We start from the raw sequence: 52,790 nt of genomic DNA on the forward strand, positions 1-52,790 counted from the left end.
CGTATTGAAACAAGGAAAGATAATGAATGATAGTTCACCTTCACAATTAAAACACCTTGATAAAACATCAACGATATATCTACCTGAACAATTTGAGTCAATCATTCAAAATCAAACTCAATTAAGTTATCAAAAGGATCAAAGTGAACTTCAAATCAAAACAGATGCGGTTCAAAAAGTTTTACAACAATTGATTGAAATAGATATAGATTTAAATGAGTTAGAAATTAAGAAAAGTTCATTAGAAGATTATGTATTTGAAAGTGAAGGGGAGATTCTATCATGATTTTTAAATATTTGAAATTAGATTGGACAATCACTTTGCGACAAAAAATATATCTTATTCTTTCAGTAGGGATGCCGTTAGTATTTTTCTTGATTTTCACTTCATTAACTAAAGTACCACAATCAGAAGCCAATCAAATTTATAAAGAAAGTTTGATGAGTATGACGGTCTTTAGTTTAACTAGTTATTGTTTATTGACCTTCCCTGTTGAATTAGTACAGGATAAACAAAACGGATGGCAGAAAAAACTTTTTGCGACACCGATGACACCCATTAAATATTATGTAGCTAAAGTATTCAAAATCATGAGTCTTTTTTTATTTTCAATTATTCTGATGTTTAGTGTTGGAGGAATGATTAGACACATTCATATGTCTCTTTATGAATGGTTAGTATCAGGATTATTATTATGGATTGGATCCAGTTTATTTTTGTCCATAGGGTTATTACTGGCACAACATAAAGATGTGAAGCAAGCAAGTAGTATAGGTAATTTATTGTATCTTGTTTTAGCGATTGTGGGTGGATTATGGTTTCCTATTAGCTTGTTTCCTCAATGGCTAGCTTCTATCTCTCGATATATGCCGACCTACCGATTAAAACAGCTAGGATTAGATTTTATTCAGCATCAAACGATTAATATAGCGGCACTTGGTTTTCTTTTGGGGTATTGTATACTATTTATAATCATTGCTTTAGTTATTCAAAAGAAATCGGACGTGATGTAATGTCTTTTTTGCTTAGAAAAATAAAAGGAAACCCAATGGGCGTTGCGAGTTTTATTTACTTGTTGTTTCCAATTATCGCTTTATTTTATCAAGACATCAAAGGACCTAAAGTAATTGCTATTATAGTGATTGCTGTATTCATAATTAATTATGGTATTTTAATTTTATCTGATGTTTATCAGTTTAAAGTGAAGCGGTTGATTGTATGGATGATTTATTTGATCGGCACACTTTATTTTTGTTGGGCAATGGGCAGCACATTTATCATGTTTTTCTTTTTTGGTTCTTATGTGTTGCCATATGTTTATGAAGCGACTGTAAAGTCAGTGGAAAGTATACTATTTTATATTGCTTTACTCATCGCATCTGGTCTTTCACTATACTTACTTCCAAAAGCTTTACCAATAGTTGTCGTACTGATTCTTGTTGTAATCATTTCGTTGTTCATTAACTTTAGATTTATAGAAAATAAAAAAGTAAGGGCGCAAATGAAAGAGAAAAATCGTCACATCAATTTATTGATTGCTGAACAAGAACGTCAAAGAATCGGCCAAGATTTACATGATACGTTAGGTCATGTATTTGCCAGTTTGAGCATAAAATCTGAGCTTGCTTCTAAGTTGATAGATCAAAATCCAGAAAAAGCCAAAGAAGAAATGTTAGCAGTTAATCAACTTTCTAAAGAGGCATTAAATAAAGTCAGAACTATTGTAGAACATCTGAAATTTCAAGATTTTGAAGAAGAAGTGAAGTCTGTAGATCAACTATTAAAACAAGCAGATATTACTTTTGATTTCGAGGGACAATCCACTGCTAGAACATTAAATAAAGGACAACAGTCTATATTAGCTATGCTATTGAGAGAAGCGGTCAATAATATTATTAAACATGCACATGCGACAAAAGTAACTGGTACATTAAAAGAAGCGCAACACATCATTACGTTGATAATTAGTGATAATGGCAAAGGTATCAGTAAACCTGAAGCTACACTGCATAGTATAAGAGAGCGTGCAGCATTATTAGATGGTGAAGTTGCAATAAAATCTGAACAAGGTGTTACATTAATGATTCGAATTCCACGAGGTGATAATTTATGATAAATGTTGTTCTAGCTGAAGACCAAGAAATGCTGAGAAAAGCGATGGTTCAACTTATAGAGATGGATGAAAATATTAACATTATTGCTGATACTTCAAGTGGAGCAGAGGCATGGCAAATGATTGAATCCAATCAGCCTGACATTGCAATTCTAGATATTGAAATGCCGGAATTAACAGGTTTAGAAGTATTGAACAAAATAAGAGAAACAAAGTTAAATACAAAAGTCATTATTGTAACGACGTTCAAAAGACCAGGTTATTTTGAAAGAGCAGTCGCAAATGATGTAGATGCTTATGTATTAAAAGAACGTTCCGTAGAAGAACTGATTCAGACCATGCATAATATTATGGCAGGACAAAAAGAATATAGTGAAACACTGATGACTACATATTTTAATGAGAAAAATCCATTAACGCCTTCAGAACAATTAATACTGAAAGAAATCGGCAATGGTTATTCAAGTAAAGAAATTGCACAAAAGCTTTTTCTTTCAAACGGGACAGTTCGTAATTATACTTCTGTCATTATTGATAAAATGGAGACAGAAAATCGTTTTGATGCGTGGAAAAAAGCTATTGAAAAAGGATGGATTATATAAAAAAGTGCAGACCGTTTTGATCTGCACTTTTATAATTAAGCACGTTCTAAATATTTTACTTTGCGGCCATGTAGGACATAGTAAAGTCCTGCGGTAATAATAGTTAATATAGCCATGAAGCCATAAAGTTGTGCATAAGTAATAGATGAAGTGAAGACACCTAATACAGAAGGGCCGAAGCCGATACCGAAATCAATACCGATAAAGAAAGTAGAAGTGGCTAGGCCATATTTTTCTGGTGTCGTCACTTTGATCGCAATAGCTTGCATAAGTGATGATAAGTTACCGTAACCTACACCTAACGCTGCACCTGCTAGTAATAACATCCAGCCTGAATGTGCAAAGAATAAAAGCACAAAGCTGATAAGTAAGAAGAAATAAGATGGATAAACTACAACGTTTTCGTTTTTGTTATCCATTAAACGACCTGTAATTGGACGTGTGACTAATGATGTTAAGGCATAGAAAATAAAGAAGTAACTTGAAACTGCGACTAGATTGCGCTCTTCTGCGAAGAATTTTAAGAATGTCAGAATAGATGAGTAAGTCACACCAGTTACTAAAATTACAATCGCAATCGGTACTGCATCTTTAGCGATAAATTGACTTAAGCTGAAACCTTTTGATGGTTGAGTTTCAGAAACTTTAGTTGTTTCAAAATTGATATGAATGAAGAATGATAAAGCTAAACCAATGATGCCTAATACTAAACATAAAGCGAATAAGACATCAATGGAGTATTGATTTGATAATAATAAACCAAAGAAAGGTCCGACAGCTGTTCCGAGAACTAAACTGAGTGAGAACATGCTGATACCTTCACTTTTACGTTCAGGTGGTGTGATGTACGCAGCTATTGTTCCTGTCGCAGTAGTCGCAACTGCTGTCGCAACACCATTAATTAATCTGGTAAACATTAAGAAACCTAATGAACCTTCTATAAAGTAAAGGGCTTGCGTTACGATAAGAAAAATCAATCCTATAATTAATGTACGTTTAGGTCCCATCGCATTGACATATTTTCCTGTAATAAAACGGCCGATTAATGAGCCGACAATAAATAATCCGGTTACTAATCCGGATAAACTATCTGAAGCGCCAAATTCGTTTTTACTGTAGCCTGCAATGACAACGATTAACAGATACATACAAAGATAAACGAAGAAGTTGACGATAAAGTTCATATTGAAACTTTTAGTCCATATTGGTGCGTGTTGAGAATGATCCACGCGAAATCCCTCCTTAAAACTGATGTTTGATAGCTTTGAGCGTTCGAATGGTTTGCTCGATATCATCTTGACTAAGACCTGCTTCTTCAACGATTTGTTGTTGAAGTGCTGTTACTTTTTCGATGACTTCGTGGTAAATCTGATTACCTTTATCCGTCAGACTTAATAGTTTTTGTCTTTTATCTTCCCCTGGTGTAACAGTCAGCAAGTCGTGTTCATGTAACACTTTTAATAATTTACGTGTTGATGGTTTTTCAATACAACGACGTTTAGAAATTTCGACAAGTGTTGTCGGTTCATGTAAGTAAATATCCTTTAGAACTAAAAATTGAGCAGTATGTAGCTGATACTGATCAAGTAAAGGTTGAACGCTTTTTACATAAGGTCTATATAATTCAGTAAAGCTATTAAATAATTGATTGATTTCCATGTTGTAGCTCCTTAAATTAAGATAGAGGTTGAGACCTCAGTAAAACGTCACAACCTCATATATAAACGAAATCAGTTTGATTTTTTTGCAGGGTAATTGATTGATTGATTTCGTTAAAAAGGTTAGCTAAGCTAACTAATTTACTTTACTATTGTAGAAAATTCTCAAATAAAAATCAAGAGATTTTTTGAAATTAGTCTTTCAAAAGGCAATTCGATTCATAATTTGATAAGATGAAGAAAAATGAAGAGAGGATGGTCTAAATGGTTCAGTTGAAATTTGATCATATCATCCATTATATCAAGCATATTGATGAGTTTGAGTATCCAGGAGAAGTAATGAAGTTATCACCAGGCGGCTTACACAATCGCTATGGTACATATAATAAATTGGTTTATACAGATTTGGCTTATATTGAAATTATCGGTGTAAACGATGAAGAAAAGTTGAAGAAGGTTATTAAATCGAATGAAGGACGTGTATCTTTCGTTGCGAAAATCGTACAAGATAATTTCGAACAAGGCTTTAAAGCAATCGCCTTACGTACAAATGATTTAGATAAACTCAAAGAAGAGTTTGAAGCGAAAGGGTTAGATGTCGTAGGACCAATTGAAATGGGCCGAGAAAATAAAAAAGGTGAACAAACGTCTTGGCGTTTATTATATTTGAATCAGCCGGATGCGAAATTGAAACCGCCGTTCTTTATAGAGTGGAATAAGTCAGAAGAAGAACGTGTTGAGGCGTTAGAAAATAGATTTCAACCGCAATTCAAAATAAAAGCCATTGAAATTCAAACCACACAACAAGCGTTAGTGGTCAATCAATGGCGGGATTGGTTTGGTATGGAAGTGGTATCTGAAGATGAAGAAATCACAACTTTAAAGTTGCCTGATGAAGCGATTGAATATCGTATTCAATCAGGACGTAAAGACAAGTATGCGATTGTGATTCAAGATACAACCGCCGAAACGCCTTATCATATCGTGACACGCGGTGGAGCTTATCACTTCGAACCTTAAAATTTAGTACACATAATGATAAACTGCGTTCGCAATCATAATCGCATAAGTTAAAGCGATTAAGAATAAGATAATTGCTAGCCACATATCAACACGTGATTTACGCAATAAGACAAGATAAACAGCAGTTACTATAGAAAATGCGGTAAAGAATACACGCAAGCTGAGATTGTCTATTTGAACATGGTTGACTAATGTTATACTAATCACAATGATATTTAAAATAATCATGATAATTAAAAAGATATTTCTCACACTTTTCACCTCTGAATCTTTATAGTTTATAGGGTTACGTGAGGATACGACATGAAAGTCACTTAGTTTCATTGTATAATAAGTAGATAGTGTAAGGAAAATAAAGGAGATTTTTATTTTATGGAAAAGATGAATATCACGAACCAAGAACATGATGCATTTGTTAAATCTCATCCCAATGGTGATTTGCTTCAACTCACACAATGGGCAGAAACGAAAAAGCTGACTGGTTGGTACTCTAGACGTGTCGCAGTAGGTGAAGATGGAAAAGTTAAAGGTGTCGGTCAATTATTATTCAAGAAAATACCGAAACTACCTTATACACTTTGTTATGTCTCTAGAGGGTTCGTCGCAGATTATGATGATAAAGCAGTCATCGAAGCCCTCCTTCAATACACAAAAGAAATTGTTGAAGATGAAAAAGCCTATGCGATTAAAATCGATCCAGATGTAGAAGTGGATAAAGCAGGGGATGCTTTAGGTAATTTAAGACAATTAGGATTCAAACATAAAGGATTCAAAGAAGGCTTATCAAAAGATTACATTCAACCACGTATGACAATGATTACACCGATTGATAAAACAGATGATGAATTGATTCAAAGCTTTGAACGTCGTAACCGTTCAAAAGTACGTTTATCATTAAAACGTGGAACGAAAGTAGAACGTGCAGGTCGCGATCAACTTAAAATCTTCGCAGACTTGATGCGTATTACTGGGGAACGTGATGGTTTCTTAACACGTGATATCAGCTACTTTGAAAATATTTACGATGCATTACATCCTGACGGCGACGCAGAGTTATTCTTGGTTAAATTAGAACCGAAACCTGTATTGGCAGAGTTAAAAGGTGAAAATGCAGAAGTTGAACAAGATATTGAACGTCTGAAACAAAAGAAACAAGATAAAAAGACGTTGAATAAAATCAAAGATGCTGAAGCTAAAATTGCGCGTAACCAAAAATTAATCGATCAAATGGAAGAACTATACCAACGTGAGCCAGAAGGTGTTTATTTATCAGGCGCACTGCTTATGTTCTGTGGCCACAAATCATATTACTTATATGGTGCATCTTCAAATGATTATCGTGATTTCTTGCCGAACCATCATATGCAGTTTGAAATGATGCGTTATGCGCGTGAAAAAGGCGCTACAACATATGATTTCGGCGGTACAGATAACGACCCGGATAAAGACTCAGAACATTATGGTTTATGGGCATTTAAGAAAACATGGGGTACGTATTTAAGTGAAAAAATCGGTGAGTTTGATTATGTATTAAATAAACCATTGTATTATATGATTGAAAAAGCAAAACCAGCATTAACAAAAGCTAAAATCAAAGTTTCTCGCAAAATAAAAGGCAGAAAATAATACAGTTAGACAACATATTTTCATAAGTATAGATAAAGGGGTTGAGACTAATATTGGTCTCAATCTTTTTTCTTGGAAAAACCTAAAATGTTGAGTGAAATCAACGACCTTTTAAGGCGGGGTGTGTTAAATTTAAAGTAACGAGAAATGAGGAGGAAAGAGCGCATGATTAATCGTTTGCTGAAGTTCTCTTTAGGCAATAAATTCGCTGTATTTTTAATGGTTGTATTAGTCATCTTGGGCGGTGTCTATTCCAGTGTAAAAATGCGTTTAGAATTATTGCCTGATGTAGAAGAACCGATGATATCTGTCAATACTGTCTTACCGGGTGCCACACCTCAGACAGTGCAAGAGGATATCAGTGATAAAATAGATAATCAGATCAGAGGCATGGCGCATGTCGAAAATGTCAAAAGCCAATCGTTAGAAAATGTTTCTATGGTCCAAGTCAGCTATGAAGATGGTACAGATATGGATAAGGCTGAAGAAGCATTAAAGAAAGAAATTGATAAACTTAAACTCACGGAGGATGCAAGGGAACCTGAATTAATGAGGAATAGTATGAATGCATTCCCTGTAGTTGTTTATTCATTTTCAGATAAAAATGGAAATTTAGAGAAAGCGACGAAAGCGATTGAGAAACAACTCATTCCGAAATTAGAAACTGTTGACGGTGTTCAAAATGTACAAATGAACGGTCAAACTGCACGTCAAGCAACGATTAAATTCAAACAAAGCGAATTACAAAAACGTGGTATGAGTGCTAAAGGTGTGGAGGACTATATTAAAAATGCTTCTGGCAAAACACCTTTAGGTTTATTCCAATTCGGTAAAAAAGAAAAATCCATTGTAGTGAATGGAGAATTCACTTCAGCAGATGCATTGAAAAACTTTGTAATTCCTGTCAGCGCAGCACAAGGAGAACAAGGCCAATCTGGGTCAGATGAAAGTTCAATGATGTCACAAGGTTCACAAGGACCACAAAGTAATGACATGGTGAAACTTTCAGATATCGCCGATGTTAAAATCGGACAAGAACGTGAGTCAATCTCCAGAACGAACGGTAAAGATGCGATTGATGTTCAAATCGTAAAAGCACAAGATGCCAATACTGTTCAAGTGAAAAAAGATACAGATGCGAAAATTAAAGCGTTTGTGAAAGATAATAAAGATTTAACACAAACTAAGATTATGGATACCGCAAAACCAATCCAAGATTCTATTTATACAATGCTTGAAAAAGCGATTCTTGGTACGATAGTTGCGATTATTGTCATCTTATTATTCTTACGTAATATCAGAACAACAGCAATTTCAGTCGTTTCAATTCCAATGTCGTTATTAATTGCGATGATTGCCTTGAAGTTATCAGATGTCTCATTGAACATCTTGACTTTAGGTGCATTAACCGTCGCAATCGGACGTGTAATTGATGACTCTATTGTTGTTATTGAGAATATATACAGACGGATGTCCGATCCGAAAGAACGAGAGAGCGGAGACAACTTGGTTATCAGCGCGACAGCTGAAGTATTCAAACCGATTATGTCTTCTACGCTTGTAACGATTGTCGTCTTCTTACCATTAGTCTTTGTGGCTGGTTCAGTCGGTGAGATGTTCAGACCATTCGCACTCGCAATTACATTTAGTTTATTAGCGTCATTACTAGTGTCTATCACTATTGTGCCGGCATTAGCTTCAACGTTCTTTAAAAATGGTATCAAACAAAAACGTCAACGTTCGTTAGGTGCAGTAGGCAGAGGATACAAAAAAGTATTGAATTGGTCGTTAAACCATAAATGGATTGTCTTAATTATAACTACTGTTATTTTAATCGGCAGTATCGGATTAGGTGCTGCGAAAATAGGAACGAGCTTTATTTCCACAGGTGAAGATAAATTCATGGCGTTGACTTATACACCAAAACCTGGTGAAACAAAAGAACAAGTACTAAAAAATGCTGAACAAGTTCAAAAATATCTTAACAGTAAAGATAAAGTGAAGAAAGTTCAGTATTCACTAGGTGGCGCATCACCAATTGATCCGACAGGCAGTACAAACAATATGGCTGTGATGATTGAATATGCGAGTGATACGAAAAACTTTGATACAGAACCAGACAGAGTATTAAAACATATCGCAGGCTTTAAACAAGAAGGCGAATGGAAATACTTAGACATGGGTACTGGTGGCGGCAATAATGAAATTGAAGTCAAAGTATCTGGTCCATCAGGTCATGAAATCAAAGACACAGTGAAAGCAATCGAAGATAAAATGAAACAAACATCAGGTGTAGTGAACGTTAAATCCGATTTAACTGAAGTCTATGACCAATACACAATTGATGTTGATAAAAACAAAGCAACTGAAAAAGGCTTGTCAGCGGGTCAATTAGCGATGGGCTTAAATCAAAACATTCCAGAAACAACACTGACAACGATTAATGAAAAAGGTCATAAAGTCGATGTAAAAGTTGAAAAAGAAAAACAAACGAACTGGACCAAAGAGAAATTAAATAATCTTGAAATTCCGACACCGACAGGAGAAATGGTTCAACTGAAAGATATCGCAACATTAAAATCAACACAAACACCAAGTAAGTTGATTAAAGAAGATGGCGACTATACTACAACTGTAACAGGTAAAATCAGCGGTAAAGATGTCGGCGGTATTTCAACGAAAGTGATGGATAAAGTAAATAAAGTCGATAAACCAGCGAATGTTAAAATCAATTCAGGCGGTGCGACAGATGACATTAATAGAGCGATGACGCAATTAAGTCTAGCAATGATTGCGGCAGTTGTAATTGTCTATCTTGTACTCGTATTAACATTCAAAGGCGGCTTAGCACCATTTACCATCCTATTCTCACTTCCATACATTGTGATTGGTGTGGTGTTAGCTTTAGTATTCACAGGAGAAACACTTTCTGTACCAAGTATGATCGGGGTCTTAATGTTAATAGGTATTGTCGTAACCAATGCGATTGTACTCATAGACCGAGTTATCAATAATGAGCATAAAGGTATGGAAATGAAAGAAGCGTTGTTAGAAGCGGGCGGAACGAGAATACGTCCAATCTTAATGACAGCACTTGCGACAATTGGCGCACTTGTACCGATGTTATTCGGACAAGACAGCTCTATCTTGATTTCCAAAGGTTTAGCCGCAACTGTAATAGGCGGATTGGTTTCTTCTACTATTCTTACACTGATAGTAGTACCAGTTATTTATGAAATTCTATTTACGCTGAAAGATAAAGTAACACATATGTTTAGCTCAAAACGTAAAAAAGAGAATTAAGTTTAAAATTTAAATAGCTAATCAAACAAGCCCCTCAGCTCGTATAATACGCAGCTGAGGGGCTTTTCTTTCTTAATATAATACAAATGTTAAAATAGTACTGATCACGAAAATTAAAAGGGTCATCACATTTAATAAGAAGACACCTTTTTGATCGCCTTTTGAATACTTGAAGGCTGTAATCTCCACATTACCTACAAGCATCACAATGACCGCAAACTCCCACCATGCTACTGGAGGAACTGTTAAGTTAATCATTGCGACAATAAGGATGAGTAATCCACCCATGACCATGCGTAAAACACTACTGTAGATTGTATTCATTTTATAAATACTGATATAACTTACAAATAAATACAAAACGGGTAGTAATAATAGATAGAGTTGCATCGCGTGTACTTCCTTTCTGATAATCGCAAAACACGTTGAATCATGGCGTGTTTCTATTCAAGATGTCGATTTTATTGCTGTTTTATTTGTGAACGGACGTGTGCGATTTCATGTTCGATTTGTTCAAGCTGTTTAATCAATGGATCGACTTCTTGACCTGTTGATTCACGCTTTTCCAAATCGTCTTGCAGACGTACGTAATCTTGTTTTAATTCTGCTAATTGACTTTCTAAATCCAAAAGATACACCACCTTATTGATTTTTATTATCAATAATAATAGTATATCATGGAAAGATTAGAGATGTAATTACCGAGAAATGACATTTCATGACGAATGAATGTCTCAATGATAATAGAGAAAGAAGGGTGACTTATGACAGGCAAATTCGCAGTCATTGTTATATTGATTGCGCTTGGGTATTTACTCAAACGTATCAATATTTTAAAAGAAGAAGATAACCAAGTACTGGCTAAATTAGTGCTGAATGTGACGTTACCTGCATTAGTCATCGTCAATTTAAACAAAGCTGAACTGGATATTTCACTATCTGTATTACCGGTTATGATGGTCATTTACGGTATCATTGCGAAAGTTATCGCTATCAGCTTTTTCTTAAAATATGACAATGAGATGCGAGGTACCATCGGCATGATGATGGCATCACTGAATATCGGCTTATTTGCTTACCCGCTGGTACAAGCGATTTGGCCGAAAGTCGGCATGATTTATTTCGGTATGGCAGATATCGGCGGTGCGATTGTCATGTTCGGTATCACTTATTTTATAGGCAATTATTTCAGCAGCAGCGGAAATAATACTTTTAATCTTAGATTCCTTATATTGAATTTATTACGTTCTATTCCATTGATGACTTATTTGATGATGTTTGGTTTAAATATGAGTAACCTGCATTTACCAGATCCTGTTATTAATTTCTTAGATGTATTGGCACAAGCGAATATGCCGTTATCTATGATTCTCTTAGGTTTAATGTTGAACTTTAGAGTAGAACGTCGTTATTTACCGATTGCCTTGAAATATTTGGCCATTCATTATGGCTTTGGACTCATAGCGGGCTTACTCGTTTATTTCTTTTTACCAGTCTCTGACCAAATGATAAAAACGACTTTAATGGTCATTTGGTTGTTGCCAATCGGCGTTGCGGTCATACCTTACTCCATTCAATTCCAATACCGTACATTGCCTTTGATTGGCATGACCACCAACATGACGATTGTGATCAGTATCGTCATACTCTATTACTTCCAAATGTTTTTCGTATAATAAAAAAGGGATTGTCAACCATTACTTAAGTGGCTGACAATCCCTTTAATATTTCTATTATCTTCTTCAATATTTTATTAGAAAGTCATTATGCCTTTAATCCGCCGAGAATGAAAGCTGCGACGACAATTAATACAATCCCTGCAGTAATTCCAAGCATTTGACGTTTATCTTTACGTTCTTTCAGTATAAAGATACCGCCGAGTGTTGAAACGATTACTAGTAATTGTGAGAATGAGAAACTTGTTGCGACGCCGACTTTAGGTTGTGAGTAGAACAAGAATAAGTTACCAATGGCCCAAATCACACCTGGTAACAGGTTACGTAACGTATAGCGTGTAGACGTTTGGTGTTTCGCTGATAATAAGAAACCACCGATTGCCATACCAATTGATTGGAAGAATAAGGCATCTAGGCCATTAACGCTAAAGATTTGTGCCACAACCACATATACGACATAGCCGACTGTTGAAATTAATAAAATCACAATTGCTTTACCTAATTTAGATTGGCCTTCGCTCGATTCATTTTTACCTTTAAGTGAAGTCAATGCGATACCGCCCACTAATAAAATCATCGCTAATAGACCTAAAACGACTTGTGTTCCTGTACTCCATTCCCCTAGGAATATTGCGCTGAATAATGTAGTACCAACCAGCTGCATTCCTGTAGAAATCGGCATAGTTTTAGAAACACCGATTAAATCAACAGAGCGTAATTGGTAACCTTGACCTAATGCCCAGAATGCACCAGAGATCAAACCGACAATAATGACTTTAGGTTCAAAACTAGAATGTCCTGTTAATAAGAGAACAATACCTACAATCAATGCGCCGAGTGTCGTGCCTCGGATTTGATTGTAAGGTCCGCCTCCAACAAGAACGTTAATTAAAACAACACTACCCCAAAAGAGGGCAGGCAGTAATGCGATAAGTAAATCCATCTTCTATCTTTTCCTTTCTATATTTAAACTTACCCCTTAATAAAATAAGAATAAAACAAAGACAAATAAATGGAAAATAAAACGTTTGCTATGAAGGTTAATCTCATAACAAACGCTTATATTATTTGATATATTTGAATTTTTTACGTTCTGAACGAATGTCGAAACCGAGTTCACTGAAGCGGTCTACTAATTGATCATTTTTACTACGTATTTTGAAATAGACTTTATTAATATCATCGTATTTAAAAGCGAAGTTAATCGCATGACTTAATAAATTAAAAGCAATTCCTTCATAACGATAATCCGTATGAGATGAGAAATATTTAATTTCTGCTTTATTTTTATCAGGTTTGACTTGCAGATATAAGTAGCCTTTTAAAATACCTTCGCTGACAAAAAAGAATAAATGATTGTTCTCATCTAGTGTATTGACAATTTCAGAAGCAGACATTGCTTCACGACGGAAGTTTTTCTGATGTAAGCGATCGAAATGTGCGAAAAAAGCTTTGTGATATGGAATGATTTGACGTTCAGCCGCAGGACTTGTTTCAATTGTGTGATCAGTTGAAAGATAATAGTCAGTGAACGTATAGTGTGCATCAATGGATTTCATCAATGAACTTTTATAGTCGTCTGTAATATCAAATGAAAAATTGAAATGAGATTGATCAGGTTGATCTGCAATTAAAGTTTCAAAAAGGCTTTTAAAAGCTTGCGCATCTAATTGATCATTTGAATTGATGAACGGCCCAACCATTTTAAAATGGTTAGTATCATAGGAGAATCCACCCATCAGCATACGGACTTTGTCACTTTCGTCAATGAGCACGTAGACGCCTGTGTCTTGTTTTAAAGCCTCAATACTTTGTGTCAATGAAACGTTTTTTTCGTGAAGCTTATAAATATAGGAACAATAGGATGTATCGGCTTGGTGAATAAAACTTTGGATGTCTTGAACAGCTTCAATTTTAACGGCTTTCATAAGAACCTCCTTGGTTGTTATATAAAGAACACCTTTTTATTTATTATACTTTGTTTTGTGTTGAGATAAAAGCAAAGGTACGAGAAACAAGCACAATAAATCATGTTACAATAGAAATACGATTTTGAGAAAGGAAAATGAAGATGAAATCATTAATTCTAGCAGAGAAACCTTCTGTGGCCCGTGATATTGCGAACGCATTGAATGTACATCAAAAGCGCAATGGCTATTTTGAAAACAATCAATATATTGTGACATGGGCTTTAGGTCATCTGGTAACGAATGCAACTCCAGAACAATATGATTCGAAGTTTAAAACATGGGACTTGCAAGAACTGCCAATTATCCCAAAATATATGAAAACAGTCGTTATCCCAAAAACAAAGAAACAATTCAATACAGTCAAATCATTGATGTTAAAAGATGTAGTTAAAGAAATTATCATTGCGACTGATGCTGGAAGAGAAGGGGAGCTCGTTGCACGTTTGATTTTAGATAAAGTGCATAATAAAAAACCGATTAAACGTTTATGGATCAGTTCGATTACAGCCAAAGCGATTCGTAACGGGTTCAAACATTTAAAAGATGGTAAAGCATACTTGCCATTATATCGTGCAGCATTAGCACGTAGTGAGGCAGACTGGATTGTTGGGATTAATGCGACGCGCGCATTAACAACGAAGTATGATGCACAGTTATCATTAGGTCGTGTTCAAACACCGACGATTCAACTTGTTCAAATGCGCCAAGATGAAATCAGACATTTTAGACCATCTAAATATTATACGTTAGAAGCACAAGTGGACGGACAAAACTTTAAGTTGATTTCAAAACAACGTATCTATGACAAACAAGTATTAACAGATATGGTTCAACAATTAGAACAACAAACGGGAACTGTTGAATCAGTAGCTTCAAAGCGAAAGAAACAGTATCCTGCGAAGTTGTTCAGTTTAACTGATTTACAACAAGAAGCTTATCAACGTTATCGTATGGGTGCGAAAGAAACACTGAATACACTTCAAAACTTATATGAACGTCATAAGTTGGTTACGTATCCAAGAACGGATTCGAACTATTTAACGGATGATATGGTAGAAACATTTAAAGAACGTTTACAAGCATTGCTTGCGACTGAGTATAAAGAAGCGGTGCGTCCATTAGTCAATAAACAGTTCAGTGCTAAAATGGGTATCGTAAATAATCAGAAGGTATCAGATCATCATGCGATTATTCCAACAGAAATTCGTCCTAACATGAATGATTTGAGTCAACGTGAACAAAAGGTCTATTTAATGATTGCAGAACGATTTATAGAGAACTTGTTGCCGCCGTATGAGTATGAAGCGGTCAAAGTTATCTTGAAGGTCGGTAAGCAGACCTTTGAATTGCAAGATAAAGTAACCTTGCAACTTGGTTTCAAACAATTACGCAATGAATCAACCACCCAATCAGAACCAATACAATTTAAACAAGGTGCAACTTATAAAGTTCAACGTTTCCATATTCAAGAACATGAAACAACACCGCCGCCATACTTTAACGAGGGAACATTGTTAAAAGCAATGGAAAGTCCTCAAAAGTTCTTTGAACTCAAAAATAAAAAACATTCACAAACTCTGAAACAAACAGGCGGTATTGGTACGGTAGCAACACGTGCAGATATAATCGAAAAGTTGTTTAATATGAATGCGATTGAAGCAAGAGATGGTCATATTAAAGTTACGTCTAAAGGACGCCAAATTTTAGAACTCGCACCACAATCACTTACTTCACCATTGCTTACAGCAGAATGGGAAGAAAAATTAACGCAAATTGAACAAGGTAAATATGATGCACGTCAGTTCATAAAAGAGATGAAACATTTTACTGAAACTATTGTGAATGAAATCAAAAACAGTGAACAGAAATATAAACATGATAACTTGACCACTACAGAATGTCCGACATGCGGTAAATTCATGATTAAAGTCAAAACAAAAAATGGGCAAATGCTTGTATGCCAAGACCCAGCATGTAAGACAAAGAAAAATGTACAACGTAAAACGAATGCACGTTGTCCAAACTGTCATAAGAAAATGACATTATTCGGTAAAGGTAAAAAAGCGACATATCGTTGTGTTTGCGGTCACTCTGAAACACAAGAACAAATGGATCAAAGACATAAGAATAAAGGTAAAGGCAAAGTATCTAAACGTGAGATGAAGAAATATATGGGTAAAGAAGAAATGAACAATAATCCATTCCAAGATGCTTTGAAGAATTTGAAACTTTAATTAGAAGACACACTCATTAACGAATTTTAACGAACAATATTTAAAAATATAGTGTTGAAATCGTTCGAAAATGAGTGTGTTTTTCAAATTTCTATTAAAATTGTTTGGTTTTTTCTTAAATCTTCATTGTATTTTCTTTGAATAGGGATTAGAATATTAAGGTATTTCATTTAAGGAGACTTTAAAGTGAAAAAATATTTCCAATTTGATAAGTATCAAACGAATTATCGTCGTGAGATTTTAGGCGGTTTAACAACTTTCTTATCTATGGCTTACATATTAGCTGTTAACCCGCAGATTTTAAGTTTAGCAGGTGTAAAAGGTATCCCAGATGATATGAAGATGGATCAGGGCGCAGTATTTGTTGCGACAGCCTTAGCTGCATTTGTGGGTTCATTATTTATGGGACTCATTGCTAGATATCCAATCGCATTAGCACCAGGTATGGGACTGAATGCATTCTTCGCATTTACTGTTGTGTTAACAATGGGGATTCCATGGCAAATCGGTTTAACAGGTGTGTTATGTTCAGGTATCTTCTTTGCGATATTAACCGTAACAGGACTCCGGGAGACCATTATTAACGCCATACCGTATGAGATGAAAATGGCTGTAACAGCGGGTATCGGTTTGTTTATTACCTTTGTTGGTTTACAAGGTGCAGGTATTATTGTGAATAATGATTCTACGCTTGTAACTTTAGGCCATATTACAGACGGTAAAGTATTATTAGCAGTATTTGGTATCATCGTAACGGTTGTACTTTATGCTAAAAAAGTACCGGGTGCTATCTTTATCGGTATGATTTTAACGTCAGCCGGCGGATTATTAACTGGTTTAATTCAAATGCCACATGCAGTAGTAGGAAAGATTCCAAGTATTGCGCCAACATTCGGTGCAGCATTTGAAGCATTTAAAGACCCAGGTCAATTATTTACAGTACAATTTTTAATTGTTATTTTAACGTTCTTGTTCATTGATTTCTTTGATACAGCAGGAACATTAGTGGCAGTGGCTTCACAAGCAGGTATGATGAAAGATAATAAATTACCTCGTGCAGGTCGTGCGTTATTCTCAGATTCTATCGCTACAATCGTAGGTTCTATTTTCGGTACAACAACAACGACTTCATACATTGAATCAACATCGGGTGTTGCTGTAGGTGCAAGAACTGGTTTTGCGAGTATTGTAACAGGTGTCTGTTTCCTATTAGCATTATTCTTCAGTCCATTAATGGCTGTTGTTACGAGTGCAGTCACAGCTCCAGCATTAATCGTAGTAGGGGTATTAATGGCAGGAAACTTATCACAAATTGATTGGAAGAAATTTGAATTGGCTGTTCCAGCTTTCATTACGATTATTATGATGCCACTATCTTATTCAATTGCGACAGGTATCGCATGTGGTTTCATCTTCTATCCAATTACAATGTTAGTGACGAAACGTCATAAAGAAGTACATCCAATTATGTATGTATTAATGGTATTATTCATTTTATATTTCGTATTCGTACACGGTTAAAATAAAACGATTAAGCAAGCTCATGAGATATGGGCTTGTTTTTTTATATATCAAAAAAAGACACTTGCACAATTCGCAAGTGTCTTACTGTAAGAGATAATATTAACCTTTACCACCCATGAATGCAGGGTAATTCGTCATACCACCATCAACATAAATTGTTGTGCCGTGAATATAACTTGCTGCATCAGATGCTAAGAATAAAGCAACGTTAGCAACTTGCTCTGTTTCGCCAATTTCTCTTGCAGGAATCATTTTAAGAGTTTCTTCACGTGTTTCAGGATCAGAGAATTTCTCTTTCGTATGCTCTGTAACGACTGCACCTGGTGAAATGTTATTAATGCGGATACCGTATTGTGCATATTCCATAGACATTGTTTCCATCATACTTTTTAGGCCAGCTTTACTTGCTGAATAATTTACATAGTAAGGCCATGGAATGATGTCATGCACACTCGCTGTATTAATGATTACTCCTTTTTTATCTTCTTTAAGGAAGTATTTAACAGCTTCTCTTGAACCGATGAATGCACCTGTTAAGTTAACATCAAGTGCTTTTTGGAACTCTTCAACAGACATTTCATGAGAAGCAACAGGATTTTCAAATCCAGCGTTATTAATCATAATGTCTAAAGTGCCAAAATGTTTGATGGCTTGTTCTACAAGGTTGATGATATCTTCTTCGTTTGTAACATCACCTTGGACTGGTAAAGCTTGTCCACCGTGATCTTCGATTTCTTTTTTGAGTTTTTCTAACTCAGGTTCGTGTTTAGAAGAACGGTAATTTAAAACAACTTTCGCTTTTGCTTTACCAAACGCTTCAGCGTAAGCTTTACCAATTCCGCTGCCACTACCTGTGACAATAACTACTTTATTTTCTAAATCTTGATACATATCTCTATCTCCTTTTATCTATATCATGCTTTATTTCTATTCAATATAGTTAAAAAGCAATATGTTTCATCGTTATTATGAACTCTATCAATATACCCGCTTCTAAAAATTAATAATCCAAACACCTTTAACTTCTAAAATAAATATAAATAGAAGCGTTTACATTACAATAGGAAGAAACTCATAAAATTACTTGTAAATATAAAAAGATACCGACAGATCTGCCGGTATTTATCTATAACTTATTTAATTCGACGTCCATGCTCATCATAAACAGCTCTCGCATTTCGATTTGGCATATAAATAGGAGTGCTCATGACAATAAACAAGAAGAACAACATTAAGAAGAATAAAATCCAATGTACAATCATTCCGACAAAAGGAACAATTGCGATAAACGAACCAGCGATTCCTAATAAAGGAATAATGACCATAGGACGAATTGTACTTTGGCTGTCAGCTAATAATGCGATAACGAGTAATAAATAGAAGAAAGCATTAATGATTAATGGCTGCCAACCAAATGAAACGATGATAGAACCTCCTAAGAAAGGAATACCATATAAAAGTTCAGAGAGCAGCAAGATAATGCTTATAATGATTAATGCGATTCTTGTACTATGTTTCACTTTTAATCACCACCATTCATTTACTATTATATAGGATGTGAGTCGATTGAAAAAATATGAAGACTTAGAGAAAAAAATCTTTATACGGGTTGAAGTGTGCAATCATTTGCAGTAAAATATACTGGTATGTGTTAGAGAAAAAGTCTAACATAAAAAAAGTTACATGAAATGGTTGCAACTAAGCGCTGATTCGTGTAACATATCTAATGTTGGACTTTGAATACGCGATGAAGCGAAAGGTTACTGACACACCCGGCCGCTTTGCCATGGCGTTGTGTGAGATAGTTTTCGTGGAGAAGTCTATCACTAAATGTAGACGATATAAGGAGGGAAAATTATGGCAAAACAAAAAATCAGAATCAGATTAAAAGCTTATGATCACAGAGTAATTGATCAATCAGCTGAGAAAATTGTTGAAACAGCAAAACGTTCTGGTGCAGAAGTTTCTGGACCAATTCCATTACCAACTGAAAAATCAATTTACACTATCATCCGTGCGGTGCATAAGTACAAAGATTCTCGTGAGCAATTCGAACAACGTACTCATAAACGTTTAATCGACATTGTTAACCCTACACCAAAAACTGTTGATGCTCTTATGGGCTTAAACTTACCATCAGGTGTAGACATCGAAATTAAATTATAATAGAAAATCATAGGAGGTGGACTTTCGATGACCAAAGGAATCTTAGGAAGAAAAATCGGGATGACACAAGTATTCGGTGAAAACGGAGACTTAATCCCAGTAACTGTAGTAGAAGCAGGACAAAACGTAGTATTACAAAAGAAAACTGAAGAGGTAGACGGTTACAACGCTATCCAAGTAGGTTTTGAAGACAAACAAGCATACAAAAAAGACAGCAAGTCAAATAAATATGCTAATAAACCAGCTGAAGGTCACGCTAAAAAAGCTGACACAGCTCCTAAGCGCTTCATTCGTGAATTCAGAAACATCAATGTTGATGAATACGAAGTAGGTCAAGAAGTCTCAGTTGATACATTTGAAGCTGGGGACATCATTGACGTAACTGGAGTATCTAAAGGTAAAGGTTTCCAAGGTAATATTAAACGTCATGGCCACGGTCGTGGACCAATGTCTCACGGTTCTCATTTCCACAGAGCGCCAGGTTCTGTAGGTATGGCATCTGACGCATCTAAAGTATTTAAAGGTCACAAAATGCCAGGCCGTATGGGTGGCAACACAGTGACAGTACAAAACTTAGAAGTTGTACAAATCGATACAGAAAACAACGTTATCTTAGTTAAAGGTAATGTGCCTGGTCCTAAAAAAGGATTAGTAGAAATCAAAACTTCAATTAAAAAAGGTAACAAATAATTAATTAACGAAAGGAGGAAAATGCATAATGGCAAATTATGATGTATTAAAAGTAGACGGATCAAAAGCAGGTTCAGTTGAATTAAGCGATGCTGTATTCGCAATTGAACCAAACAAAGATGTTCTTTTCGAAGCAATTAACTTACAACGTGCTTCATTACGCCAAGGTACGCATTCGGTTAAAAACCGTTCAGCAGTACGCGGCGGTGGACGTAAACCATGGAGACAAAAAGGTACAGGACGTGCGCGTCAAGGTACTATCCGTGCTCCACAATGGCGTGGTGGCGGTATCGTATTCGGACCGACTCCAAGAAGCTATGCATACAAAATGCCTAAGAAAATGCGTCGTTTAGCATTACGTTCTGCATTATCTTTCAAAGTACAAGAAAATGAATTCAAAATTATTGATGCTTTCGGTTTAGAAGCACCAAAAACTAAAGAATTCACTAAAGTATTATCAAACTTAGAATTACCTAAAAAAGTTTTAGTAGTTACTGAATCAGAAGATGTAAATGTTGAATTATCAGCACGTAACATTCCTGGTGTTCAAATCACTACTGTAACTGGTTTAAACGTATTAGACATCACTAGCGCTGACAGTGTATTAATTACAGAAGCAGCTGCTAAAAAAGTTGAGGAGGTGCTCGGATAATGGAAGCAAGAGACGTTCTTAAGCGCCCCGTAATCACAGAAAAATCTTCAGAAGCAATGGCTGAAGACAAATACACTTTTGATGTAGATACACGTGCGAATAAAACACAAGTTAAAATTGCAGTTGAAGAAATTTTCGATGTTAAAGTAGACAAAGTAAATATCGTCAACTACAAAGCTAAGAAAAAACGTATGGGCCGTTACCAAGGCTATACAAACAGAAGACGCAAAGCGATCGTTACACTTAAAGAAGGATCAATCGATCTATTCAACTAAAAAATAAAATTACCAATAAGGAGGTAAGCGACAATGGCTCTTAAACATTATAAGCCGATTACAAATGGTCGTCGTAATATGACTTCATTGGATTTCGCTGAAATCACAAAAACGACTCCAGAAAAGTCATTATTACAACCGCTACCGAAAAAAGCGGGACGCAACAACCAAGGTAAAATGACAGTACGCCATCATGGTGGCGGACACAAACGTCAATACCGTGTTATTGATTTCAAACGTAACAAAGATGGAATCCCAGCAAAAGTTGATTCTATCCAATACGATCCAAACCGTTCAGCTAACATTGCATTGTTAGTATATGCAGATGGTGAAAAACGTTACATCATCGCTCCAAAAGGTTTGGTTGTAGGACAAACAGTAGAAAATGGTGAAGAAGCTGACATTAAAGTAGGTAACGCTTTACCATTAGCTAACATTCCAGTAGGTACTGTAGTTCACAATATCGAATTAAAACCTGGCCGTGGCGGACAAATCGCTCGTTCAGCAGGTGCAAGTGCTCAAGTACTTGGTAAAGAAGGTAAATACGTATTAGTAAGACTTCGCTCAGGTGAGGTTCGTATGATCCTTTCAACTTGCCGTGCAACAGTAGGTCAAGTTGGTAACTTACAACATGAACTTGTTAACGTTGGTAAAGCCGGACGTTCTCGTTGGAAAGGTATCCGTCCAACAGTTCGTGGTTCTGTAATGAACCCTAACGATCACCCACACGGTGGTGGTGAAGGTCGTGCTCCAATCGGTATGCCATCACCAATGTCACCATGGGGTAAACCAACTCTTGGTAAGAAAACTCGTCGCGGTAAAAAATCATCAGATAAACTTATCGTACGTAGACGTAAAAGAAAATAATAACAACTTATTTGGGTGTGCGGCGTAATCGCTGCACGCACATAATAAGAAGGGAGGCGCCATAATGGCTCGTAGTATTAAAAAAGGACCTTTCGTCGATGACCACTTGATGAAAAAAGTGGAAGCGCAAGAAGGTAATCAGAAAAAAACTGTGATTAAAACTTGGTCACGTCGTTCAACTATTTTCCCTAACTTCATCGGTATTACTTTTGCAGTATACGATGGACGTAAACATGTACCTGTTTATGTAACTGAAGATATGGTTGGTCACAAATTAGGTGAATTTGCTCCAACTCGTACATTCAAAGGACATGCTGCAGACGACAAAAAAACAAGAAGATAAATACTTTCTATTAAGTAGAGGAGGAAGACCAAATGGAAGCAAAAGCGGTTGCTAGAACTATCAGAATCGCACCTCGTAAAGTCAGATTAGTTTTAGACTTAATCAGAGGCAAAAACGTTGGTGAAGCTGTTGCTATTTTAAAATTAACTAACAAAGCATCATCACCAGTTGTTGAAAAATTATTAATGTCCGCTTTAGCTAATGCAGAGCACAACTATGACATGAATACAGATGAATTAGTTGTTAAAGAAGCATATGCTAACGAAGGACCAACTTTAAAACGTTTCCGTCCACGTGCTCAAGGACGCGCAAGTGCAATTAACAAACGTACAAGCCACATTACAATTGTCGTAAGTGACGGCAAAGAAGAAGCTAAAGAAGCTTAATAAACTATCTAAGGAGGGAATACTGTGGGTCAAAAAATTAATCCAATCGGACTTCGTGTTGGTGTTATCCGTGATTGGGACGCTAAATGGTATGCTGAAAAAGATTTCGCTACTTTATTACATGAAGATTTAAAAATCCGTAAGTTCATCGATAACGAATTAAAAGAAGCATCAGTTTCTCACGTAGAAATCGAACGTGCTGCTAACCGTATCAATATTGCAATCCACACTGGTAAACCAGGTATGGTAATTGGTAAAGGCGGTTCAGAAATTGAAAAACTTCGTAACAAATTAAATAACTTAACTAACAAACGTGTACACATTAACGTGATCGAAATCAAAAAAGTTGATTTAGATGCTCGTTTAGTTGCTGAGAACATCGCTCGTCAATTAGAAAATCGTGCATCATTCCGTCGTGTACAAAAACAAGCTATTCAAAGAGCTATGAAACTAGGAGCTTTAGGTGTTAAAACTCAAGTTTCAGGTCGTTTAGGCGGAGCTGACATCGCTCGTGCTGAACAATATTCAGAAGGAACTGTTCCACTTCACACATTACGTGCTGACATTGACTACGCACATGCTGAAGCTGATACAACATACGGTAAACTTGGAGTTAAAGTATGGATCTATCGTGGAGAAGTTCTTCCTACTAAGAACAATAGTGAAGGAGGAAAATAATAATGTTGCTACCAAAACGCGTTAAATATCGTCGTCAACATCGTCCAAACACAAAAGGACGTTCTAAAGGCGGTAACTTTGTAACATTTGGTGAGTATGGATTACAAGCTACTACAACTTCTTGGATCACATCTCGTCAAATCGAATCTGCTCGTATTGCGATGACTCGTTATATGAAACGTGGCGGGAAAGTTTGGATTAAAATCTTCCCTCATACACCATATACTAAAAAACCTTTAGAAGTACGTATGGGTGCTGGTAAAGGTGCAGTAGAAGGCTGGATCGCAGTAGTTAAACCAGGTAGAATCTTATTTGAAGTTGCAGGCGTGTCAGAAGAAGTTGCACGCGAAGCATTACGTTTAGCAAGTCACAAACTTCCAGTTAAATCTAAGTTTGTAAAACGTGAAGAATTGGGTGGTGAATCAAATGAAAGCTAAGGAAATTAGAGACTTAACCACTTCAGAAATCGAAGAGCAAATCAAATCTTCAAAAGAAGAACTTTTTAACCTACGCTTTCAGTTAGCTACAGGACAATTAGAGGAAACTGCACGTATTCGTACAGTAAGAAAAACGATTGCACGTCTAAAAACTGTTGCTCGTGAAAGAGAAATTGAACAAAGTAAGGCTAATCAATAATAATTGAAAGAGGAGGTTACAAAAGTGAGCGAAAGAAATGATCGTAAAGTTTATGTAGGTAGAGTCGTATCAGACAAAATGGATAAAACTGTAACTGTACTTGTAGAGACTTACAAAACTCATAAATTATATGGTAAACGAGTAAAATATTCTAAAAAATATAAAACTCATGATGAAAACAATTCAGCTAAATTAGGAGACATCGTTAAGATTCAAGAAACTCGTCCTTTATCAGCAACAAAACGTTTTCGTTTAGTAGAAATTGTTGAAGAATCAGTTATTATTTAATCTTTTAAAGATAAGGGAGGTTTAATTCATGATCCAACAAGAAACACGCTTGAAAGTAGCTGACAACTCAGGTGCTCGTGAAGTTCTAACAATCAAAGTATTAGGCGGATCTGGTCGTAAAACAGCGAACATCGGCGACGTAATTGTGTGTACTGTTAAAAATGCTACACCAGGAGGCGTTGTTAAAAAAGGTGAAGTTGTTAAAGCTGTTGTAGTACGTACTAAATCAGGAGTACGTCGTAAAGACGGTTCTTACATCAAATTTGATGAAAATGCATGTGTAGTTATTCGTGACGACAAGAGTCCACGCGGTACTCGTATCTTCGGACCAGTAGCTCGTGAATTACGTGACAGCAACTACATGAAAATTATTTCATTAGCACCAGAAGTACTATAATTTTAATAAATAAAATCTAAGGAGGTGCCCACATGCATATCAAAAAAGGTGACAACGTAATCGTTATCTCAGGTAAAGATAAAGGTAAAACAGGTGTTGTACAAGCAACAGAACCTAAAAAAGACCGTGTCGTTGTGGAAGGTGTGAACATCATTAAAAAGCACCAAAAACCGACTCAATTTAATCCAGAAGGTGGAATCTTAGAAACTGAAGCAGCTATTCATGTTTCTAACGTACAATTATTGGACCCAAAAACAAATGAACCAACTCGTGTAGGTTACAAATTTGTTGATGGTAAAAAAGTTCGTATCGCTAAAAAATCAGGCGAAGAAATCAAATCTAATAATTAATAACAAGTTGAAAGGAGGATCCACTTTGAGCCGTTTAAAAGAAAAATTCAATACAGAAGTTACTGAGAACTTAATGAAAGAATTCAACTATAGTTCAGTAATGGAAGTACCTAAAATCGATAAAATCGTTGTGAACATGGGTGTAGGTGACGCTGTTCAAAACTCTAAAGTATTAGACAACGCTGTTGAAGAGTTAACATTAATTACAGGTCAAAAACCATTAATCACAAAAGCTAAAAAATCAGTAGCAACATTCCGTTTACGTGAAGGTATGCCAATCGGAGCAAAAGTTACTCTTCGCGGAGAAAGAATGTATGAATTCCTTGATAAATTAATCTCAGTATCATTACCACGTGTACGTGACTTCCACGGTGTTTCTAAAAAAGCATTCGACGGTCGCGGTAACTACACATTAGGTATCAAAGAACAATTAATTTTCCCAGAAATCGATTATGATAAAGTAAGTAAAGTAAGAGGAATGGATATCGTTATTGTTACAACTGCTAACACTGACGAAGAAGCCCGTGCATTGTTAACTCAATTCGGTATGCCATTTCAAAAGTAAGCTCTAATATAAAGGAGGCTAATTAAGTGGCTAAAAAATCAATGGTTGTAAAACAAGCTAAAAAGCAAAAATTCCCAGTGCGCGAATACACTCGTTGTGAACGCTGTGGACGCCCACATTCTGTATACCGCAAATTTAAATTATGCCGTATCTGTTTCCGTGAATTAGCTTATAAAGGCCAAATCCCTGGCGTTCGTAAAGCTAGCTGGTAATTAAAGAGAGTCTTGAAAGGAGGCAACAATCTATGACAATGTCAGATCCAATCGCAGATATGCTAACTCGTGTAAGAAACGCAAACATGGTGCGTCATGAAAAAATCGAGTTGCCTGCGTCAAATATTAAAAAACAAATTGCTGAAATCCTTAAAAACGAAGGTTTCATTAAAAACGTTGAGTTCGTAGAAGATGATAAACAAGGTGTTTTACGTTTATTCCTTAAATATGGTCAAAACAACGAACGCGTTATCACAGGCTTAAAACGTATTTCTAAACCAGGTTTACGTGTCTATGCTAAAGCTGACGAAGTACCTAAAGTATTAAACGGTTTAGGTATAGCATTAGTTTCAACTTCTGAAGGTATCGTAACTGACAGAGAAGCAAGAAAACGTAACGTAGGCGGAGAAGTATTAGCATACGTTTGGTAATAAATAATTAAGGAGGTGCCCGTAAATGAGCCGTGTAGGTAAGAAAATTATTGAAATTCCTAGCGATGTTACAGTAGACATCAAAGGTAATACAGTTACAGTAAAAGGTCCTAAAGGTGAATTATCACGTACTATGGATCCTAGCATGACTTACAAATTAGAAGACAACACATTAGAAGTTGTACGTCCATCTGATTCTCAAAAAGACAGAACAGTTCATGGAACAACTCGTGCGTTAATTAACAATATGGTACAAGGTGTAGCTAAAGGTTTCGAAAAAACTTTAGAACTTATCGGTGTTGGTTACCGTGCACAATTGCAAGGTAGCAACTTAGTACTTAACGTTGGTTACTCTCACCCAGTTGAATTCAAACCAGAAGATGGTATCACATTTACAGTTGAGAAAAACACAACAGTTAAAGTTGAAGGTATTTCTAAAGAATTAGTTGGTGCTACAGCATCTAAAATCCGTGCCGTAAGACCACCAGAACCTTATAAAGGTAAAGGTATCCGTTACCAAGGCGAATATGTTCGTCGTAAAGAAGGTAAAACTGGTAAATAATAAATAACTCTCTAAAGAAAGGAGAATAAAGCATGATCAGCAAAATTGATAAAAATAAAGTACGCTTAAAAAGACATGCACGTGTACGTACTAACTTAACTGGTACTTCTGAAGAACCACGTTTAAACGTATATCGTTCTAACAAACACATCTATGCACAAATCATTGATGATACTAAAGGCGTAACTTTAGCTCAAGCATCAACTCAAGATAAAGATTTCGAAAATGAAACTGGTTCAAAAGTTGAATTATCAGCCAAAGTGGGCGAAGTAATCGCTAAGAAAGCAGTTGATAAAGGTATCACTGCAATCGTCTTCGACCGTGGAGGTTACTTATACCATGGACGTGTTAAAGCATTAGCAGATGCAGCACGTGAAAATGGCTTAGAATTTTAATCATAAAAGGAGGGACAAATAATGGCTCGCAGAGATGAAGAAAACAAAGAATTTGAAGAACGCGTTGTTACGATTAACCGTGTTGCGAAAGTTGTAAAAGGTGGACGTCGTTTCCGTTTCACTGCATTAGTAGTAGTTGGAGACAAAAATGGTCGTGTTGGATTCGGTACAGGTAAAGCACAAGAGGTACCAGAAGCGATCAAAAAAGCGGTAGAAGCTGCTAAAAAAGAATTAGTATCTGTAAACCGTGTTGAAGGTACAACACCACACACAATCACTGGCCGTTTCGGTTCAGGAAGTGTATTATTGAAACCAGCAGCACCTGGTACTGGGGTTATCGCCGGTGGACCAGTTCGTGCCGTATTAGAGTTAGCAGGTATCACTGATATCTTAAGTAAGTCATTAGGTTCTAACACACCAATTAACATGGTTCGTGCTACAATCAATGGTTTAGAAAATCTAAAAAGTGCTGAAGAAGTTGCGAAATTACGCGGCAAATCAGTAGAAGAATTATACAATTAAGGAGGGAAAATGAATAATGGCTAAATTACAAATTACCCTCACACGTAGTGTTATTGGTCGTCCAGAAACACAACGTAAAACTGTTGAAGCATTAGGTTTGAAAAAAACTAACTCTACAGTAGTTGTAGAAGACAACCCAGCTATCCGTGGACAAGTGAACAAAGTAAGTCACTTGCTAAAAGTTGAAGAATTAGACGCATAATTAGATAATATATAAGGAGGTGCCGTAATGAAATTACATGATTTACATCCAGCAGAAGGATCACGTAAAGAACGCAACCGCGTAGGTCGTGGTGCTGCTACAGGTAATGGTAAAACAAGTGGACGTGGTCAAAAAGGTCAAAAAGCACGTTCAGGTGGTAAAGTAAGACCAGGTTTCGAAGGTGGTCAATTACCATTATTCCGTCGTATCCCTAAACGCGGTTTCACAAACATCAACCGTAAAGAATACGCAGTTGTGAATTTAGACCAATTAAACCGTTTTGAAGAAGGTACAGAAGTTACTCCTGAACTTTTAATCGAAACAGGCGTAGTTAAAAACGCAAAAGCGGGTATCAAAGTATTAGGTAATGGTTCTCTAGAGAAAAAATTAACAGTAAAAGCACATAAATTCTCTGCATCTGCAGCTGAAGCAATTGATGCTAAAGGTGGAGCACACGAGGTGATCTAATGTTTGACACATTCGTAAACTTCTTTAAAACAAAAGAAGTGCGAAACAAGATCTTTTTTACGCTCGCAATGCTAGTTATTTTTAAAATAGGTACTTATATACCAGCGCCTGGAGTCAATCCAGCAGCGTTTGAAAGTCAACAAGGTTCTCAAGGTGTCACTGATCTATTGAATACATTCGGTGGGGGAGCCTTGAAGAACTTTTCCATTTTTGCAATGGGTATTATGCCCTACATCACTGCTTCAATCGTTATGCAGTTATTGCAAATGGATATAGTTCCTAAGTTTACAGAATGGGCCAAACAAGGTGACGTTGGTCGTAAGAAACTAAACAACGTTACACGCTATTTTGCGATACTTTTGGCATTCATCCAATCAATAGGGATGGCATTCCAATTCAATAACTATCTTAAAGGTGCATTGATTGTTGATCCTTCACCTATGAGTTATTTGTTGATTGCAATTGTATTAACAGCAGGAACAGCTTTCTTATTATGGTTAGGTGAACAGATAACACAATATGGTGTAGGTAATGGTATTTCCATTATTATCTTCGCCGGTATCTTGTCTACTTTGCCATCATCACTGATTCAGTTCTATCAACAAGCCTTTGTAGGGCAAAGTGATACAACAATCGCATGGTTGCAAGTAGCAGGGCTAGTTATTGGTTTGATTTTACTAACAATGGGTGCTGTGTACGTATTACAAGCTGTTCGTAAGATACCTATTCAATATGCGAAAAAACAATCCGCTCAGCGTTTAGGACGAAATGCAACGTATTTGCCGTTGAAAGTTAACTCAGCAGGGGTTATCCCGGTTATCTTTGCTATGGCATTCTTCTTGTTACCGAGAACATTAACAATGTTCTTCCCTAAAGCTGACTGGGCGCAGCAAATTGCCAATACAGCCAATCCATCAAGTAACATCGGAATGGTAATTTATATTATCTTGATCATTGCATTCACTTATTTCTATGCATTTGTTCAAGTTAATCCAGAAAAAATGGCTGACAACCTTAAGAAACAAGGCAGTTATGTACCAGGTATCAGACCTGGTGAAAAAACTAAAAAGTATATTACCAAAGTTTTATATCGTTTAACTTTTGTAGGTTCTATCTTCTTAGCAGTTATCGCTATTTTACCGATTCTTGCTACTAAATTTATGAACTTACCGCAATCGATTCAAGTCGGCGGTACAAGCTTATTGATCGTTATCGGTGTTGCAATCGAAACTATGAAGAGCTTGGAAGCACAAGTTAACCAAAAAGAATATAAAGGCTTTGGTGGTAGATAATTTGTAGGAGGGCAATATGAATATCATCTTAATGGGTTTACCTGGCGCAGGTAAAGGAACTCAAGCGAGTGAAATTGTTAAGAAATTCCCTATTCCGCATATATCTACAGGTGATATGTTTAGAAAAGCTATCAAAGATGAAACTGAATTAGGTAAAGAAGCTAAGTCTTATATGGACCGCGGCGAACTTGTACCTGATGAAGTAACTGTGGGTATCGTTAAAGAAAGACTTTCTGAAGACGATGCGAAAAAAGGATTTTTATTAGATGGTTTCCCACGTACACTTGAACAAGCAGAAGCATTAAGTAAAATCATGACAGAACTTGGCAGAAAGATTGATGCAGTTATTAATATTGAAGTTCCGGAAGAAGAACTCATGAATCGTTTGACTGGACGTCGCGTTTGTGAAGTTTGCGGAACAACTTATCATCTTGTGTTCAATCCTCCAAAAGTGGATGGTGTTTGTGATCTTGATGGCGGTAAATTATACCAACGTGAAGATGACAATCCAGAAACAGTTGCAAAACGTTTAGAAGTTAACGTAAAACAGTCTAAACCTATCTTAGAATACTATGATAAAGAAGGCGTTTTGAAAAACGTTGACGGTTCTAAAGATATCCAAGAAGTAACTGGCTCAGTTATCGATATCTTGGAAGATCTTAAGTAATTCAACATTGCTGCTTGTATGTTGAATGAAGGCAGTCTGATATTGTTTGTCTCTCAGCCTAACGAATTATGAGTGACAGCATAACGATAATGATTCCCGATTTTTGTTCAACGTAATGATACAAGGGCAGTATGTCTAACATTTTCCAATAGACATTAACTAATAATGCAAAAGGGGGAATTGTTCTAATGGCAAAACAAGATGTAATTGAATTAGAAGGTACAGTAACAGATACTTTACCAAATGCAATGTTTAAAGTAGAATTAGAAAATGGTCATGAAATTTTAGCACATGTGAGTGGTAAAATTAGAATGAATTATATTCGTATTCTACCTGGCGACAAAGTAACAGTAGAAATGTCTCCGTATGATTTAACTCGCGGAAGAATCACTTATCGTTATAAATAATTCGTCACTCCATTATTACAGGGAGGTATTAAAATGAAAGTAAGACCATCAGTAAAACCTATTTGCGAAAAATGTAAAGTCATTAAACGTAAAGGTAAAGTAATGATCATTTGTGAAAATCCGAAACACAAACAAAGACAAGGTTAATAAAAGAGAGGTGTAAAATAATATGGCACGTATTGCAGGAGTCGATATTCCACGCGAAAAACGCGTTGTAATTTCATTAACTTATATTTACGGTATTGGTAAATCAACTGCTGAAAAAATCGTAGCAGAAGCTGGAGTTTCTCCACAAACTCGTACTAACGAATTAACTGACGATGAATTAGGTCGTCTTCGTGAAGTTGTAGACAGCTACAAAGTAGAAGGTGACTTACGTCGTGAGCAAAACTTAAACATCAAACGTTTAATGGAAATCTCATCTTACCGTGGTATCCGTCACCGTCGTGGCTTACCAGTTCGCGGTCAAAAAACTAAAAACAATGCTCGTACACGTAAAGGCCCAGTTAAAACTGTAGCTAACAAGAAAAAATAATAGGTAAAGGAGGAAAATATTAATGGCACGTAAACAAGTATCTCGTAAACGCAGAGTGAAAAAGAATGTTGAAAACGGTGTGGCTCACATTCGTTCAACTTTCAACAATACAATCGTAACAATCACTGATGAATTTGGTAACGCATTATCATGGTCATCAGCAGGTGCGCTTGGTTTCAAAGGTTCTAAAAAATCTACACCATTCGCAGCACAAATGGCTTCAGAAACTGCTTCAAAAGCAGCTATGGAACATGGCTTAAAATCTGTAGAAGTAACAGTAAAAGGACCTGGTCCAGGCCGTGAATCAGCTATCCGTGCATTGCAATCAGCAGGTTTAGAAGTAACAGCTATTAGAGACGTTACTCCAGTACCTCATAACGGTTGCCGTCCGCCAAAACGTCGTCGCGTATAATATTATTGTCAAGAAATAGTTATTTTCCGCAGATCACTAAGATAAACTGTATCTTATAAGTCGACGTAACCAAGGAGGATATGTAAATAATGATAGAAATTGAAAAACCTAGAATTGAGACAATTGAAATTAGTGAAGATGCTAAATTCGGTAAGTTTGTTGTTGAACCACTAGAACGTGGCTATGGCACTACGCTAGGAAACTCCTTACGTCGTATCCTACTATCTTCATTACCAGGTGCAGCCGTTAAGTACATCGAAATTGAGGGAGTTCTACACGAATTCTCAGCAATTGAAAATGTGGTTGAAGACGTATCTACAATCATTATGAATATTAAGAAACTAGCTCTTAAAATTTATTCAGAAGAAGATAAAACATTAGAAATCGATGTTAAAGATGAAGGCGAAGTAACTGCAGCTGACATTACTCATGATAGTGATGTTGAAATTTTAAACCCAGAGCTTAAAATTGCTACAGTTGCTAAAGGTGGACATTTAAAAATCCGTCTTGTTGCGAATAAGGGTAGAGGTTACGCATTAGCTGAACAAAATAATACTAGTGATTTACCAATTGGTGTTATACCAGTAGACTCTTTATACTCACCAGTAGAAAGAGTTAACTATACAGTAGAAAATACTCGTGTAGGTCAAAGCAGTGACTTTGATAAATTAACATTAGATGTATGGACTGATGGATCAATCACTCCACAAGAATCAGTTTCATTAGCAGCAAAAATTATGACTGAACACTTGAACATCTTTGTTGGACTCACTGATGAAGCGAAAAACGCTGAAATCATGATTGAGAAAGAAGAAGATCAAAAAGAAAAAGTACTTGAAATGTCTATCGAAGAATTAGACTTATCAGTACGTTCTTATAACTGTCTAAAACGTGCAGGCATCAACAGCGTTCAAGAATTGGCTGACAAATCTGAAGCAGATATGATGAAAGTACGTAATTTAGGTCGTAAATCTTTAGAAGAAGTAAAATACAAACTTGAAGACTTAGGTTTAGGTCTAAGAAAAGAAGATTGATAAAGGTAAAGGAGGTTAACTCATGGGTTACAGAAAATTAGGTCGTACATCTGATCAACGTAAAGCAATGTTACGTGACTTAGCTACTTCATTAATCGTTAATGAGCGTATTGAAACAACTGAAGCTCGCGCTAAAGAATTACGCGGTGTGGTTGATAAATTAATCACTTTAGGTAAAAAAGGAGATTTAGCTTCACGTCGTCAAGCAGCTAGAATCGTTCGTGATGTTGAAATCTTAAACGAAGATGAAACTACACAAACAGCTTTACAAAAATTATTCGGTGAAATTGCTCCTCGTTACACAGAACGCCAAGGCGGATACACTCGTGTACTTAAAGTAGGTCCTCGTCGCGGAGACGGTGCTGAAGCAGCAATTATCGAATTCGTTTAATTCCAACTTTAACTTGTAACAAAGCAACGATGATAAGTAGAAGCACACGATGGTGATGACATTGTGCGCTTATCATTGTACAAGTAAACACACTGAACTTATGAATATATAAAGCAAATGAGTGCAACGATAATGTTTGCCACATACAAATATTGTCTAGCTCAGAGTACCCCATTCACAGAACTTAATATTTTTTAAAGCGTGAACTCAATTATTGAATGGGGTGCGCGCTTTTTTATTTCGAAGCCCCTTTACTCTCTTTAGGTACAGGGGCTTTTGATACATAGTCTTGGATATACACATATCGTATATTCATGTACAATAAGTAGAGTGAAAATAAACAGAAGGGACAGAGTCATATTGAACACAGAGAACATTATTGAATTTAATGACGTGTCATTTCAATACCAAGGCGACGAATGGTTCACATTAAAAAATCTATCATTTAATATCCCTAAAGGTAAATGGACCTCTATTGTCGGTCATAATGGTTCAGGTAAATCTACCATCGCAAAACTGATGATGGGTATGATGCCGTTTCAAAAAGGGGAAATTTTTGTAAACGGTCAAGCAATGACAACTGATAATTTAGCAGAGATTCGTCAACACCTAGGCATTGTCTTTCAAAATCCTGAGAACCAATTTGTGGGCTCTACAGTTCAATATGATGTCGCATTCGGTTTAGAAAATTTCGAAGTCCCTTACGAAGAAATGCATCAAGCTGTCCCGCAAGTATTAAAAGAAGTTGAAATGTATGCACAACGCAATCATGAACCACAAGCCTTATCAGGCGGACAAAAACAACGTGTTGCGATTGCAGGTGTATTAGTTTTAAGTCCAGATGTGATTATCTTAGATGAAGCCACATCTATGTTAGATCCTGAAGGCAAACAATCGCTGATGCAGCTGGTCAGACATTTGAACACTGAAAAAAATGTAACGATTATTTCGATTACACATGATTTAACTGAAACATTAGATTCAGATTATATGATTGTGATGAATCGTGGAGAGGTGTATGAAAAAGGTACACCAGAAGCAATTTTTGAGAAAGGAGCATCATTAACAGAAATAGGTTTAGATTTACCATTTCCAATGCGCATTAATTCATTGCTTGGTAACCCGTCTGAGTTTCTGACATATGATGCACTGGTGGCACGTTTATGAGTATAAAATTTAACGACGTCACATATGTGTACCAAAAAGGCACACCTTTTGAATATGAAGCATTACATCAAATCAATACAGAGTTTGAACCAGGACATTATTACGCGATTATTGGTCAGACAGGTTCAGGCAAATCTACATTAATCCAACATTTTAATGGCTTGTTAAAGCCCTCTTACGGCACCGTAGCGCTTGATGATTTAGTTCTGAAGGCAAAGACTAAGGATAAAGCAATTCGGCCTATGAGACAGCATGTAGGGCTTGTCTTTCAATTTCCAGAATCACAACTCTTTGAAGATAGTGTAGAGCGTGAGATTCTGTTCGGTCCCAAAAATTTCAATATGAACTTAGACAAGGTAAAGGACTACGCATATCGTTTACTGATGAAATTAGGTTTTGACCGCGATGTGATGAACAAGTCACCCTTTCAAATGTCAGGAGGACAAATGCGTAAAATTGCGATTGTTTCAATTCTTGCGATGGATCCAGACATAATTGTGTTAGATGAACCGACAGCAGGCTTAGATCCACATAGTCGAAAGCAAGTGATGGATTTATTAAAACAGTTGCAGCAGGAAGGAAAAACTATCGTATTGGTAACTCATGACATGAATGACGTTGCACAATATGCAGACCGTATTAAAGTCTTACAACAAGGAACGCTTGTATATGAGGGGACACCAAGAGCATTATTCAGTGATTCCGAGCGTATTAATGATTATTCATTGGATTTACCAGACATTGTGCAACTACAAAGAGACTTTGAACACAAACATCAAACCAAACTATCTGATACAGCATTAACTGACGAAGAGTTTATTGAACTCTACAGGGAGTGGCAGCGAAATGAAAAATAAATTTATCATTGGTCGCTATTTACCTCTGGATTCGATAGTACATCGTATGGATCCTAGAGCTAAATTAGCATTTGTCTTTTTCTATATTGTCTTAGTCTTTTTCTGTCATAGCTTCCCGATGTATGGGTGGATGTTGTTAGTGTTATTGATATTTATGTATTGTGGTAAAATCAAGCTGTTTTATTTATTAAAAGGCTTAACCCCAATACTGTTCTTTTTAATTTTTACGTTTTTAATGCATTTGTTTTTAACTAAAGGCGGAACGACGTTGTTCAGCTGGAAATTCATTTCGATTGATTCAGGTGGTATCAAAGAAGGGATCTTTATATCTATGCGGTTGATGTTCATTATGATGGCTTCAACGATTATGACTTTAACAACGAATCCGATCGCATTAACAGATGCCTTTGATAAAATTTTATCGCCGCTTAAAGTTGTAAAAGTCCCTGTACAACAATTAAGCATGATGATGTCCATTGCGCTACGTTTCATCCCAACGTTAATGGAAGAGTTAGATAAAATTATTTTAGCGCAAAAATCACGAGGATCTGAAATCAGTTCAGGTTCAATGGGACAAAGAATCAAAGCATTTATTCCACTACTGATTCCACTATTTATTTCTGCCTTTCAACGTGCAGAAGATTTAGCAATTGCGATGGAAGTACGTGGATATGATGTAAAATCAAAACGTACAAGTTTCCGTAAATTAGAATGGCATTGGAAAGATACTTTGCTTATCGGTTCATTGATTCCAATTGCGGTTATATTATTTGTATTAAAATATTTAGGAGTGTAGACGTGTGCGTATTTTAGTTAATATAGCGTATCAAGGAAGCAACTTCTTAGGCTTTCAGATTCAACAGCACGGTAGAACCGTGCAACAACAATTTGAGAAGATTTTAAAGCGTATGCATAAGCGTCATGTACGTATCCATCCTTCAAGCAGAACAGATAGAGGGGTGCATGCGATGGAACAATATTTCCATTTTGATACAGAACTAGATATCGCACCTAAGCAATGGCAATATGCGATGAATAGCGCACTGCCTGACGACATTTATGTCAAAGAGGTATCAATCGTCGATGACGACTTTCATTGCCGCTATGACTGCGTAGGAAAGCGATATCGTTATATGGTGTATCAAGGTGCGCATCGCGATGTTTTTATGAGCGGTTTAAAAACTTATAATGATTATGACTTAGATTTAGATAAAATGAATCAAGCGGCACAACAATTTATCGGTACGCATGATTTTACAGGATTTTGTTCACAAAAGACCGAAGTAGAAAGTAAAGAGCGTACGCTTTATCAAAGTGAAATTATTAAAACAAAAAATGGCTTTGACTATGTTGTGACTGGCTCTGGTTTTCTATATAATATGGTACGTGTGTTAGTCGCGTTTTTAATCGAAGTCGGTAAAGGTAAGCGATCACCAGATGAAGTTCCAGGCTTATTAGAAGCGAAAGATCGTAATCAAGTACCGTTCACTGCACCCGCAGAAGGATTGTATTTAGAAAAGATATATTTATCACCAGAATCACTGATACAAGATTTTGGTTCAGATATAAAAATTCATCGCAAAAAATCATTGCAAAATGACTGATTCGTATTGACAAATACACTAATAAATTATACGATTATATGCGGTATTGTTTTATATCACCCCACGATAAGCCCCGGAAACTTATTGTGTTACTAGATATAGAAGCAAAGTCGAAACGAAATCAACAATCTGAAATTATCTGAGCTTTGAATCGTAACATTGATTTTTTAAAAAGCAACTCAACACGCAGTTATTATTAGGAGGACAATTATTATGCGTCAAACATTTATGGCTAATGAATCAAACATTGAGCGCAAATGGTATGTTATTGATGCGGCTGGCCAAACACTAGGTCGTTTATCATCAGAAGTAGCAACTATTTTACGCGGAAAACATAAAGTAACTTACACACCACACGTTGATAACGGTGACTATGTAATCATCATCAACGCTGGACAAATCGAAATGACTGGTAAAAAAGAATCTGACAAAGTTTACTACCGTCACTCAAACTACCCAGGTGGTATTAAATCAATCACAGCTGGTGAATTAAAAGAGAAAAACCCAGCACGTTTACTTGAAATTTCAATTAAAGGTATGTTACCAAGCAACCGTTTAGGTGAAAAACAAGGTAAAAAATTATTTGTATATGGTGGCGCTGAACATCCACACGCTGCACAACAACCAGAAAACTACGAGTTACGTGGTTAATTAGAAGGAGGAAATTACATTGGCACAAGTTGAATATAGAGGCACAGGCCGTCGTAAACACTCAGTAGCACGTGTACGTTTAGTACCAGGCGAAGGTAACATCACTGTAAACGGTGTTGACGTACGTGAATATTTACCATTCGAATCATTAATCTTAGACTTAAACCAACCATTCGAAGTTACAGAAACTCAAGGTAACTACGACGTTTTAGTTAACGTTAACGGTGGCGGTTTCACAGGTCAAGCACAAGCTATCCGTCACGGTATCGCTCGTGCATTATTAGAAGCAGATCCTGAATACAGAAGTTCTTTAAAACGCGCTGGATTACTTACTCGTGACCCACGTATGAAAGAACGTAAAAAACCAGGTCTTAAAAAAGCACGTCGTTCACCACAATTCTCAAAACGTTAATTGTTGGACAAACGATTACTATTATACAAACACTTCCCAAGTTTGGGGAGTGTTTTTTTATGCCCGTAAAAGTTATTTACATATCGACCTTTTAGAAATTTTTTCATTTCTAGTATCCTTTCATATCATTAATTCGTTGGTGTTTTCAATTCTAATTAATTAGTTGTGTGTGATATGATTGTTTTAAAAGAAGGAGGCGGTAACATTGCATGAAAAAGTAGATATTTTAGTAACGTTAAATGAAAACTATTTGAAACCATTAAAGGTTATGTTGTTATCATTACATGATACGAATCCCCATTTATCATTTAAAGTTTGGTTGGTTCATGAGAAGATACCACAAAGTAAACTAATGCAGTTAGAAGAATTATTGTCATCATTTAATATGGAATTAGAAGAAGTTAAAGTACCGCCCAATTATTTTGGCAATGCGAAAACAGTTGAACGTTATCCTCAAGAAATGTACTTTAGATTAGCGTGTGGTGAATTACTGCCTGAATCAGTGACAAAAGTACTTTATTTAGATCCAGATATTTTAGTGATTAATACAATAGACGATTTATGGAATCTGAATTTAGAAAGGAATATATTTGCGGCAGCAACACATGAAGGATTTACAAAATTTTCACAAGGCATGAATAATCTACGTTTAGGTACGAAACAAGGCCAAGTATATTTCAATTCAGGAGTTATGTTGATTGATGTAGAAAAAGCAAGACAAGAAATAAGCATGGATGATATTTTTAATTTTATAGAGAAAAATAATCAATACTTATTATTACCTGATCAAGACGTTATGAATAGTTTGTATGGTGATAAGATTAAAGAAATACCGGAAGAAATTTGGAATTATGACACAAGACAAGCAAATATGTATTATACAAAAAGTGTAGGTGAGTACGATACACATTGGGTTGCCTATCATACTGTGTTCTTACATTTTTGTGGTCGCCCAAAACCTTGGGATAACAAAAGCAACAGTAGATTTACCATGTTATATCTTCAGTATCAAAAAAGATTAGAACAACTTGAAAACTTAAATGATTAAATAAAACTCGATACTTGAAAGAAGGGGACATCATGAAAAAAATCATCAGAAGTATTGCGAAATGTAAAATGTGCGGAGATATTATTGAATCTACACATAGACATGAAATGGTCAATTGTAAATGTGGTTGTATCTTTTTGGATGGAGGAACAGATTACCAAAGAGTACTGTGGAATCCTCAAGAAGGTAAAGGTAGTAAAATGGAAGATTATATTGATTTGAGTTTAACAATTTATGAAGAAGAGGATGAGGAGGACGAGAATAAAAAAGAATGAAAATATACTTTGTCAGACATTCATTAAGAGATAATAGTGTGAAAGAAGATGTCATTGCACCTTTAACTAAAGAAGGGCTGAATAAAGCAGAAGCATTGGCATCTTTTTTTGACGATAAAAACATTGAACAAATATACGCCAGTCCTTATCGTCGTGTCATAGAAACTGTATTACCCACAGCAAAAAGATTGAAGCTGCTGATTAATAAAGACGAAGGTTTGCGTGAAAGAAAAATAGGACGCTGGGTAGAAGACTTTTATGAATTTGCGGAAAAGCAGTGGCGAGATTTTGACTATAAGTTAGAGAATGGTGAGTCATTAAATGAAGTTCAAGGTCGTATCGTTCAAGCCTATCACCGCATTATAGAAAATAATGAGGTACAAACATTATTAATATGCGGTCACGGTACCGCAATGTCACTGTTATTTAACCACTTAACAAATGGGGAATTTAATTATGAAGAGTTCCTACAAATGAAAATGCCTTCTATCTATTTGTATGAGACGAACACACAAGCGTTAACGCACATTCAGTGATTTAAAACATTAAATTCAGTGAATATGCTAATATCGTCACTGATATTAAACAGTTATACTAGAAGAGATGAAATATAAGAATTGCAGGTGTTTGTGATGTTTAATATTAGTTCAGTTTCAAATGAGGTTAAAGAAGAAGTTAAAGGACTCATTGATCAACATATACATCAAGAAGATATTACTGACATGTTAATAGAACTCTCTCAAAACGAATCAAGCAGTAAAATAACAGAAGCACTTAGACAGCTTTACTTTATTGAAAAATTTACGTCTATGTATGAAATAGAACGTTTTGTCTCAACATATGAAAAGGTGACAAAACAATCACTGACAGAAATCACACTTTCAAATGATAAAACGCATCCACTGAATATCTTCCAACAAGAAATTAATATATTTAAGTCATTGCTTCAAGAAACGAGCGCTTTGTTAAATCAAGTAAAGGTGAATGAAACAGAAGCGGTTGAATTATTTAAAGGGAAAGTTCAAACACTTTCAGGTTTAATTCCACATTTTAATCGTAAAGAAAAGATTATCTTTCCTGTCATAGAACGAAGAGGAGAGTATATCTTACCGAGAAAAATGTGGGCAGATGATGATGTGATTCGTTTTGCGTTGAATAAACTACAAAAACGTGTAGCTAAACTTGAAGAAGTAGATTGGCGACATATTCAAAATGCTTATACTGAATTAGAAAGCAGTTTAACGGACATGTTACGCCAAGAAGAGGTACTATTCATCCCACTAATGCAGGAAGACATCAGTGCAGTTGAGTGGCAACAAATTGCGCAAGAAAGCAGTGCTTTTGGCTATGCGATAGAAGTTCCTGAGATATGGCACGATTCTGAAATAGAATTAACTTCTATTGACGCAAAATATGATGCAAAACAAGGGCAACAGAATTTGCGCTTTGGTGGAGGTTTCTTAACGACAAAAGAAGCGGACCTTATTTTAAATAACTTGCCAGTAGAAATTACGTTTGTAGATAAAAATGGCACTTTTAAGTATTTCAATGATTTAGTTGAAGCGTCTGACATGATGTTTATCCGTACACCTATCTCTATTGGGAGAAATGTGGCTAATTGTCATCCACCAAAAAGTTTAAGCAAAGTGATGCAGATTATTCGTGATTTGAAAACAAAACAAAAAGAGTCTGAATCCATGTGGTTTAAAAAAGGTAACCAATTCATTCACGTCACATACAAAGCTTTATTTGATGAAAAAGATGAATATATTGGTATTTTAGAATATGTACAAGATATTCAACCATTCTTTGAGTTACCACAAAAGTTCAAACGAGATGCGACTAAACAATAAACGTTAATTAATAATAAAATGAACAACCCACGAGTCCAATATTGATTCGTGGGTTGTTCATTTGTCACGGTCGTTCTAAAGAAACGGTAAGAATTTTGACCAATAAGTAATCAAGTATAACGGGAAATTCATACAGATATGAATTAATATCAGTAAGTAGATATTTCGATATTTGGCCCAGAAAAAGCCAAGGAATATCCCCGCAAGCGCATGTGTGACCAATGCTTGTGCTGACAAATCCAAAAGATTTCCTTGTCCTTGTATGCCCGCATGCCATAAAGACCAAAGTACTGTGCTGATACATACAGAAGACACTATACCCAAATGTTCTAAACGTGTTTGTAGCCACACACGGTAAAATGCTTCTTCTAATACAGCATTCACTAATATTGAAATAATCGCAAATATCAGTACGAAAAGATAAGGTTCATCATAAGAGATATTGGATAAGTTGTTCAAAGGACTAAAATAGAGCACTAACCAAATTACATAGACAATAGACGCAAGAGACCAATCAATCACTGGATTAGCTTTAGAGAGTATGGACAGTTTTTCTCGCTTAATAATCCATAAAGGAATCAACAACAATAATACAAATTTATAAATATAAAAGAGCTCAAAGTAGGGTTTAGGTGTAAGAAACACAAATATGATATATAAAACACCTAATATGAGTAAAATACGTTCTGACTTCAAAAGTTTCTGAATAAGGGGTTGAAACTTAAAGTGTAAAGGTAAAACAAATAGCACAACAAGTGGAATTAAATAGATCAACCAAATATTCATAAAATGAGTTTTGTCCTTGGTATCTGCGCTCGTTTGAATCAAACCGTTTTGTGTAGTTTGTACATATAAGGCTGAAACCAAAATTAATAATAAAGTGACAATAGGAATCAATAAACGTAATTTATTTCTCTGCATGGCGTTCTCCTTAATATTAAATTGTAAAAGCATTTAAATAATAATACCCAATTTTATTTAATTTTGGTCCTTTAAACGTAAAAAATCCTCAAACCAATTTGATTTGAGGATTAAAGCAATATACGAATGTCGTTAGTAGAAAAAATTATTTTTTAAAGTTTGCTTGAAGATACTCATAAATCGCATCTGTATCAGTCAATTTAAAGAATTTTTCTAATTCAGCTTTATCTTGTTTTTCAAAGAACACGATAAGGTCTGATAATAAATGTACTTGAGTTGCTTTTGTACCGTTTAAAATCACAAATAAGAATTCTACTGGTAAATCTTTATGAGGTGAACTCATATTTTGGAATACGATAGGGTTAGTTAATTTAACAGGTACAATTTTAGTTGTGTTTACAAATTCAGGTTCAGTATGAGGTACTGCCACATTAGGATATGTTTCACTGATATTTGATAAGCTTAGGGCTGTTGGGTAATTTTTTTCACGATCTAAAACATGTTCTAAGAAATTGTCTTTTACATAACCTGCTTTTACTAATGCTTCTGATACTTCTGTTAGTACCGCTTCTTTACTATCCGCATTTGAGACAAATACGCTATCTTTTGAAAATAATTGAGTCATAAGTTGCTCCTTCTTCGTTAGTAAGTATTTTAATATTTATCTGGTCAATTAAAGTATAGGTAAATGAATAGATAGATGTCAATGTATTATGTGTTTTATACCACAATACATCTCACAATTTTAAAATATTTGTCATAAATAAACGTCGATGTAAGACACCGACGTTTATTTTGATTATTATTTTATTTACCTTGTTCTTCGTAAATTTTATTACGTTTTTTCATTTCAAATGCATACCAGATGAAAGCAAGTAAGTAGATTGCAAGTGCAACGATAGCGTAAACAATAAACATACCGCCACCATGTACTGCATGACCTACTAAATAACTTAAGAATTTTTCTAGTGGACCTTCCATAGTAGTATGTGAAATCAATGTATCACTGCTTAACCCTTTAGGGAAAGCTCCTGCTTTTTTAGCAGTTTCAGTTACGAATTCAGCTATTAATGTACCTGCCCATAAGAATAATGGTAATTCGATTGCGCCAATAATAATCATACGTAATAATTTACCTCGAGTAATAACAAGTAAAGCAGGGGTAACACCCATTGCGATAATACCACCAAGTGGTAAAAGTTTATTACCAGGTAAAATCATAGCTTCTAATAACATGATAGGAGCTAATACGTTAGCTGCTGCCCAGATTTCTGCACGACCAGCAATGAATGGCCAGTCTAAACCGATGTTTAATTGGCGTCCTTTTAATTTACTGTTAGCAAAGTTTGAAATACCTTGAGATAAAGGTTCTACAGATGCGATGAACCAAGATCCGATTAAAGAGAATAACTCTAATGCAACAGCAGCAGTAAATGCTAAGGCAAAGATTTGAGTAGGTGATTGTCCTGCAAGTAAACCAACAAATACACCTAAATATAAACCAATGGCAAATTTAGAACCCCAGAAACCAATTTTGTTGTTTAATTTTGCAGCATCAAAATCATATTTATCTAACCAAGGGAAAACTTTATCAAAGATTTTATCCATGATTAACAAGAATGGGTTCATCATATAGTTCATATGAGTAGATGTCATAGGGTTTGATGATGGTACATTTAATAAGTCATTAAATGTCGGTTTCATTAAATCAGAGTTAATGATTTTCATAACGCCGATAAAGATAACTAATAGTGTTGCGACAAATAAATTTGCTCCGCAGTAAATCGCAAATAATCCTACAATAGATAAGTGCCAGATGTTAAAAATATCAACATCTAAAGTGTTAGTACGGTTAATGAATAATAAAATGATATTCACGATAACCATTACTGCTAAGAAATATAATGTGTAAGGGGAGCCCCAAGTAATAGTTGCTAATGGTGCCCAACCTACGTCAGTAATACTAAGAGATAATCCAGTACGTTCAACGAAATCTGTCATGGCTTGTGAGAATGCTGTTGTTAAGATCCCGATGATTGCACCGATACCTGTTAAAGCGATACCTAATTTCAAACCGCCTTCAAGAGATTTAGAAAGTTTTTTAGTGAAAATGAAGGTGATAATTGCAAGAATCACAGTCATTAATGGAGCAGCTCCTAAATCAATTAAAGGTTTGAATATGGTGTTGGCTAAATCAATAAGCGAGTTCATTTTATCCTCTCCTTGGTGATTGTTCTAAGTGGTTAAAATTATGAATTCTTATTTTTGAATAGATTTAATCGCATCTTCCATTGCTTGATAAACAGGTTCTGCCATAGCTGGCACACGATAAAGAATAGCACCTGCGTCAACAACCGGAATTGTAATAGGGAAGCTGAAATCAGTGTTAGCAATTTGAGCAAAGATGTCATATCCACTTAATAAGTCTTCGTTAACATCTTTAATCATTACTGCATCACAGCTAACTTGATAACCTCTTTTTGTTAATTCTTCTTCTAGTGCTGCTTTAATTTGGTGGCTTGAGTTAACACCTGCGCCACATGCTGCTAAAATTTTAATCATGATGTCTTCACTCCTAATTATTTAAAGTTTTTATCTAAGTAGTTATAGATGTCTGTTGAGTTATTAAAGTTGAAGAATTTAAGCATATCTTCTTCTTTTTGAGAATTGATAAAATCCATGATTCTAGCAAGTAACTGTGTTTGTTTAGCTTTATCGCTATTTAAGATAATGAATAAAAAAGATACTTCCAGATCATTGTGTGGTGAAATCATGTTTTTGAAATGAACAGGATGGTTCAATTTTACAGGTACGATTTTTGTAGTATTTACGTATTCTGATTCAGTATGTGGAATTGCAATATTGGCATACTTACCATTTAACAATGATAAATCCATGCCAGTAGGGTAGTTATGTTCTCTTTCGATTACATGTTCAAAGAAACTATCTTTTACATCTCCTTGTTTAACAAGAGCTTCTGATACCTCTTTGAAAATTTCTTCTTTTGAGTCTGCATCACTTACGAAAACAGTGTCCTCAAAAAATAGTTTAGTCATTTAGATGCACCTTCTTTGTTGGTTTGTGTTTCTTTATGTTTCCTTTTGTTCACTTAAAGTATAAAACCGCTTACTTGAAGCGTCAATACTTTTTAAAAGATGTAGGAAAGTTGCCATTATTAGTACATTTAAATTTAAATTTGAACAAAAAAAGACCCACAACATAGTGTTGTGAGTCCTTGAAAATTCATTAACTTTCCTCAATTTCCTTTAGTGCCAATTTAATATGTTCTAGATGATGGTTACCATGCCAAGCCATTTTAGCTACAAGATCTGCAAGTCTACCTTCACCTTCTTCAGGATGGTAGAACGTACGGTCAAATGCTTCGATAGGCAGGTCACGTAATAAGATGGCCCAACGTTTATGCATGCCGTCAATCAGTTCTAGTGAGTATTCTAAGGGTGCTTGATTGTCTGGAGCTTCAGCCCAAGCATCTTGTAGGAATGATGTGACAAATGGATGGTCTTCAGTCAATGTTTGTTTCGTACGAATAAAACCGTGCATGTGGCTATCAGCAATATGGTGAATTAAAGTTTGAACATCGAAACTGCCTTCACGATAGGTCGCATGACGTTCTTCTGCAGATGCGTTCGTTGTGAGTGTTGTGAGTATATCTGGCAATTCTTCAATCGCATCAATCCACGTGTTTAAATCTTCTACACTATAACGATCTGGTTTTTGGAACTTACCGATTGGAAATTGATTTTTCAGCATGGTTAATCACCTTTCATCAAATATTGAATGAAGTGCTAGTATATCACACGTGAATTTAAATAGATAATTGACTTATTTTACTTTAATATTCTGTATGAAAGACTAAGCTACTTGTAAGACACTATACCCTAATTGTTCTATTGTTTCGCTGATTTGTTCAGAAGAGATGATTGTGTCCTCATATTTAACTTTGACTTTACTGCTGTTGAATAAGACTTTTGCTGATTCAACACCTTCTGTTTTATTTAAAGCACCTTCAATTTTCTTGATACAAGTAGGGCATGTCAGGGTTTCTAATTGTAGTTTGAGTTGTTTCATTTAAATCTTCTCCTTTAATTTTAAATTTGATTAAACGCATAGCGTTGAATATTACAACTAAGACACTTGCTTCATGGATAAACATTCCAATCGCTAGGTTCACACCGCCGAGGAGTACACCGATGAGCAGTGCGAATACTGTCAGCATCGCAATCCAGATATTTTGTTTAATATTACGGTGTGTGGCTTTAGCTAATAAGAATGCATGAGCATATTGTTTTAAACGATCCGCCATTAATACGATATCTGCGGTTTCCATTGAAATATCTGTACCGCCATCTCCCATAGCTAAGCCGATATCTGCAGTCGCAATCGCAGGGGCATCGTTAATACCATCACCAGCCATCGCAACATGATAACCTTGATTTTGTAGTTGTTTAACGTAAGCTGTTTTATCTTCCGGTAATAAGCCTGCTTCAACCTCATCTATATCTAACTGTTCTGCTATCACACGTGCAGTATGTGCATTATCACCCGTTAACATAATGGTACGTTTCACACCATGTTGTTTCATTAGGTCAATGGCTTGTTTCGCATCTTCACGTACTTCATCTTTAATCGATAAAACAGCTGCTAGTTTTCCGTTAATTGCCGCAAAGACTAAAGTATGACCGGTTTGTTCTTCGTATAAGGCATCTTGTTCAGCTTGTGAAATATCAATATGGTGATCCTGCATCAAAGCACGGTTACCGACGATTAATTGTTGATGATCAACTTGACCTGCAATGCCTTTTCCTTTAATCGGCGTTGTTGATTCTACAACATAATCCGTCAACACATGATGTTGTTCAGCGTAACTTGTTATCGCATGGGCTAAGTGATGTTCAGAGGTTTGTTCTAAAGTACCGATTAAACCTAATAAATCATGAGGTGGATTATTATAAGTTTGTACACGTAAGAGTTCTGGTTGTCCTTTAGTCAATGTACCTGTTTTATCAAAGACCATCACATCAATATGTGCTAAGGTCTCCATAATGTCACTGCCTTTGATCAAAGCACCATGTTTTGCGCCATTACCTATACCCTCAACACTTGAAACAGGAGCACCGATAATTAATGCACCTGGGCATGCGATAACGAGGAAAGTAATTGCGAGATGCAAGTTCCAAGTGATAAGCCCAACAATAGCGGCTAATACAATGACAGCGGGTGTATACCATTTAGCGAAGCGGTCTAAGAAACGTTCGGTGTTAGATTTAGTTTCTTGAGCTTCTTCAATCAAATCAATAATCTTCGCAAACGCAGTATCTTCTCCGATTTTATCTGCAATCATTTCAACAAAGCCAGATTCTAATATCGTACTGCTGTATAACGTATCTTGTTGACGCTTTGTCAGTGGAACCGATTCACCTGTAATAGAAGCTTCGTTAAATGTACCTTCACCTTCAATGATGTGACCATCAACAGGTACACGGCTGCCTGCTGTTAATATAATGCGATCACCTCTTGAAACTTCTTCGATTGATACTAAAGTACGTGATCCATCTGCTTGTTTAATTAAGGCTTCTTCAGGTGATAATTCCGTTAAAGATTGAATGGAGCGACGTGTCCGTTCTAATGTCTTTTTCTCTAAATAACTTCCAAATAAGAATAGAAACGTTACAACAGCTGCCTCGATAAATTCACCAATAAAGAGTGCACCGATGACTGCGATACTAATCAGCAGTTCAATGCTGAACATTTTAAATCGTAGTGCCTGTATCGCACGTAATCCGATAGGCAACATCGCAATAGCAGTCGCAAAGATAAGCAAAGCATCTCCAATTACAGCAATATCTTTTAGAAAGATACGTATCAAGATGCCAGCTACAATGGCAATGAATGCGACTAATGTCAATGTTTGTTCATAACGATAAATCCATTTTGTAAACATCAAAAACTCCTCCTCTCATATGAAGTGATGTCTGCTTTCACTTTTAATGATACGAGAGAAGGAGAGAAATAAAATTGACCTAGATCAATTTTTCAGTACTTTATAGGTATTGTGATTGATTTTGTCTAAAACACCTTCTTGTTCCAGTTGTTTGAAGGTACGATTCAATGTTTCTGGCTGCATGCTTAAATAAGTCGCTAAATTCTTTTTAGTCATTGAAAGCTTTAATAAACCGTCTGTTGTCTCTAGTTGGATGTATTCCAGTAAACGCTCTTTACTGCTCATCAATGCGATTTGTGTCGTCATCGTTTCAGATTGATTCAATCGTTCTGCCAAACCTTCAATCATTTTAATTCCGATTTCAGGATAATCTGTCATTAATTGATGAATAGAGGATTGGTTAATCGTACAAACATCACTGTCCTCTAACGCTTCTGCATACGTATTAGCACTATCTGATGCATTAAATAAAGTCAACTCACCAGTAAAATCACTATGTTCTAAAATACGGATTAATTGTTCATCCCCTTCATCCGTCAGTCTATAGATGCGTACTTTGCCGGAATGAATCACAAATAAAGTATGCACATCATCTCCAGCCATAAAGAGGTAATCACCTTTACGCACTTTTGTCGCATGAACTTTTGAAAAGACATGTTCTAATGCTTCTGTATCTAAATTTTGGAATAAGGGTACCTTACTGACACATAATTCATAACCTTTCATTATGGATGCTCCTTTAATCTTCTTATCTTTAGCTTAATTCATTTAATTAAAAGGGTAAATAACATTGCTTTTAACTAAAATGTAACGAATTAGTGAAATATTTAACAAATTAATTGAAACAATTGTATGTTTTTAATTGTCAAAGCGTTTTCAGTATGACATACTATAAACTAATTAGTATGACACATTGATAAAAATAGATGAGGTGATCTACAAATGACAAAATATATTTATGCATTTGAAGAAGGTAGTCAATCCATGAAGGATTTGCTTGGCGGTAAAGGTGCAAACTTAGCTGAAATGATGCGCTTAGGTTTACCAGTACCAGATGGCTTTACGATAACTACAGAAGCATGTATTGAATATTTGAAACAAGGCGCAACATTATCTGACGAGTTAAAAGAGGAATTACATACACAACTCAAAGCTTTCTCAGAACGTACTGGGAAATCTTTTTCATCTGACGACAACTTGTTGTTAGTTTCTGTCCGTAGTGGTGCGAAAATTTCAATGCCGGGTATGATGGACACGATTTTAAACTTAGGTTTAAATGATGAAAATGTTGAGAAGTTAGCTGAAAAAACAAATGATGCACGCTTTGCGTATGATTGTTATCGTCGCTTGCTTCAAATGTTTGGACAAGTTGTATACGGTATCAACATGACAGCATTTGATCGCTTCTTCGACAAATATAAAGAAGATAATGGTTATGAAACTGATGCTGAAATTCCAGCAGAAGGTTTAAAAGTCATCAGTGCACGTTTCAAAGAAATTTATGAAGAAGAAGTTTATAAACCATTCCCGCAAGATCCATTTACACAATTGACTGAAGCAGTTGAAGCAGTATTTAAATCTTGGGATAACGACCGTGCGCGTGTATACCGTGATTTAAATGATATCCCGCACGATATCGGTACAGGTGTCAACATCCAAGAAATGGTCTTCGGTAATAGTGGAGACCGCAGTGGTACAGGTGTTGCATTTACAAGAAACCCTGTGACAGGTGATAACCATGTCTTTGGTGAGTACTTATTAAATGCACAAGGTGAAGACGTTGTGGCAGGTATTCGTACACCAAAAGAAATTGAAACACTGGCACAACAAATGCCTGAGGTTTATCAAGAGTTCGTAGATGTGACTGAGAAATTAGAAGCACATTATAAAGATATGCAAGATATCGAATTCACAATTGAAAACGGTAAACTTTATATTTTACAAACAAGAAATGGGAAACGTACAGCCAAAGCAGCAATGAAAATTGCGGTTGATTTAGTAGATGAAGGGGTTATCACTAAAGAAGAGGCGCTAACAAAGGTAGATGTAAAATCAATTGATACATTATTGCATCCGACGTTCAAACCAGAAGCGATTGAAGCGGCAGAAGCAATTTCTGATGCAGGTCTTCCCGCAAGTCCGGGTGCATCAACAGGTAAAGTAGTCTTCTCAGCAGAAGATGCGAAAGTACAAGCGGATCAAGGTGAAAAAGTAATTTTAATGCGACCTGAAACATCACCTGAAGATATTGAAGGTATGGTCGCAAGTGAAGCGATTGTGACAACGCATGGCGGTATGACATCTCATGCGGCAGTTGTTGCTCGCGGTATGGGTAAATGTTGTGTAACAGGCTGTTCAAACTTAAATATCGATACTGAAAATAAAGTTGTAACATATCATGGTCAAACTTTAAATGAAGGTGACATCATTTCAGTTGATGGTTCAACAGGTAACATTTATTTAGGCGATATTGAAAAAACAGATGCTGATCACAGTGAAGACTTTGATCGCTTCATGCAATGGACACAAGAAACTGCACGTTTAAATGTACGCATGAACGCTGAAACACCACAAGACATCGCATCAGGTTACCAATTTGATGCAGCAGGTATCGGCTTAGTCAGAACTGAGCATATGTTCTTCGGTGCAGAACGTTTAGTTCAAATGCGTCGTTTCATCTTAGCTTCTTCACAAGAGGAACGAATAGAAGCATTAAATGAAATCCGTAAATATCAAATTGAAGACTTCGAACAGATTTTCAGATTATCTAATGGCCGTCCGACAATTGTACGTTTACTGGATCCGCCATTACATGAATTCTTACCGAAAACAAATGATGAAATTCAATTAGTTTCACAACAATTAAATGTTGATAAAGACGTGCTGCGTAAACGTATTGTTGATTTGCATGAAACTAACCCAATGCTTGGTCACCGTGGTTGCCGTTTAGCAGTAACTTATCCAGAACTTGCTGAAATGCAGACTGAAGCGATTATCGGCAGTGTGTTAAAATTAAAAAATGAGGGTATCGAAAGTCAACCTGAAATTATGATACCGCTTGTATCTACAGTAGAAGAATTCAAAACATTAAAAGACACAATCCAAGCGACAGCTGAAAGCATGTTAGCAAAAGACAATACGTCGATCGATTACTTAATCGGAACAATGATTGAAACACCAAGAGCTTGCTTGATTGCAGGGCAACTTGCGAAAGAATCAGAGTTCTTCAGTTTCGGTACGAATGACTTAACACAATTAACATTTGGATTCTCTCGTGATGATGCAGGTAAATTTATCAGTGAATATATCAACAGAGGCTTACTTGAAGTCGACCCATTCCAAACATTGGATGTTGACGGTGTAGGTCAGTTGATTAAAACAGCAGTAGAGCAAGCTAAAGCTGCAAATCCAAACATCAAAATTGGGGTTTGTGGTGAACTCGGCGGTGATCCGAAATCAATTCATTACTTCAATAACTTAGCGATTGATTATGTCTCATGCTCACCATTCAGAGTTCCTGGCGCAATGTTGGCTGCTGCTCAAAGCCAAGCAGAAAGTGAGAGAGCAATCGGTGCAAAACAATAACGAACATTTAGCATTATATATAGTGTCAGATTCTATCGGAGAAACTGCGCAGCGTATGATTCATGCGACATTAACGCAGTTTCCTGATATAGAAGATGACGTAGAAATTAAGAAATTCCCCTTCATTAAAAATGAAGAAGAATTTCTAACGATTTTAAAATTAGCAAAGCAGCGTGATGCGATTGTCATCACAACGCTCGTGAATCCAAAATTTAATCAAATCGGTCAAGCTTATGCTGAAGAGCAAGGTATCCTTTATGTAGATTATATGACAGATTTGCTTAATTTAATTGAAAACAAAACACATAAAAAAGCCTTACGTGAAAGCGGTGCCTTACGCAAAATGGATCAGCACTATTTTGAACGTATTGAGGCAATGGAATTCTCAGTCAAATATGATGACGGCAAAGTTTTTACCGGTATTGAAGAAGCAGATGCGGTGATTCTAGGTGTGTCCCGAACATCTAAAACACCTCTTAGTATGTATCTTGCGAACAAAGGTTATAAAATCGCCAATATTCCATTAGTACCTGAAGCACCGATTCCTGAAGAAGTCTTCAACAAGAAAATGTTAGTATTCGGCTTAACCGCAAGTCCCGATTATATTATGAATATCCGTACAGAACGCATCCGTGTACTGGGTATGAAAGGTTCAGCCAACTACAACAGTTTACATCGTATTAAAAAAGAATTAAGTTATGCGGAAGAAGTCTTTGATAAATTTAATGCCATTGTCATTAACACGGAATATAAATCTATCGAAGAATCTGCATTTTACATTGAAAAATACCTGAACAAATAACAACCATTCTATTCATCCATTAAACATAATAGAAAATTCCTTAATAACTTCTCACAAATATAAACGAAGGGGTCGGGACATAAATGTTCTGACTTCTAAT

General features: G+C 35.9%; 69 protein-coding genes (1 of these 69 only partly in view). 51 read left to right on the forward strand and 18 right to left on the reverse strand.

Features of this window, described 5'->3' with window-relative positions:
- The 4 genes in view from HMPREF3270_RS03755 to HMPREF3270_RS03770 are tightly spaced (at most 8 nt apart) and all read left to right on the forward strand, a layout consistent with a single transcriptional unit that may run on beyond the window.
- Positions 1–286, forward strand: partial view of an ABC transporter ATP-binding protein gene (locus HMPREF3270_RS03755; protein WP_023014988.1) — the final stretch only. It extends 572 nt beyond the left edge of the window; 286 of the gene's 858 nt are visible here — the last part of the coding sequence; its start codon lies beyond the left edge, outside the window; it ends in the stop codon at positions 284–286.
- Positions 283–1,014: an ABC transporter permease gene (locus HMPREF3270_RS03760; protein ID WP_002479592.1), complete on the forward strand. Its 732-nt coding sequence runs from the start codon at positions 283–285 to the stop codon at positions 1,012–1,014. Before HMPREF3270_RS03755 ends, HMPREF3270_RS03760 begins: the two co-directional genes overlap by 4 nt.
- Before the next feature lie 8 nt (positions 1,015–1,022).
- Positions 1,023–2,114, forward strand: a complete 1,092-nt coding sequence (locus HMPREF3270_RS03765) for a sensor histidine kinase (RefSeq protein WP_218117694.1) — start codon at positions 1,023–1,025, stop codon at positions 2,112–2,114.
- Positions 2,111–2,716 (forward strand): response regulator transcription factor, encoded by a 606-nt coding sequence (locus tag HMPREF3270_RS03770; RefSeq protein WP_070847987.1) that lies wholly within the window; start codon positions 2,111–2,113, stop codon positions 2,714–2,716. The genes HMPREF3270_RS03765 and HMPREF3270_RS03770 overlap by 4 nt, the downstream gene beginning before the upstream one ends.
- A gap of 35 nt (positions 2,717–2,751) precedes the next feature.
- Here HMPREF3270_RS03770 and HMPREF3270_RS03775 read toward each other — a convergent pair whose 3' ends face one another.
- Positions 2,752–3,900 (reverse strand): MFS transporter, encoded by a 1,149-nt coding sequence (locus HMPREF3270_RS03775; RefSeq protein WP_052032787.1) that lies wholly within the window; start codon positions 3,898–3,900, stop codon positions 2,752–2,754.
- A 58-nt stretch (positions 3,901–3,958) separates the two neighbouring features.
- Positions 3,959–4,375, reverse strand: a complete 417-nt coding sequence (locus tag HMPREF3270_RS03780) for a MarR family winged helix-turn-helix transcriptional regulator (RefSeq protein ID WP_070625749.1) — start codon at positions 4,373–4,375, stop codon at positions 3,959–3,961.
- Between the two features lie 263 nt (positions 4,376–4,638).
- Between HMPREF3270_RS03780 and HMPREF3270_RS03785 the strand changes: the two genes are divergently transcribed.
- Positions 4,639–5,394: a VOC family protein gene (locus tag HMPREF3270_RS03785; RefSeq protein ID WP_070847990.1), complete on the forward strand. Its 756-nt coding sequence runs from the start codon at positions 4,639–4,641 to the stop codon at positions 5,392–5,394.
- A 3-nt stretch (positions 5,395–5,397) separates the two neighbouring features.
- Here HMPREF3270_RS03785 and HMPREF3270_RS03790 read toward each other — a convergent pair whose 3' ends face one another.
- Positions 5,398–5,649, reverse strand: a complete 252-nt coding sequence (locus tag HMPREF3270_RS03790) for a hypothetical protein (RefSeq protein WP_023014982.1) — start codon at positions 5,647–5,649, stop codon at positions 5,398–5,400.
- A 120-nt stretch (positions 5,650–5,769) separates the two neighbouring features.
- On the opposite strand from HMPREF3270_RS03790, the gene HMPREF3270_RS03795 reads away from it, so the two are divergent.
- Together HMPREF3270_RS03795 and HMPREF3270_RS03800 are read left to right on the forward strand one after the other, a co-directional pair.
- Positions 5,770–7,023 carry a lipid II:glycine glycyltransferase FemX gene (locus HMPREF3270_RS03795; protein ID WP_070847993.1) on the forward strand — a complete coding sequence of 418 codons (1,254 nt, stop codon included), beginning with the start codon at positions 5,770–5,772 and terminating at the stop codon, positions 7,021–7,023.
- Positions 7,024–7,188: 165 nt separating this feature from the next.
- Positions 7,189–10,326: an efflux RND transporter permease subunit gene (locus tag HMPREF3270_RS03800; protein WP_070847995.1), complete on the forward strand. Its 3,138-nt coding sequence runs from the start codon at positions 7,189–7,191 to the stop codon at positions 10,324–10,326.
- Positions 10,327–10,398: 72 nt separating this feature from the next.
- Here HMPREF3270_RS03800 and mspA read toward each other — a convergent pair whose 3' ends face one another.
- Both mspA and HMPREF3270_RS13910 read right to left on the reverse strand, forming a co-directional pair.
- A complete protein-coding gene (mspA, locus tag HMPREF3270_RS03805; RefSeq protein WP_002479581.1) occupies positions 10,399–10,716 on the reverse strand; it encodes a membrane stabilizing protein MspA in 318 nt (105 codons plus the stop codon).
- Between the two features lie 71 nt (positions 10,717–10,787).
- Entirely contained in the window at positions 10,788–10,955 is a 168-nt protein-coding gene (locus HMPREF3270_RS13910) for an SE1832 family protein (protein WP_002479580.1), read from the reverse strand.
- A gap of 135 nt (positions 10,956–11,090) precedes the next feature.
- Here HMPREF3270_RS13910 and HMPREF3270_RS03810 point away from each other — a divergent pair, with 135 nt between their 5' ends.
- Complete coding sequence (locus HMPREF3270_RS03810; RefSeq protein WP_002479579.1) at positions 11,091–12,002, forward strand: AEC family transporter; 912 nt, start codon at positions 11,091–11,093, stop codon at positions 12,000–12,002.
- An 88-nt stretch (positions 12,003–12,090) separates the two neighbouring features.
- On the opposite strand, the gene HMPREF3270_RS03815 is transcribed toward HMPREF3270_RS03810, so the two are convergent.
- Positions 12,091–12,945: a GRP family sugar transporter gene (locus tag HMPREF3270_RS03815; RefSeq protein WP_002479578.1), complete on the reverse strand. Its 855-nt coding sequence runs from the start codon at positions 12,943–12,945 to the stop codon at positions 12,091–12,093.
- 121 nt (positions 12,946–13,066) lie between these two features.
- On the reverse strand, positions 13,067–13,930 hold the full coding sequence (locus tag HMPREF3270_RS03820; RefSeq protein ID WP_070847997.1) for a GNAT family N-acetyltransferase: 864 nt from the start codon (positions 13,928–13,930) through the stop codon (positions 13,067–13,069).
- Positions 13,931–14,073: 143 nt separating this feature from the next.
- On the opposite strand from HMPREF3270_RS03820, the gene HMPREF3270_RS03825 reads away from it, so the two are divergent.
- Positions 14,074–16,206, forward strand: a complete 2,133-nt coding sequence (locus HMPREF3270_RS03825) for a DNA topoisomerase III (protein ID WP_070848000.1) — start codon at positions 14,074–14,076, stop codon at positions 16,204–16,206.
- A gap of 186 nt (positions 16,207–16,392) precedes the next feature.
- Entirely contained in the window at positions 16,393–17,727 is a 1,335-nt protein-coding gene (locus HMPREF3270_RS03830) for an NCS2 family permease (protein ID WP_002479575.1), read from the forward strand.
- 102 nt (positions 17,728–17,829) lie between these two features.
- Here the strand turns inward: HMPREF3270_RS03830 and HMPREF3270_RS03835 are convergent, their stop codons facing one another.
- Positions 17,830–18,621, reverse strand: a complete 792-nt coding sequence (locus HMPREF3270_RS03835; protein ID WP_002479574.1) for a glucose 1-dehydrogenase — start codon at positions 18,619–18,621, stop codon at positions 17,830–17,832.
- Between the two features lie 242 nt (positions 18,622–18,863).
- A complete protein-coding gene (locus HMPREF3270_RS03840; protein ID WP_002479573.1) occupies positions 18,864–19,250 on the reverse strand; it encodes a hypothetical protein in 387 nt (128 codons plus the stop codon).
- 337 nt (positions 19,251–19,587) lie between these two features.
- Here HMPREF3270_RS03840 and rpsJ point away from each other — a divergent pair, with 337 nt between their 5' ends.
- The 39 genes from rpsJ to HMPREF3270_RS04035 all read left to right on the forward strand — a co-directional run bounded on the left by rpsJ (position 19,588) and on the right by HMPREF3270_RS04035 (position 41,420).
- On the forward strand, positions 19,588–19,896 hold the full coding sequence (gene rpsJ / locus HMPREF3270_RS03845; RefSeq protein WP_002479572.1) for a 30S ribosomal protein S10: 309 nt from the start codon (positions 19,588–19,590) through the stop codon (positions 19,894–19,896).
- Positions 19,897–19,923: 27 nt separating this feature from the next.
- Entirely contained in the window at positions 19,924–20,586 is a 663-nt protein-coding gene (gene rplC, locus HMPREF3270_RS03850; protein ID WP_023014975.1) for a 50S ribosomal protein L3, read from the forward strand.
- Between the two features lie 28 nt (positions 20,587–20,614).
- Positions 20,615–21,238: a 50S ribosomal protein L4 gene (gene rplD, locus HMPREF3270_RS03855; protein WP_002479570.1), complete on the forward strand. Its 624-nt coding sequence runs from the start codon at positions 20,615–20,617 to the stop codon at positions 21,236–21,238.
- A complete protein-coding gene (rplW, locus tag HMPREF3270_RS03860; protein ID WP_002479569.1) occupies positions 21,238–21,513 on the forward strand; it encodes a 50S ribosomal protein L23 in 276 nt (91 codons plus the stop codon). Before rplD ends, rplW begins: the two co-directional genes overlap by 1 nt.
- Before the next feature lie 33 nt (positions 21,514–21,546).
- Positions 21,547–22,380, forward strand: a complete 834-nt coding sequence (gene rplB / locus HMPREF3270_RS03865; protein ID WP_002479568.1) for a 50S ribosomal protein L2 — start codon at positions 21,547–21,549, stop codon at positions 22,378–22,380.
- Positions 22,381–22,444: 64 nt separating this feature from the next.
- Entirely contained in the window at positions 22,445–22,723 is a 279-nt protein-coding gene (gene rpsS, locus HMPREF3270_RS03870; RefSeq protein WP_002479567.1) for a 30S ribosomal protein S19, read from the forward strand.
- A gap of 32 nt (positions 22,724–22,755) precedes the next feature.
- Positions 22,756–23,109 (forward strand): 50S ribosomal protein L22, encoded by a 354-nt coding sequence (gene rplV / locus HMPREF3270_RS03875; protein ID WP_002479566.1) that lies wholly within the window; start codon positions 22,756–22,758, stop codon positions 23,107–23,109.
- Positions 23,110–23,133: 24 nt separating this feature from the next.
- Entirely contained in the window at positions 23,134–23,787 is a 654-nt protein-coding gene (rpsC, locus tag HMPREF3270_RS03880) for a 30S ribosomal protein S3 (protein ID WP_002479565.1), read from the forward strand.
- Between the two features lie 2 nt (positions 23,788–23,789).
- A complete protein-coding gene (gene rplP / locus HMPREF3270_RS03885; protein WP_002479564.1) occupies positions 23,790–24,224 on the forward strand; it encodes a 50S ribosomal protein L16 in 435 nt (144 codons plus the stop codon).
- Entirely contained in the window at positions 24,214–24,423 is a 210-nt protein-coding gene (rpmC, locus tag HMPREF3270_RS03890) for a 50S ribosomal protein L29 (protein ID WP_000644737.1), read from the forward strand. Before rplP ends, rpmC begins: the two co-directional genes overlap by 11 nt.
- A gap of 24 nt (positions 24,424–24,447) precedes the next feature.
- On the forward strand, positions 24,448–24,711 hold the full coding sequence (gene rpsQ / locus HMPREF3270_RS03895) for a 30S ribosomal protein S17 (protein WP_001829723.1): 264 nt from the start codon (positions 24,448–24,450) through the stop codon (positions 24,709–24,711).
- Positions 24,712–24,739: 28 nt separating this feature from the next.
- A complete protein-coding gene (gene rplN / locus HMPREF3270_RS03900; RefSeq protein WP_002479563.1) occupies positions 24,740–25,108 on the forward strand; it encodes a 50S ribosomal protein L14 in 369 nt (122 codons plus the stop codon).
- Positions 25,109–25,140: 32 nt separating this feature from the next.
- Positions 25,141–25,458, forward strand: a complete 318-nt coding sequence (gene rplX / locus HMPREF3270_RS03905) for a 50S ribosomal protein L24 (RefSeq protein WP_002479562.1) — start codon at positions 25,141–25,143, stop codon at positions 25,456–25,458.
- Between the two features lie 25 nt (positions 25,459–25,483).
- Positions 25,484–26,023, forward strand: a complete 540-nt coding sequence (gene rplE / locus HMPREF3270_RS03910; protein WP_002479561.1) for a 50S ribosomal protein L5 — start codon at positions 25,484–25,486, stop codon at positions 26,021–26,023.
- A 26-nt stretch (positions 26,024–26,049) separates the two neighbouring features.
- Entirely contained in the window at positions 26,050–26,235 is a 186-nt protein-coding gene (locus tag HMPREF3270_RS03915) for a type Z 30S ribosomal protein S14 (RefSeq protein WP_002479560.1), read from the forward strand.
- A 32-nt stretch (positions 26,236–26,267) separates the two neighbouring features.
- On the forward strand, positions 26,268–26,666 hold the full coding sequence (rpsH, locus tag HMPREF3270_RS03920; RefSeq protein ID WP_002479559.1) for a 30S ribosomal protein S8: 399 nt from the start codon (positions 26,268–26,270) through the stop codon (positions 26,664–26,666).
- A 25-nt stretch (positions 26,667–26,691) separates the two neighbouring features.
- Positions 26,692–27,228: a 50S ribosomal protein L6 gene (gene rplF / locus HMPREF3270_RS03925; protein WP_002479558.1), complete on the forward strand. Its 537-nt coding sequence runs from the start codon at positions 26,692–26,694 to the stop codon at positions 27,226–27,228.
- Positions 27,229–27,260: 32 nt separating this feature from the next.
- On the forward strand, positions 27,261–27,623 hold the full coding sequence (rplR, locus tag HMPREF3270_RS03930) for a 50S ribosomal protein L18 (RefSeq protein ID WP_070867171.1): 363 nt from the start codon (positions 27,261–27,263) through the stop codon (positions 27,621–27,623).
- A gap of 21 nt (positions 27,624–27,644) precedes the next feature.
- Positions 27,645–28,145 (forward strand): 30S ribosomal protein S5, encoded by a 501-nt coding sequence (gene rpsE / locus HMPREF3270_RS03935; RefSeq protein WP_002479556.1) that lies wholly within the window; start codon positions 27,645–27,647, stop codon positions 28,143–28,145.
- A 16-nt stretch (positions 28,146–28,161) separates the two neighbouring features.
- Positions 28,162–28,347 (forward strand): 50S ribosomal protein L30, encoded by a 186-nt coding sequence (rpmD, locus tag HMPREF3270_RS03940; RefSeq protein WP_002479555.1) that lies wholly within the window; start codon positions 28,162–28,164, stop codon positions 28,345–28,347.
- A gap of 27 nt (positions 28,348–28,374) precedes the next feature.
- On the forward strand, positions 28,375–28,815 hold the full coding sequence (gene rplO, locus HMPREF3270_RS03945; protein ID WP_002479554.1) for a 50S ribosomal protein L15: 441 nt from the start codon (positions 28,375–28,377) through the stop codon (positions 28,813–28,815).
- Positions 28,815–30,107, forward strand: coding sequence for a preprotein translocase subunit SecY (gene secY / locus HMPREF3270_RS03950; RefSeq protein WP_002479553.1), 1,293 nt, complete (start codon positions 28,815–28,817; stop codon positions 30,105–30,107). Before rplO ends, secY begins: the two co-directional genes overlap by 1 nt.
- A gap of 16 nt (positions 30,108–30,123) precedes the next feature.
- The gene (locus HMPREF3270_RS03955) at positions 30,124–30,774 is read left to right on the forward strand and encodes an adenylate kinase (RefSeq protein WP_002479552.1); all 651 of its coding nucleotides are present in this window, start codon (positions 30,124–30,126) and stop codon (positions 30,772–30,774) included.
- A 188-nt stretch (positions 30,775–30,962) separates the two neighbouring features.
- Entirely contained in the window at positions 30,963–31,181 is a 219-nt protein-coding gene (infA, locus tag HMPREF3270_RS03960) for a translation initiation factor IF-1 (RefSeq protein WP_002479551.1), read from the forward strand.
- A 33-nt stretch (positions 31,182–31,214) separates the two neighbouring features.
- Positions 31,215–31,328 carry a 50S ribosomal protein L36 gene (gene rpmJ / locus HMPREF3270_RS03965; protein WP_002479550.1) on the forward strand — a complete coding sequence of 38 codons (114 nt, stop codon included), beginning with the start codon at positions 31,215–31,217 and terminating at the stop codon, positions 31,326–31,328.
- 22 nt (positions 31,329–31,350) lie between these two features.
- Positions 31,351–31,716, forward strand: coding sequence for a 30S ribosomal protein S13 (gene rpsM / locus HMPREF3270_RS03970; protein ID WP_002479549.1), 366 nt, complete (start codon positions 31,351–31,353; stop codon positions 31,714–31,716).
- Positions 31,717–31,738: 22 nt separating this feature from the next.
- Complete coding sequence (rpsK, locus tag HMPREF3270_RS03975) at positions 31,739–32,128, forward strand: 30S ribosomal protein S11 (protein ID WP_002479548.1); 390 nt, start codon at positions 31,739–31,741, stop codon at positions 32,126–32,128.
- 89 nt (positions 32,129–32,217) lie between these two features.
- Complete coding sequence (locus tag HMPREF3270_RS03980; protein ID WP_002479547.1) at positions 32,218–33,162, forward strand: DNA-directed RNA polymerase subunit alpha; 945 nt, start codon at positions 32,218–32,220, stop codon at positions 33,160–33,162.
- 22 nt (positions 33,163–33,184) lie between these two features.
- Positions 33,185–33,553: a 50S ribosomal protein L17 gene (gene rplQ / locus HMPREF3270_RS03985; protein ID WP_002479546.1), complete on the forward strand. Its 369-nt coding sequence runs from the start codon at positions 33,185–33,187 to the stop codon at positions 33,551–33,553.
- A 357-nt stretch (positions 33,554–33,910) separates the two neighbouring features.
- A complete protein-coding gene (locus HMPREF3270_RS03990) occupies positions 33,911–34,720 on the forward strand; it encodes an energy-coupling factor transporter ATPase (protein WP_070848022.1) in 810 nt (269 codons plus the stop codon).
- Positions 34,717–35,577, forward strand: a complete 861-nt coding sequence (locus HMPREF3270_RS03995; RefSeq protein WP_070848003.1) for an energy-coupling factor transporter ATPase — start codon at positions 34,717–34,719, stop codon at positions 35,575–35,577. The genes HMPREF3270_RS03990 and HMPREF3270_RS03995 overlap by 4 nt, the downstream gene beginning before the upstream one ends.
- Positions 35,567–36,373 carry an energy-coupling factor transporter transmembrane component T family protein gene (locus HMPREF3270_RS04000; protein ID WP_002479543.1) on the forward strand — a complete coding sequence of 269 codons (807 nt, stop codon included), beginning with the start codon at positions 35,567–35,569 and terminating at the stop codon, positions 36,371–36,373. Before HMPREF3270_RS03995 ends, HMPREF3270_RS04000 begins: the two co-directional genes overlap by 11 nt.
- 4 nt (positions 36,374–36,377) lie before the next feature.
- Positions 36,378–37,181: a tRNA pseudouridine(38-40) synthase TruA gene (gene truA / locus HMPREF3270_RS04005; protein WP_002479542.1), complete on the forward strand. Its 804-nt coding sequence runs from the start codon at positions 36,378–36,380 to the stop codon at positions 37,179–37,181.
- A 213-nt stretch (positions 37,182–37,394) separates the two neighbouring features.
- Positions 37,395–37,832 carry a 50S ribosomal protein L13 gene (gene rplM / locus HMPREF3270_RS04010; RefSeq protein ID WP_002479541.1) on the forward strand — a complete coding sequence of 146 codons (438 nt, stop codon included), beginning with the start codon at positions 37,395–37,397 and terminating at the stop codon, positions 37,830–37,832.
- A 19-nt stretch (positions 37,833–37,851) separates the two neighbouring features.
- Positions 37,852–38,244, forward strand: a complete 393-nt coding sequence (gene rpsI / locus HMPREF3270_RS04015) for a 30S ribosomal protein S9 (RefSeq protein WP_002479540.1) — start codon at positions 37,852–37,854, stop codon at positions 38,242–38,244.
- Positions 38,245–38,449: 205 nt separating this feature from the next.
- Positions 38,450–39,292 (forward strand): glycosyltransferase family 8 protein, encoded by an 843-nt coding sequence (locus HMPREF3270_RS04020; protein ID WP_060803672.1) that lies wholly within the window; start codon positions 38,450–38,452, stop codon positions 39,290–39,292.
- Between the two features lie 32 nt (positions 39,293–39,324).
- The gene (locus tag HMPREF3270_RS04025; protein ID WP_023014969.1) at positions 39,325–39,567 is read left to right on the forward strand and encodes a DUF7695 domain-containing protein; all 243 of its coding nucleotides are present in this window, start codon (positions 39,325–39,327) and stop codon (positions 39,565–39,567) included.
- Entirely contained in the window at positions 39,564–40,103 is a 540-nt protein-coding gene (locus HMPREF3270_RS04030) for a histidine phosphatase family protein (protein WP_070848006.1), read from the forward strand. The genes HMPREF3270_RS04025 and HMPREF3270_RS04030 overlap by 4 nt, the downstream gene beginning before the upstream one ends.
- A gap of 96 nt (positions 40,104–40,199) precedes the next feature.
- A complete protein-coding gene (locus tag HMPREF3270_RS04035) occupies positions 40,200–41,420 on the forward strand; it encodes a PAS domain-containing protein (RefSeq protein ID WP_070848009.1) in 1,221 nt (406 codons plus the stop codon).
- A gap of 75 nt (positions 41,421–41,495) precedes the next feature.
- On the opposite strand, the gene HMPREF3270_RS04040 is transcribed toward HMPREF3270_RS04035, so the two are convergent.
- From HMPREF3270_RS04040 to HMPREF3270_RS04080, 9 genes are all read right to left on the reverse strand, one after another.
- Positions 41,496–42,341: a CPBP family intramembrane glutamic endopeptidase gene (locus HMPREF3270_RS04040; protein WP_070848012.1), complete on the reverse strand. Its 846-nt coding sequence runs from the start codon at positions 42,339–42,341 to the stop codon at positions 41,496–41,498.
- Positions 42,342–42,486: 145 nt separating this feature from the next.
- Positions 42,487–42,966 (reverse strand): PTS sugar transporter subunit IIA, encoded by a 480-nt coding sequence (locus HMPREF3270_RS04045; protein ID WP_002479534.1) that lies wholly within the window; start codon positions 42,964–42,966, stop codon positions 42,487–42,489.
- A gap of 182 nt (positions 42,967–43,148) precedes the next feature.
- Positions 43,149–44,552, reverse strand: coding sequence for a PTS galactitol transporter subunit IIC (locus tag HMPREF3270_RS04050; RefSeq protein ID WP_070848015.1), 1,404 nt, complete (start codon positions 44,550–44,552; stop codon positions 43,149–43,151).
- Between the two features lie 48 nt (positions 44,553–44,600).
- Positions 44,601–44,903, reverse strand: coding sequence for a PTS sugar transporter subunit IIB (locus HMPREF3270_RS04055; RefSeq protein WP_070625724.1), 303 nt, complete (start codon positions 44,901–44,903; stop codon positions 44,601–44,603).
- 17 nt (positions 44,904–44,920) lie between these two features.
- Positions 44,921–45,397, reverse strand: a complete 477-nt coding sequence (locus HMPREF3270_RS04060; RefSeq protein ID WP_070625722.1) for a PTS sugar transporter subunit IIA — start codon at positions 45,395–45,397, stop codon at positions 44,921–44,923.
- Positions 45,398–45,587: 190 nt separating this feature from the next.
- Positions 45,588–46,112 (reverse strand): YfiT family bacillithiol transferase, encoded by a 525-nt coding sequence (locus HMPREF3270_RS04065; protein WP_060803675.1) that lies wholly within the window; start codon positions 46,110–46,112, stop codon positions 45,588–45,590.
- A 102-nt stretch (positions 46,113–46,214) separates the two neighbouring features.
- A complete protein-coding gene (locus tag HMPREF3270_RS04070) occupies positions 46,215–46,430 on the reverse strand; it encodes a heavy-metal-associated domain-containing protein (RefSeq protein ID WP_057509872.1) in 216 nt (71 codons plus the stop codon).
- Positions 46,369–48,303: a heavy metal translocating P-type ATPase gene (locus HMPREF3270_RS04075; RefSeq protein WP_070848019.1), complete on the reverse strand. Its 1,935-nt coding sequence runs from the start codon at positions 48,301–48,303 to the stop codon at positions 46,369–46,371. The genes HMPREF3270_RS04070 and HMPREF3270_RS04075 overlap by 62 nt, the downstream gene beginning before the upstream one ends.
- An 84-nt stretch (positions 48,304–48,387) precedes the next feature.
- Complete coding sequence (locus tag HMPREF3270_RS04080; protein WP_057509870.1) at positions 48,388–49,029, reverse strand: Crp/Fnr family transcriptional regulator; 642 nt, start codon at positions 49,027–49,029, stop codon at positions 48,388–48,390.
- 216 nt (positions 49,030–49,245) lie between these two features.
- On the opposite strand from HMPREF3270_RS04080, the gene ppdK reads away from it, so the two are divergent.
- Both ppdK and HMPREF3270_RS04090 read left to right on the forward strand, forming a co-directional pair.
- Positions 49,246–51,888, forward strand: coding sequence for a pyruvate, phosphate dikinase (gene ppdK / locus HMPREF3270_RS04085; protein WP_023014962.1), 2,643 nt, complete (start codon positions 49,246–49,248; stop codon positions 51,886–51,888).
- Positions 51,875–52,690, forward strand: a complete 816-nt coding sequence (locus HMPREF3270_RS04090) for a pyruvate, water dikinase regulatory protein (RefSeq protein ID WP_002479528.1) — start codon at positions 51,875–51,877, stop codon at positions 52,688–52,690. The genes ppdK and HMPREF3270_RS04090 overlap by 14 nt, the downstream gene beginning before the upstream one ends.
- The last annotated feature ends 100 nt before the right edge of the window (positions 52,691–52,790 follow it).

It is taken from the genome of Staphylococcus sp. HMSC65H10, assembly GCF_001839185.1.
GTDB classification, from domain to species: Bacteria; Bacillota; Bacilli; order Staphylococcales; family Staphylococcaceae; genus Staphylococcus; species Staphylococcus simulans.

What these genes read in the sequence shown, in the direction of transcription:
- HMPREF3270_RS03760 (WP_002479592.1), top strand. Translation starts at nt 283, where the DNA reads ATGATTTTTAAATATTTGAAATTAGATTGGACAATCACTTTGCGACAA.
- HMPREF3270_RS03770 (WP_070847987.1), top strand. Translation starts at nt 2,111, where the DNA reads ATGATAAATGTTGTTCTAGCTGAAGACCAAGAAATGCTGAGAAAAGCG.
- HMPREF3270_RS03775 (WP_052032787.1), bottom strand. Translation starts at nt 3,900, where the DNA reads ATGAACTTTATCGTCAACTTCTTCGTTTATCTTTGTATGTATCTGTTA.
- HMPREF3270_RS03780 (WP_070625749.1), bottom strand. Translation starts at nt 4,375, where the DNA reads ATGGAAATCAATCAATTATTTAATAGCTTTACTGAATTATATAGACCT.
- HMPREF3270_RS03785 (WP_070847990.1), top strand. Translation starts at nt 4,639, where the DNA reads ATGGTTCAGTTGAAATTTGATCATATCATCCATTATATCAAGCATATT.
- HMPREF3270_RS03795 (WP_070847993.1), top strand. Translation starts at nt 5,770, where the DNA reads ATGGAAAAGATGAATATCACGAACCAAGAACATGATGCATTTGTTAAA.
- HMPREF3270_RS03800 (WP_070847995.1), top strand. Translation starts at nt 7,189, where the DNA reads ATGATTAATCGTTTGCTGAAGTTCTCTTTAGGCAATAAATTCGCTGTA.
- mspA (WP_002479581.1), bottom strand. Translation starts at nt 10,716, where the DNA reads ATGCAACTCTATCTATTATTACTACCCGTTTTGTATTTATTTGTAAGT.
- HMPREF3270_RS03810 (WP_002479579.1), top strand. Translation starts at nt 11,091, where the DNA reads ATGACAGGCAAATTCGCAGTCATTGTTATATTGATTGCGCTTGGGTAT.
- HMPREF3270_RS03815 (WP_002479578.1), bottom strand. Translation starts at nt 12,945, where the DNA reads ATGGATTTACTTATCGCATTACTGCCTGCCCTCTTTTGGGGTAGTGTT.
- HMPREF3270_RS03820 (WP_070847997.1), bottom strand. Translation starts at nt 13,930, where the DNA reads ATGAAAGCCGTTAAAATTGAAGCTGTTCAAGACATCCAAAGTTTTATT.
- HMPREF3270_RS03825 (WP_070848000.1), top strand. Translation starts at nt 14,074, where the DNA reads ATGAAATCATTAATTCTAGCAGAGAAACCTTCTGTGGCCCGTGATATT.
- HMPREF3270_RS03835 (WP_002479574.1), bottom strand. Translation starts at nt 18,621, where the DNA reads ATGTATCAAGATTTAGAAAATAAAGTAGTTATTGTCACAGGTAGTGGC.
- rpsJ (WP_002479572.1), top strand. Translation starts at nt 19,588, where the DNA reads ATGGCAAAACAAAAAATCAGAATCAGATTAAAAGCTTATGATCACAGA.
- rplC (WP_023014975.1), top strand. Translation starts at nt 19,924, where the DNA reads ATGACCAAAGGAATCTTAGGAAGAAAAATCGGGATGACACAAGTATTC.
- rplD (WP_002479570.1), top strand. Translation starts at nt 20,615, where the DNA reads ATGGCAAATTATGATGTATTAAAAGTAGACGGATCAAAAGCAGGTTCA.
- rplW (WP_002479569.1), top strand. Translation starts at nt 21,238, where the DNA reads ATGGAAGCAAGAGACGTTCTTAAGCGCCCCGTAATCACAGAAAAATCT.
- rplB (WP_002479568.1), top strand. Translation starts at nt 21,547, where the DNA reads ATGGCTCTTAAACATTATAAGCCGATTACAAATGGTCGTCGTAATATG.
- rpsS (WP_002479567.1), top strand. Translation starts at nt 22,445, where the DNA reads ATGGCTCGTAGTATTAAAAAAGGACCTTTCGTCGATGACCACTTGATG.
- rplV (WP_002479566.1), top strand. Translation starts at nt 22,756, where the DNA reads ATGGAAGCAAAAGCGGTTGCTAGAACTATCAGAATCGCACCTCGTAAA.
- rplP (WP_002479564.1), top strand. Translation starts at nt 23,790, where the DNA reads ATGTTGCTACCAAAACGCGTTAAATATCGTCGTCAACATCGTCCAAAC.
- rpmC (WP_000644737.1), top strand. Translation starts at nt 24,214, where the DNA reads ATGAAAGCTAAGGAAATTAGAGACTTAACCACTTCAGAAATCGAAGAG.
- rplN (WP_002479563.1), top strand. Translation starts at nt 24,740, where the DNA reads ATGATCCAACAAGAAACACGCTTGAAAGTAGCTGACAACTCAGGTGCT.
- rplX (WP_002479562.1), top strand. Translation starts at nt 25,141, where the DNA reads ATGCATATCAAAAAAGGTGACAACGTAATCGTTATCTCAGGTAAAGAT.
- rpsH (WP_002479559.1), top strand. Translation starts at nt 26,268, where the DNA reads ATGACAATGTCAGATCCAATCGCAGATATGCTAACTCGTGTAAGAAAC.
- rplF (WP_002479558.1), top strand. Translation starts at nt 26,692, where the DNA reads ATGAGCCGTGTAGGTAAGAAAATTATTGAAATTCCTAGCGATGTTACA.
- rplR (WP_070867171.1), top strand. Translation starts at nt 27,261, where the DNA reads ATGATCAGCAAAATTGATAAAAATAAAGTACGCTTAAAAAGACATGCA.
- rpsE (WP_002479556.1), top strand. Translation starts at nt 27,645, where the DNA reads ATGGCTCGCAGAGATGAAGAAAACAAAGAATTTGAAGAACGCGTTGTT.
- rpmD (WP_002479555.1), top strand. Translation starts at nt 28,162, where the DNA reads ATGGCTAAATTACAAATTACCCTCACACGTAGTGTTATTGGTCGTCCA.
- rplO (WP_002479554.1), top strand. Translation starts at nt 28,375, where the DNA reads ATGAAATTACATGATTTACATCCAGCAGAAGGATCACGTAAAGAACGC.
- secY (WP_002479553.1), top strand. Translation starts at nt 28,815, where the DNA reads ATGTTTGACACATTCGTAAACTTCTTTAAAACAAAAGAAGTGCGAAAC.
- HMPREF3270_RS03955 (WP_002479552.1), top strand. Translation starts at nt 30,124, where the DNA reads ATGAATATCATCTTAATGGGTTTACCTGGCGCAGGTAAAGGAACTCAA.
- infA (WP_002479551.1), top strand. Translation starts at nt 30,963, where the DNA reads ATGGCAAAACAAGATGTAATTGAATTAGAAGGTACAGTAACAGATACT.
- rpmJ (WP_002479550.1), top strand. Translation starts at nt 31,215, where the DNA reads ATGAAAGTAAGACCATCAGTAAAACCTATTTGCGAAAAATGTAAAGTC.
- rpsM (WP_002479549.1), top strand. Translation starts at nt 31,351, where the DNA reads ATGGCACGTATTGCAGGAGTCGATATTCCACGCGAAAAACGCGTTGTA.
- rpsK (WP_002479548.1), top strand. Translation starts at nt 31,739, where the DNA reads ATGGCACGTAAACAAGTATCTCGTAAACGCAGAGTGAAAAAGAATGTT.
- HMPREF3270_RS03980 (WP_002479547.1), top strand. Translation starts at nt 32,218, where the DNA reads ATGATAGAAATTGAAAAACCTAGAATTGAGACAATTGAAATTAGTGAA.
- rplQ (WP_002479546.1), top strand. Translation starts at nt 33,185, where the DNA reads ATGGGTTACAGAAAATTAGGTCGTACATCTGATCAACGTAAAGCAATG.
- HMPREF3270_RS03995 (WP_070848003.1), top strand. Translation starts at nt 34,717, where the DNA reads ATGAGTATAAAATTTAACGACGTCACATATGTGTACCAAAAAGGCACA.
- HMPREF3270_RS04000 (WP_002479543.1), top strand. Translation starts at nt 35,567, where the DNA reads ATGAAAAATAAATTTATCATTGGTCGCTATTTACCTCTGGATTCGATA.
- rplM (WP_002479541.1), top strand. Translation starts at nt 37,395, where the DNA reads ATGCGTCAAACATTTATGGCTAATGAATCAAACATTGAGCGCAAATGG.
- HMPREF3270_RS04025 (WP_023014969.1), top strand. Translation starts at nt 39,325, where the DNA reads ATGAAAAAAATCATCAGAAGTATTGCGAAATGTAAAATGTGCGGAGAT.
- HMPREF3270_RS04030 (WP_070848006.1), top strand. Translation starts at nt 39,564, where the DNA reads ATGAAAATATACTTTGTCAGACATTCATTAAGAGATAATAGTGTGAAA.
- HMPREF3270_RS04035 (WP_070848009.1), top strand. Translation starts at nt 40,200, where the DNA reads ATGTTTAATATTAGTTCAGTTTCAAATGAGGTTAAAGAAGAAGTTAAA.
- HMPREF3270_RS04040 (WP_070848012.1), bottom strand. Translation starts at nt 42,341, where the DNA reads ATGCAGAGAAATAAATTACGTTTATTGATTCCTATTGTCACTTTATTA.
- HMPREF3270_RS04045 (WP_002479534.1), bottom strand. Translation starts at nt 42,966, where the DNA reads ATGACTCAATTATTTTCAAAAGATAGCGTATTTGTCTCAAATGCGGAT.
- HMPREF3270_RS04050 (WP_070848015.1), bottom strand. Translation starts at nt 44,552, where the DNA reads ATGAACTCGCTTATTGATTTAGCCAACACCATATTCAAACCTTTAATT.
- HMPREF3270_RS04055 (WP_070625724.1), bottom strand. Translation starts at nt 44,903, where the DNA reads ATGATTAAAATTTTAGCAGCATGTGGCGCAGGTGTTAACTCAAGCCAC.
- HMPREF3270_RS04060 (WP_070625722.1), bottom strand. Translation starts at nt 45,397, where the DNA reads ATGACTAAACTATTTTTTGAGGACACTGTTTTCGTAAGTGATGCAGAC.
- HMPREF3270_RS04065 (WP_060803675.1), bottom strand. Translation starts at nt 46,112, where the DNA reads ATGCTGAAAAATCAATTTCCAATCGGTAAGTTCCAAAAACCAGATCGT.
- HMPREF3270_RS04070 (WP_057509872.1), bottom strand. Translation starts at nt 46,430, where the DNA reads ATGAAACAACTCAAACTACAATTAGAAACCCTGACATGCCCTACTTGT.
- HMPREF3270_RS04075 (WP_070848019.1), bottom strand. Translation starts at nt 48,303, where the DNA reads ATGTTTACAAAATGGATTTATCGTTATGAACAAACATTGACATTAGTC.
- HMPREF3270_RS04080 (WP_057509870.1), bottom strand. Translation starts at nt 49,029, where the DNA reads ATGAAAGGTTATGAATTATGTGTCAGTAAGGTACCCTTATTCCAAAAT.
- ppdK (WP_023014962.1), top strand. Translation starts at nt 49,246, where the DNA reads ATGACAAAATATATTTATGCATTTGAAGAAGGTAGTCAATCCATGAAG.